Annotated in this window: 49 protein-coding genes and 3 pseudogenes (2 of these 52 running past the window's edge); 30 read left to right on the top strand and 22 right to left on the bottom strand. The window is 71.8% G+C overall.

The genetic code is table 11. The features are described 5' to 3' along the window. The 4 genes from ACGFZK_RS04590 to ACGFZK_RS04575 form a co-directional block, all read right to left on the bottom strand. Window positions 1-491 carry the beginning of an NCS2 family permease gene (locus ACGFZK_RS04590; protein ID WP_393847363.1) on the bottom strand. It extends 973 nt beyond the left edge of the window, so 491 of the gene's 1,464 nt are visible here — the first part of the coding sequence; its start codon is at window positions 489-491; its stop codon lies off the left edge, out of view. A gap of 321 nt (window positions 492-812) precedes the next feature. Next, a complete protein-coding gene (gene pucD, locus ACGFZK_RS04585; RefSeq protein WP_393847362.1) occupies window positions 813-3,215 on the bottom strand; it encodes a xanthine dehydrogenase subunit D in 2,403 nt (800 codons plus the stop codon). 2 nt (window positions 3,216-3,217) lie between these two features. Further along, window positions 3,218-3,850 carry a (2Fe-2S)-binding protein gene (locus ACGFZK_RS04580; protein ID WP_393847361.1) on the bottom strand — a complete coding sequence of 211 codons (633 nt, stop codon included), beginning with the start codon at window positions 3,848-3,850 and terminating at the stop codon, window positions 3,218-3,220. A 2-nt stretch (window positions 3,851-3,852) separates the two neighbouring features. Beyond that, window positions 3,853-4,749, bottom strand: coding sequence for an FAD binding domain-containing protein (locus tag ACGFZK_RS04575; RefSeq protein WP_393847360.1), 897 nt, complete (start codon window positions 4,747-4,749; stop codon window positions 3,853-3,855). A gap of 254 nt (window positions 4,750-5,003) precedes the next feature. Between ACGFZK_RS04575 and ACGFZK_RS04570 the strand changes: the two genes are divergently transcribed. Continuing rightward, window positions 5,004-6,683 carry a PucR family transcriptional regulator gene (locus tag ACGFZK_RS04570; protein WP_393847359.1) on the top strand — a complete coding sequence of 560 codons (1,680 nt, stop codon included), beginning with the start codon at window positions 5,004-5,006 and terminating at the stop codon, window positions 6,681-6,683. Window positions 6,684-6,863: 180 nt separating this feature from the next. Beyond that, complete coding sequence (locus tag ACGFZK_RS04565) at window positions 6,864-7,631, top strand: hypothetical protein (RefSeq protein WP_393847854.1); 768 nt, start codon at window positions 6,864-6,866, stop codon at window positions 7,629-7,631. A gap of 52 nt (window positions 7,632-7,683) precedes the next feature. On the opposite strand, the pseudogene ACGFZK_RS04560 reads toward ACGFZK_RS04565, so the two are convergent. Beyond that, window positions 7,684-8,328 (bottom strand): annotated as a pseudogene (locus tag ACGFZK_RS04560) (GntR family transcriptional regulator); the annotation flags it as partial. A gap of 139 nt (window positions 8,329-8,467) precedes the next feature. Here ACGFZK_RS04560 and ACGFZK_RS04555 point away from each other — a divergent pair. Together ACGFZK_RS04555 and ACGFZK_RS04550 are read left to right on the top strand one after the other, a co-directional pair. Beyond that, on the top strand, window positions 8,468-9,328 hold the full coding sequence (locus ACGFZK_RS04555) for a (2Fe-2S)-binding protein (RefSeq protein ID WP_393847358.1): 861 nt from the start codon (window positions 8,468-8,470) through the stop codon (window positions 9,326-9,328). 208 nt (window positions 9,329-9,536) lie between these two features. Next, window positions 9,537-10,622: a DUF2637 domain-containing protein gene (locus ACGFZK_RS04550; RefSeq protein WP_393847357.1), complete on the top strand. Its 1,086-nt coding sequence runs from the start codon at window positions 9,537-9,539 to the stop codon at window positions 10,620-10,622. 40 nt (window positions 10,623-10,662) lie between these two features. On the opposite strand, the gene ACGFZK_RS04545 is transcribed toward ACGFZK_RS04550, so the two are convergent. From ACGFZK_RS04545 to ACGFZK_RS04530, 4 genes are all read right to left on the bottom strand, one after another. Beyond that, a complete protein-coding gene (locus ACGFZK_RS04545) occupies window positions 10,663-11,055 on the bottom strand; it encodes an ATP-binding protein (RefSeq protein WP_393847853.1) in 393 nt (130 codons plus the stop codon). A gap of 195 nt (window positions 11,056-11,250) precedes the next feature. Beyond that, complete coding sequence (locus tag ACGFZK_RS04540; RefSeq protein WP_393847356.1) at window positions 11,251-12,993, bottom strand: pyruvate dehydrogenase; 1,743 nt, start codon at window positions 12,991-12,993, stop codon at window positions 11,251-11,253. Window positions 12,994-13,069: 76 nt separating this feature from the next. Beyond that, window positions 13,070-14,470 (bottom strand): protein phosphatase 2C domain-containing protein, encoded by a 1,401-nt coding sequence (locus ACGFZK_RS04535; protein WP_393847355.1) that lies wholly within the window; start codon window positions 14,468-14,470, stop codon window positions 13,070-13,072. Between the two features lie 102 nt (window positions 14,471-14,572). Next, window positions 14,573-18,346, bottom strand: coding sequence for a S8 family serine peptidase (locus tag ACGFZK_RS04530; protein WP_393847354.1), 3,774 nt, complete (start codon window positions 18,344-18,346; stop codon window positions 14,573-14,575). 198 nt (window positions 18,347-18,544) lie between these two features. Here ACGFZK_RS04530 and ACGFZK_RS04525 point away from each other — a divergent pair, with 198 nt between their 5' ends. The 4 genes from ACGFZK_RS04525 (at window position 18,545) to ACGFZK_RS04510 (ending at window position 21,002) form a co-directional block, all read left to right on the top strand. Continuing rightward, entirely contained in the window at window positions 18,545-19,522 is a 978-nt protein-coding gene (locus ACGFZK_RS04525) for a helix-turn-helix domain-containing protein (protein WP_393847353.1), read from the top strand. A 24-nt stretch (window positions 19,523-19,546) separates the two neighbouring features. Then, window positions 19,547-20,029 carry a DUF456 domain-containing protein gene (locus ACGFZK_RS04520; protein WP_393847352.1) on the top strand — a complete coding sequence of 161 codons (483 nt, stop codon included), beginning with the start codon at window positions 19,547-19,549 and terminating at the stop codon, window positions 20,027-20,029. Between the two features lie 83 nt (window positions 20,030-20,112). Then, complete coding sequence (locus ACGFZK_RS04515) at window positions 20,113-20,484, top strand: PPOX class F420-dependent oxidoreductase (RefSeq protein WP_393847351.1); 372 nt, start codon at window positions 20,113-20,115, stop codon at window positions 20,482-20,484. Window positions 20,485-20,654: 170 nt separating this feature from the next. Next, window positions 20,655-21,002 (top strand): hypothetical protein, encoded by a 348-nt coding sequence (locus ACGFZK_RS04510; protein WP_393847350.1) that lies wholly within the window; start codon window positions 20,655-20,657, stop codon window positions 21,000-21,002. Here the strand turns inward: ACGFZK_RS04510 and ACGFZK_RS04505 are convergent. The 3 genes and pseudogenes from ACGFZK_RS04505 to ACGFZK_RS04495 form a co-directional block, all read right to left on the bottom strand. After that, window positions 20,977-21,192: pseudogene (locus ACGFZK_RS04505) on the bottom strand (VOC family protein); the annotation flags it as partial. The gene ACGFZK_RS04510 and the pseudogene ACGFZK_RS04505 overlap by 26 nt on opposite strands. A gap of 104 nt (window positions 21,193-21,296) precedes the next feature. Beyond that, the gene (gene rsgA, locus ACGFZK_RS04500) at window positions 21,297-22,415 is read right to left on the bottom strand and encodes a ribosome small subunit-dependent GTPase A (protein ID WP_393847349.1); all 1,119 of its coding nucleotides are present in this window, start codon (window positions 22,413-22,415) and stop codon (window positions 21,297-21,299) included. 325 nt (window positions 22,416-22,740) lie between these two features. Further along, entirely contained in the window at window positions 22,741-23,271 is a 531-nt protein-coding gene (locus ACGFZK_RS04495) for a GNAT family N-acetyltransferase (protein WP_393847348.1), read from the bottom strand. Window positions 23,272-23,403: 132 nt separating this feature from the next. Here ACGFZK_RS04495 and ACGFZK_RS04490 point away from each other — a divergent pair, with 132 nt between their 5' ends. Further along, the gene (locus ACGFZK_RS04490; RefSeq protein WP_393847347.1) at window positions 23,404-23,805 is read left to right on the top strand and encodes a VOC family protein; all 402 of its coding nucleotides are present in this window, start codon (window positions 23,404-23,406) and stop codon (window positions 23,803-23,805) included. Here ACGFZK_RS04490 and ACGFZK_RS04485 read toward each other — a convergent pair. Beyond that, window positions 23,736-24,491 (bottom strand): helix-turn-helix domain-containing protein, encoded by a 756-nt coding sequence (locus tag ACGFZK_RS04485; protein WP_393847346.1) that lies wholly within the window; start codon window positions 24,489-24,491, stop codon window positions 23,736-23,738. The genes ACGFZK_RS04490 and ACGFZK_RS04485 overlap by 70 nt on opposite strands. A 307-nt stretch (window positions 24,492-24,798) precedes the next feature. On the opposite strand from ACGFZK_RS04485, the gene ACGFZK_RS04480 reads away from it, so the two are divergent. After that, window positions 24,799-25,632 (top strand): class I SAM-dependent methyltransferase, encoded by an 834-nt coding sequence (locus ACGFZK_RS04480; protein WP_393847345.1) that lies wholly within the window; start codon window positions 24,799-24,801, stop codon window positions 25,630-25,632. Window positions 25,633-25,671: 39 nt separating this feature from the next. Here ACGFZK_RS04480 and ACGFZK_RS04475 read toward each other — a convergent pair whose 3' ends face one another. Next, window positions 25,672-26,787, bottom strand: a complete 1,116-nt coding sequence (locus ACGFZK_RS04475; protein ID WP_393847344.1) for a YihY/virulence factor BrkB family protein — start codon at window positions 26,785-26,787, stop codon at window positions 25,672-25,674. A 17-nt stretch (window positions 26,788-26,804) separates the two neighbouring features. Between ACGFZK_RS04475 and ACGFZK_RS04470 the strand changes: the two genes are divergently transcribed. From ACGFZK_RS04470 to ACGFZK_RS04405, 14 genes are all read left to right on the top strand, one after another. Continuing rightward, on the top strand, window positions 26,805-28,448 hold the full coding sequence (locus ACGFZK_RS04470; RefSeq protein WP_393847343.1) for an acyl-CoA dehydrogenase family protein: 1,644 nt from the start codon (window positions 26,805-26,807) through the stop codon (window positions 28,446-28,448). 356 nt (window positions 28,449-28,804) lie between these two features. Then, window positions 28,805-30,067 (top strand): GAF domain-containing protein, encoded by a 1,263-nt coding sequence (locus tag ACGFZK_RS04465; protein ID WP_393847852.1) that lies wholly within the window; start codon window positions 28,805-28,807, stop codon window positions 30,065-30,067. Window positions 30,068-30,072: 5 nt separating this feature from the next. Next, window positions 30,073-30,636 (top strand): GNAT family N-acetyltransferase, encoded by a 564-nt coding sequence (locus ACGFZK_RS04460; protein ID WP_393847342.1) that lies wholly within the window; start codon window positions 30,073-30,075, stop codon window positions 30,634-30,636. A gap of 212 nt (window positions 30,637-30,848) precedes the next feature. Further along, window positions 30,849-30,932: a putative leader peptide gene (locus ACGFZK_RS04455; protein ID WP_312847410.1), complete on the top strand. Its 84-nt coding sequence runs from the start codon at window positions 30,849-30,851 to the stop codon at window positions 30,930-30,932. A gap of 215 nt (window positions 30,933-31,147) precedes the next feature. Then, window positions 31,148-32,854 (top strand): nitrite/sulfite reductase, encoded by a 1,707-nt coding sequence (locus ACGFZK_RS04450; RefSeq protein ID WP_393847341.1) that lies wholly within the window; start codon window positions 31,148-31,150, stop codon window positions 32,852-32,854. After that, window positions 32,851-33,030 (top strand): hypothetical protein, encoded by a 180-nt coding sequence (locus ACGFZK_RS04445; RefSeq protein ID WP_393847340.1) that lies wholly within the window; start codon window positions 32,851-32,853, stop codon window positions 33,028-33,030. The genes ACGFZK_RS04450 and ACGFZK_RS04445 overlap by 4 nt, the downstream gene beginning before the upstream one ends. Then, window positions 33,027-33,740 (top strand): phosphoadenylyl-sulfate reductase, encoded by a 714-nt coding sequence (locus ACGFZK_RS04440; RefSeq protein WP_393847339.1) that lies wholly within the window; start codon window positions 33,027-33,029, stop codon window positions 33,738-33,740. The genes ACGFZK_RS04445 and ACGFZK_RS04440 overlap by 4 nt, the downstream gene beginning before the upstream one ends. A 32-nt stretch (window positions 33,741-33,772) precedes the next feature. Beyond that, complete coding sequence (gene cysC, locus ACGFZK_RS04435) at window positions 33,773-34,318, top strand: adenylyl-sulfate kinase (RefSeq protein ID WP_393847851.1); 546 nt, start codon at window positions 33,773-33,775, stop codon at window positions 34,316-34,318. Beyond that, entirely contained in the window at window positions 34,315-35,256 is a 942-nt protein-coding gene (cysD, locus tag ACGFZK_RS04430; protein ID WP_393847338.1) for a sulfate adenylyltransferase subunit CysD, read from the top strand. Before cysC ends, cysD begins: the two co-directional genes overlap by 4 nt. A 2-nt stretch (window positions 35,257-35,258) precedes the next feature. Next, window positions 35,259-36,599: a sulfate adenylyltransferase subunit 1 gene (locus tag ACGFZK_RS04425; RefSeq protein WP_393847337.1), complete on the top strand. Its 1,341-nt coding sequence runs from the start codon at window positions 35,259-35,261 to the stop codon at window positions 36,597-36,599. Between the two features lie 215 nt (window positions 36,600-36,814). Next, complete coding sequence (locus ACGFZK_RS04420; RefSeq protein ID WP_393847336.1) at window positions 36,815-37,957, top strand: aliphatic sulfonate ABC transporter substrate-binding protein; 1,143 nt, start codon at window positions 36,815-36,817, stop codon at window positions 37,955-37,957. 34 nt (window positions 37,958-37,991) lie between these two features. Further along, the gene (locus ACGFZK_RS04415; RefSeq protein ID WP_393847335.1) at window positions 37,992-38,786 is read left to right on the top strand and encodes an ABC transporter ATP-binding protein; all 795 of its coding nucleotides are present in this window, start codon (window positions 37,992-37,994) and stop codon (window positions 38,784-38,786) included. Further along, entirely contained in the window at window positions 38,773-39,669 is an 897-nt protein-coding gene (locus ACGFZK_RS04410) for an ABC transporter permease (protein WP_393847334.1), read from the top strand. The genes ACGFZK_RS04415 and ACGFZK_RS04410 overlap by 14 nt, the downstream gene beginning before the upstream one ends. A 5-nt stretch (window positions 39,670-39,674) precedes the next feature. After that, window positions 39,675-40,430, top strand: coding sequence for a sirohydrochlorin chelatase (locus tag ACGFZK_RS04405; protein WP_393847333.1), 756 nt, complete (start codon window positions 39,675-39,677; stop codon window positions 40,428-40,430). Between the two features lie 3 nt (window positions 40,431-40,433). Here ACGFZK_RS04405 and ACGFZK_RS04400 read toward each other — a convergent pair whose 3' ends face one another. The 3 genes from ACGFZK_RS04400 to ACGFZK_RS04390 all read right to left on the bottom strand — a co-directional run bounded on the left by ACGFZK_RS04400 (window position 40,434) and on the right by ACGFZK_RS04390 (window position 42,118). After that, entirely contained in the window at window positions 40,434-40,730 is a 297-nt protein-coding gene (locus ACGFZK_RS04400; RefSeq protein ID WP_393847332.1) for a hypothetical protein, read from the bottom strand. Beyond that, window positions 40,727-40,978 carry a low temperature requirement protein A gene (locus ACGFZK_RS04395; protein WP_393847331.1) on the bottom strand — a complete coding sequence of 84 codons (252 nt, stop codon included), beginning with the start codon at window positions 40,976-40,978 and terminating at the stop codon, window positions 40,727-40,729. The genes ACGFZK_RS04400 and ACGFZK_RS04395 overlap by 4 nt, the downstream gene beginning before the upstream one ends. Window positions 40,979-41,116: 138 nt before the next feature. Next, a complete protein-coding gene (locus ACGFZK_RS04390; protein ID WP_393847330.1) occupies window positions 41,117-42,118 on the bottom strand; it encodes a ketopantoate reductase family protein in 1,002 nt (333 codons plus the stop codon). 44 nt (window positions 42,119-42,162) lie between these two features. Between ACGFZK_RS04390 and ACGFZK_RS04385 the strand changes: the two genes are divergently transcribed. Next, window positions 42,163-43,047 carry an aldo/keto reductase gene (locus ACGFZK_RS04385; protein ID WP_393847329.1) on the top strand — a complete coding sequence of 295 codons (885 nt, stop codon included), beginning with the start codon at window positions 42,163-42,165 and terminating at the stop codon, window positions 43,045-43,047. On the opposite strand, the gene ACGFZK_RS04380 is transcribed toward ACGFZK_RS04385, so the two are convergent. The 3 genes from ACGFZK_RS04380 to ACGFZK_RS04370 are packed head-to-tail and all read right to left on the bottom strand — an operon-like array spanning window position 43,019 to window position 46,972. Beyond that, the gene (locus ACGFZK_RS04380; RefSeq protein ID WP_393847328.1) at window positions 43,019-43,582 is read right to left on the bottom strand and encodes a DUF1697 domain-containing protein; all 564 of its coding nucleotides are present in this window, start codon (window positions 43,580-43,582) and stop codon (window positions 43,019-43,021) included. The genes ACGFZK_RS04385 and ACGFZK_RS04380 overlap by 29 nt on opposite strands. Beyond that, entirely contained in the window at window positions 43,579-44,799 is a 1,221-nt protein-coding gene (mgt, locus tag ACGFZK_RS04375; protein ID WP_393847327.1) for a macrolide-inactivating glycosyltransferase, read from the bottom strand. Before mgt ends, ACGFZK_RS04380 begins: the two co-directional genes overlap by 4 nt. 55 nt (window positions 44,800-44,854) lie before the next feature. Further along, window positions 44,855-46,972: an FUSC family protein gene (locus tag ACGFZK_RS04370; RefSeq protein ID WP_393847326.1), complete on the bottom strand. Its 2,118-nt coding sequence runs from the start codon at window positions 46,970-46,972 to the stop codon at window positions 44,855-44,857. Between the two features lie 210 nt (window positions 46,973-47,182). Here ACGFZK_RS04370 and ACGFZK_RS04365 point away from each other — a divergent pair, with 210 nt between their 5' ends. Next, window positions 47,183-48,046, top strand: coding sequence for a phosphotransferase enzyme family protein (locus ACGFZK_RS04365; RefSeq protein ID WP_393847325.1), 864 nt, complete (start codon window positions 47,183-47,185; stop codon window positions 48,044-48,046). A gap of 237 nt (window positions 48,047-48,283) precedes the next feature. On the opposite strand, the pseudogene ACGFZK_RS04360 reads toward ACGFZK_RS04365, so the two are convergent. After that, window positions 48,284-48,700 (bottom strand): annotated as a pseudogene (locus ACGFZK_RS04360) (3'-5' exonuclease); the annotation flags it as partial. A gap of 65 nt (window positions 48,701-48,765) precedes the next feature. Between ACGFZK_RS04360 and ACGFZK_RS04355 the strand changes: the two are divergent. The 4 genes from ACGFZK_RS04355 to ACGFZK_RS04340 all read left to right on the top strand — a co-directional run bounded on the left by ACGFZK_RS04355 (window position 48,766) and on the right by ACGFZK_RS04340 (window position 56,128). Continuing rightward, on the top strand, window positions 48,766-50,244 hold the full coding sequence (locus tag ACGFZK_RS04355; RefSeq protein ID WP_393847324.1) for a tyrosine-type recombinase/integrase: 1,479 nt from the start codon (window positions 48,766-48,768) through the stop codon (window positions 50,242-50,244). Window positions 50,245-50,267: 23 nt separating this feature from the next. After that, window positions 50,268-52,052, top strand: coding sequence for a hypothetical protein (locus ACGFZK_RS04350; RefSeq protein WP_393847323.1), 1,785 nt, complete (start codon window positions 50,268-50,270; stop codon window positions 52,050-52,052). A 430-nt stretch (window positions 52,053-52,482) separates the two neighbouring features. Beyond that, window positions 52,483-54,084 carry an integrase gene (locus tag ACGFZK_RS04345; RefSeq protein WP_393847322.1) on the top strand — a complete coding sequence of 534 codons (1,602 nt, stop codon included), beginning with the start codon at window positions 52,483-52,485 and terminating at the stop codon, window positions 54,082-54,084. 547 nt (window positions 54,085-54,631) lie between these two features. Further along, window positions 54,632-56,128, top strand: coding sequence for a S1 RNA-binding domain-containing protein (locus ACGFZK_RS04340; RefSeq protein WP_393847321.1), 1,497 nt, complete (start codon window positions 54,632-54,634; stop codon window positions 56,126-56,128). A gap of 12 nt (window positions 56,129-56,140) precedes the next feature. On the opposite strand, the gene ACGFZK_RS04335 is transcribed toward ACGFZK_RS04340, so the two are convergent. Beyond that, a protein-coding gene (locus ACGFZK_RS04335; protein WP_393847320.1) for a 3'-5' exonuclease crosses the window boundary here: on the bottom strand, window positions 56,141-56,451 show its 3' portion. It continues 403 nt past the right edge of the window; 311 of the gene's 714 nt are visible here — the last part of the coding sequence; its start codon lies off the right edge, out of view — the gene reads right to left on this strand; it ends in the stop codon at window positions 56,141-56,143.

The following is a 56,451-nucleotide window of genomic DNA, read 5'->3' as shown; positions in this document are numbered from 1 at the left end:
ATGGCGTGCTTGAGCGCGAGGGGGATCGCGTTCATGATCATCTCTCGGAGGCCGGTGACGACCAGGAGACAGATCACGACGCCGTAGACCACGCACATGCCCATGGCCTGCGGCCAGGTCATCTGCGGGGCCACCTGCGAGGCCAGCACGCCGGACACGGAGAGACCGGCGGCAAGGGCGAGCGGCACCTTGCCGACGAAGCCCATGAGCAGGGTGGTGACGGCCGCGGCGAAGGCGGTGGCGGTGATGATCGCCGACCCGTCCATCACCGTGCCGGCGACGTCCTTGCCCGACAGGAGCAGGGGGTTGAGCAGCAGGATGTACGCCATGGCCATGAAGGTCGTGATACCGCCACGGACCTCGTTGCCGACGTTGGAACCTCTGTGCGTTATGTGAAAGTAGCGGTCGAGCCAGGACCGTCCGGCGGGCGGCTGAGAGCCTTCGCCGGCCTCTTCCGCCGTGGTCTTCGGCTCTACTGACGATTGGGTCATGGTGCCTAACTCCCAAGGTTCAAAGGGGCACCCGCTTGGAGATTGGAGACGCGGGATTTGGGATGGTGCGTTTGGCTGCACGACCCGGGGTGACGGCCCGAGGCGACGCGAATGTGCACTGCGTGTACTGCGGGTAGTGCGGGGGTGACCGCTGGTACTACGGAGGTTCTTGCAGGGGTACTGCCAGGTGAAGGGACCGCGAGCGGTGCGGTACTTCGTAGGTCCTCCGGGCGGTGCGCGGTGAAGTGTGACGTTCCCATGCGCACCACCCGGAGAGTCTGAGGGGGTCCGGGGGCCTCACGGCCCCCGGGCCACGCCGTCCTAGAGGGTCCCGGTAAGGGCTTCCGGACGGATCGGCGTCTTGTTGATCTCCAGACCCGTCGCCTGCCGGATCGCCGCGATGACGGCCGGGGTGGACGAGAGGGTCGGTGCCTCGCCCATACCGCGGAGGCCGTACGGCGCCTTCGGGTCGGCGAGCTCCAGGACGTCGACCGGAATGGTCGGGGTGTCGAGGATGGTCGGGATCAGGTAGTCCGTGAAGGAGGGGTTGCGCACCTTCGCGGTCTTCGGGTCCACGATGATCTCTTCCATGATCGCGACGCCGAGGCCCTGGGTGGTTCCACCCTGGATCTGGCCGACCACGGAAAGCATGTTGAGCGCCTTGCCGACGTCCTGCGCGGTCGCCAGCTCGACGACCTTGACCAGGCCGAGCTCGGTGTCCACCTCGACGACCGCACGGTGCGCGGCGAAGGTGTACTGGACGTGGCCGTTGCCCTGGCCGGTGACCAGGTCGAAGGGCTCGGTCGGCGCGTGACGGAACTCGAGCTCGAGGTCGATCGCCTCGTCCTCGAGGATGTCGGCGATGTCCGCGAGGACCTCGCCGCCGTCGGTGACGACCTTGCCGCCTTCGAGGAGCAGCTCGGCGGTCGCCCACGCGGGGTGGTACGAACCGTTCTTGCGGCGGCCGATCTCCAGGAGGGCCTCGCGGACGGCCTCACAGGTGTTCTTCACCGCGCCACCGGTCATGTACGTCTGCCGGGAGGCGGACGTGGAACCGGCGGAGCCGACCTGGGTGTCGGCCGGGTGGATGGTCACCTGCGTGACGCCCAGCTCGGTACGGGCGATCTGCGTGTGGACGGTGATGCCGCCCTGGCCGACCTCCGCCATGGCCGTGTGGACCATGGCGACGGGCTCGCCGTTGATGACCTCGAGCCGCACGCGGGCGGTCGAGTAGTCGTCGAAGCCCTCGGAGAAGCCGACGTTCTTGATGCCGACCGCGTAGCCGACGCCGCGGACGACGCCCTCGCCGTGGGTGGTGTTGGAGAGGCCACCGGGCAGCGCGCGGACGTCCGCACCCTCGCCGGCGCTCTCCCACTGGCGCTCCGGCGGCAGCGGGCGGGCCTTGACCCGGCGCAGCAGCTCGGCGACGGGCGCCGGGGCGTCCACGACCTGGCCGGTCGGCATGACCGTGCCCATCTCCATGGCGTTCAGCTGGCGGAACTCGACCGGGTCCATGCCCAGCTTCTCCGCGAGCTTGTCCATCTGGGCCTCGTAGGCGAAGCAGGCCTGGACGGCGCCGAAGCCGCGCATCGCGCCACAGGGCGGGTTGTTCGTGTAGAGCGCGATCGCCTCGATGTCCACGTCCTCGAGGACGTACGGACCCACCGAGAGCGAGGAGGCGTTGCCCACGACCGCCGGGGAGGCGGACGCGTACGCGCCGCCGTCCAGGACGATCTTGCACTTCATGTGCGTGAGCTTGCCGTCCTTGGTGGCGCCGTGCTCGTAGTACAGCTTCGCCGGGTGGCGGTGCACGTGGCCGAAGAAGGACTCGAACCGGTTGTAGACGATCTTGACCGGCTTGTTCGTGGCCAGGGCCAGGAGGCAGGCGTGGATCTGCATCGAGATGTCCTCGCGGCCGCCGAAGGCACCGCCGACGCCCGAGAGCGTCATACGGACCTTCTCCGGCGGGAGGCCCAGGACCGGGGCGATCTGCTGGAGGTCCGAGTGCAGCCACTGGGTGGCGACGTAGAGCTCGACACCGCCGTCCTCCGACGGCACGGCCAGGCCGGACTCCGGGCCGAGGAAGGCCTGGTCCTGCATGCCGAAGGTGTACTCGCCCTCGACGATGACGTCGGCGCGCTTGCGGGCCTCCTCCACGTTGCCGCGGATGATCGGCTGGCGGTGCACGATGTTCGGGTGCGGGACGTGACCGATGTGGTGGTCGTCGCGGCCCTCGTGGATCAGCGGCGCGTCGGCGGCGAGGGCGGAGGCCTCGTCCGTGACGAGCGGCAGCTCCCGGTAGTCGATCTTGATCTTGGCGGCCGCGCGGCGGGCGGTCTCCGGGTGGTCGGCGGCCACGAGGGCGACCGGCTCACCGTGGTGACGTACCCGGCCGTTGGCGAGAACCGGGGTGTCCTGGATCTCCAGGCCGTAGTTCTTCATCTCGGCGGGCAGGTCGTCGTACGTCAGGACCGAGTACACGCCGGGCATGGCGAGCGCCTCGGAGATGTCGATGGAGACGATCTCGGCGTGGGCGACGGTGCTGCGCAGGGTCTGGCCCCAGAGCATGTCCTCGTGCCACATGTCCGAGGAGTACGCGAACTCACCGGTGACCTTGAGGGTGCCGTCCGGGCGAAGAATCGATTCGCCGATGCCGCCCTTGTTGTGCTTCTGGGTGACGTTCGTCGGCGTACCTGCGGGCACGGTGCGGGTCTTCTGAGCCATGGTCAGACCGCCTCTCCCTGACGGGCGGCCGCGAGGCGGACCGCGTCGAGGATCTTCTCGTAGCCCGTGCAGCGGCAGAGGTTGCCGGACAGGGCCTCACGGATGTCCTGGTCGGACGGAGAGGGGTTCTCCTCCAGGAGCGCGTCCGCCTGGATCAGCAGACCCGGGGTGCAGAAACCGCACTGGACGGCGCCGGCGTCGATGAACGCCTGCTGGACGTTGGAGAGCGGGGTGCCCTCACCGGTCTGCGAGTCGCCGGCCCGCGAGCGGAGCTCGCTGCCCGGCCCGTGCGCCTGCCACTGCTTGGCCGCGTCCAGGGACACGCCCTTGCTGCCGCAGCCACCGCCGGCGGCGCAGGCACCGCCGTGGCCGTGCTCGTCGCGCTGCTTGGAGAACTCCGCCAGGCCCTCGACGGTCACGACGTCGCGACCCTCGACCTGGCCGGCGGCCACGAGACAGGAACAGACCGGCACGCCGTCGAGGCGGACGGTGCAGGAACCGCACTCGCCCTGCTCACAGGCGTTCTTCGAACCCGGCAGGCCCAGGCGCTCGCGCAGGACGTAGAGGAGGGACTCGCCCTCCCACACGTCGTCGGCTTCCTGCTGACGGCCGTTGACCGTGAAATTGACGCGCATGATTACGCAGCCCCTTCAAGCGAGCGGCCGTTGCCGGTACCGCGGTACTGCTCCCAGGTCCAGACGAGCTGGCGGCGAGCCATGATGCCGACCGCGTGACGGCGGTACTTCGCCGTGCCGCGGACGTCGTCGATCGGGTTGGCCGCGCCGGAGGCGAGGTCACCGAACTGCTTGGCGATCGACGGGGTGATGACCTTGCCGGACTCCCAGAAGCCGCCCTCTTCGAGCGCGGCGTTCAGGAACTCCTCGGCGGCCTTCGCCCGGATCGGGGTCGGCGCGGCCGACCCGATACCGGTACGGACCGTGCGGGTCTCCGGGTGCAGCGCCAGGCCGAACGCGCAGACCGCGATGACCATCGCGTTGCGGGAGCCGACCTTGGAGTACTGCTGGGGTCCGTCCGCCTTCTTGACGTGGACGGTCTTGATGAGCTCGTCGGCGGCGAGCGCGTTGCGCTTCACGCCGGTGTAGAACTCGTCGATCGGGATCAGGCGCGAGCCGCGTACGGACTCCACCTCGACCTCGGCACCCGCCGCGAGCAGCGCGGGGTGGGAGTCGCCGGCCGGAGAGGCGCAACCGAGGTTGCCGCCGACGCCGCCGCGGTTACGGATCTGCGGGGACGCGACCGTGTGCGAGGCGAGCGCGAGTCCCGGGAGCTCCGTGCGGAGGTTCTCCATGATCTGCGTGTACGGGACGGAGGCGCCCAGGCGAACCACATCCTCGCCGACCTCCCACTCCCGCAGCAGACCGATGCGGTTCAGGTCCAGGAGGTACTCCGGCCGACGGTGGTCGAAGTTGATCTCGACCATCACGTCGGTGCCACCCGCAATCGGCACAGCTGTGGGGAACTCGGCCTTTACGGCGAGCGCCTCCTCCCAGCTGGCGGGGCGAAGGAAGTCCATAGAGCGGCTCTCTTCTTCTTCATCGTGTCGTTTACTTCAAGCCAGGAGGCCTGCGAGTCCTCGACTGGTCGTTCACGTGCTGTTAACGCGGTGTGGACCCAGTACACAAGCCGCCCGCCCCCGGGTGCAGTCACTGAAACCATGAAGGAGTTGGCTGACGGCCTCCCTCGTCTTGTAGATTCGTATGAAAGGCAGGATGCGACGACCTGCCCGATTTCCAACGGCAACATTCGAGACAGATCGGCGGCGACATCATGCGGCTGCGCGCACTGCTGGAAACCGAAGCGCTGGGGCTGCGGCTGCTCGGCGGCGAGGGTGAACTCGACCGGACGGTCCGCGGGGTCATGACGACCGACCTGCGCGATCCCAGCCGATACCTGTCGGGGGGCGAACTGGTCCTGACCGGCCTGGCCTGGCGGCGAAATTCAGCCGACTCCGAGCCTTTCGTACGAATCCTGGCGAGCGCGGGCGTCGCCGGGCTCGCCGCGGGCGAGGCGGAGCTCCAGGCCATTCCCGACGATCTTGTTTCGGCCTGCGTGCGCAATCGGCTGCCGCTGTTCGCGGTCAACGAGGACGTTGCATTCGCCACGATCACCGAATACGTCGTACGGCAGGTTTCGGGTGAGCGCGCCGGAGACCTGGCGGCCGTCGTGGACCGGCATCGCCGTCTGATGACCTCGGGTCCGGCCGGCGGCGGCCCCGACGTGGTGCTCGATCTGCTCACCACCGACCTCGATCTCCGGGCCTGGGTGCTGTCCCCCACCGGCCGGCAGATCGCCGGGGCGGGCGAGCCGCTGGCGCCGGGCGTGTGCGCAGCACTGGCGAGCGAGCACCTTGCGGCGGTCCGGACGGGCCGCAGGGGGCCGCATCGGATCTCCATCCAGGGTATTACCTACTCGCTCTTCCCGATCAGGGGACACGGCCGCGGCGCCACCGGTCCGGGCGCCCGGGACGTGCGCGAGACGGTGCTCTCGGACTGGCTGCTGGCCGTCGAGGCGGACGCGGGCGACTGGCCCGCGGAGCGCCTGGACCTGCTGCAGGGCGTCACCCAGCTGATCGCCGTGGAGCGCGACCGGCGGGACGCCGCGCGCACGGTGCGCCGCCGCCTCGCACAGGAGGTCCTGGAACTGGTCCAGACGGGTGCTCCGCCCGCCGAGATCGCCGCCCGTCTGCGGGTGGCGGCCCCGGTGCTGCTGCCCGGGCTGGGCGCCGCCCCGCACTGGCAGGTCGTCGTGGCCCGGGTGGACTGGGACGGCGGGGACATCCCCGGCGGCCCGGTGGCCCAGTCGCTGCTGGAGGAGATCCTCGTCGACCCGTCGGTCTCGGGGCCCGAGCCCTCGGACCGGATCGCGGTGGCCCATGCGGGTGACGAGGCCATCGCCCTCGTGCCGCTGCCCTCGCTGTCCGGGGACGCCGGGGAGGACAAGGGCCCGGACTCCGCCCTGCACGCCGACGCCCTCCTCGCGACCGTACGGGACCCCCTGGCGGCCGGTCTGGCCGACGACGGCCGGCTCACGCTGGGCGTCAGCGCGGCCGTGCACTCCGCCGAGGGGCTGCGCGGGGCGCTGGAGGAGGCCCGGCACGCCCGCCGGGTGGCCGCGGCGCGCCCTGGCCGGGTCTGCGCGGCGGGCCACCACGAGCTGGCCTCGCACGTGCTGCTGCTGCCGTTCGTCCCGGACGACGTCCGCCGCGCCTTCACCGCCCGGCTGCTGGACCCGCTGCGGGACTACGACCGGCGCCACCGCGCGGAGCTCATCCCGACGCTGGAGGCCTTCCTGGACTGCGACGGTTCCTGGACCCGCTGTGCGACGCGTCTGCACCTGCACGTCAACACGCTGCGCTACCGCGTCGGGCGGATCGAGCAGTTGACGGCGCGCGACCTGTCGCGGCTGGAGGACAAGCTCGACTTCTTCCTGGCACTGCGGATGAGCTGAGAAGATCCGCCCGTGGCCGAACCCCTCCGGCCGCGGGGCGGCTGATGATCCGTCCGGACTTTGTGAAAGAGTTCACCCAACCCCTTGGCCGATGCCGTGGATCCGTGCTCTCATTTCGCCCCAGGGCTCAACGATGTGCTGCTTGGTTGCTTTGGGGAGGGCAATGTGGCGGATACCGCCATGTCGGGTGCCGGAACAACCGGGGGAGACGACCCCCTCCAGCGGGCGATATGGCGGCTGCGCTCGCGCGGCTGTTGGACCGACGCGGCGGCGCTCCTGACGCCGCACCTGCCGGACGTCGGTGCGGCCGTGCAGCGGACGGCGCTGCTCGTCGAGCGGTGCCTGTTCACCGGGCAGGGCTGGGCGGAGGCGGAGGACGCGCTGCGGATCGCGGAGGCGGTGGCCCGGGACGACGACGAGCGGGGCGCGGCCGCGTGCGAACGGGGCCATCTGGCCTACGCCGCCACCGTGCTCGGCGTACGCGACCGGGCCGACGAGGCGCGCTCCGCGCTGGGCCGGGCGGCGGCGCTGCTCTCCCCGGAGTCCCGGACCCGCCCGCTGCTCGACTTCCGGCGGGGGCTCGTCGCCGAGCACCTGGCGGACGCCCCGCAGTCGGCCCGTCCCGCCTACCACCGGGCCCACGCGGGGGCGGAGGCGCACGGGGACACCCTGCTGCTGTCCTTCACCTGGCGGCACCTGGCCGCGCTGGCCCTGCGGGACGGGGAGGTGGCCGAGGCCCGCAAGGGCTTCGCGGAGTCCCTGCGGATCCGGGAGGACCTGGGTTTCCTGATCGGCACTGCCCCGGCGCTGGCGGCGCTGGCCGAGGCCGAACCGGAACCGGAGGCCACCCGCCTGCGCGCGGAGGCCCGCCGCCTGTTCCATCTGCTGGGCGGCGTCCCCACCTGGCTGGCGGACCAGCTCCATCCGGCCCCCTCGCCCGCGGCGTAGCCGGTTCGGCCCGCCGGGCGATGGGGCGGCGCCCCCAGCGCCCGGTGGCCGGTCAGGCCGGCGAGCCCGCGAAGTGTTCGCGCACCAGGGATTCGACCACCGGGAGGTCCCGCGCGATCAGGGCCTCCAGCAGCGCCGAGTGCTCCGCCGCGTCGGCGACGAGATCGGCCCGCCGGGCCCGCGGAGCGCCCGGCAGGGGCCACTGCGCCCGGCGGTGGAGCTCCTCCGCCACCTGCACCAGCTGCGCGTTGCCGGCCAGCCTCAGCACGGCGCGGTGGAAGTCCCGGTCCGCCTCCGCGTACCCCGGAAGGTCACCGGCCGCCGCCGCCTCCGCCGTGGCCGCGGCGGCCGGCCGCAGGGCCTCCCAGGTGTCCGCGGGCACCGTACGGGCCAGCCGGAGCATCACGGGGACTTCGAGCAGCGCCCGTACCTCCGCCAGCTCCGCGAGCTCCCGCGGGGTGCGGGAGAGCACCCGGAACCCCCGGTTCGGGAGGCATTCCACCGCCCCCTCCGCGGCCAGCTGCTGCATCGCCTCGCGCACGGGCGTGGCGGAGACCCCGAAGCGCTCCCCCAGGGCCGGGCCCGAGTAGATCTCGCCCGGCACCAGCTCTCCGTCGACCAGGGCCGCGCGCAGTGCGTCGAGCACCTGCGCGCGCACCGAATGGCGCAACACCTTGCGTCTTTGTGCCGGTACCCGGGCGTGGGCCGTTTCGTGCACGCGGTCCTCCTCCGGGTCTCGACCTGTCCAGAGAATAGAGGGTGCGGATCGATTGCGATCGGGTAAGGTAAGGCTAACCTGTTAACGATCGTGTGATTCTGTGATTCGGTGGCCCGTCATGACCGTCACGACCTTCCCGGCTGTCACATCCGCCCCGCCCGGCTCTGCGGTGGCGGATGCGTTCGCCAGGCTGACCGAGGCGTACGGCGGACTGCGGGTGATCGAGCGATCCGCGGACGACCCGGTCCCTCGCGGTGCGGGATGGGTCGGCGCGGACGAACTCGCGGCCGGCGGGCCGGCCCTGGACGCCTTCCTCGCCTGGGACAACGCCCAGGTGCTGAGGGACTACGGCACCCAGGCCCGCCCCGATGTGATCACGGGCTTCGGGCTGCACCGGTACGCGTGGCCGGCCTGCCTGCTGATCACCCTCCCCTGGTTCCTGCACCGGCGGGTCCCCCGCCTCCCGGTCACCGAGGTGGCCTTCCACCGGACCCTCGGCCGGATGAGCGTGCACGTCGGGGAGTTCGCCTGCCTGCCGGACGATCCGGCGGCCGCACTCCCGGGGGCCCGTGTCGTGCCCGACGAGGAGGCGCTGCGCGACGAGGTGCGGGCTGCGGTGGCCCAGCACCTCGGACCGCTGCTGGAGGGATTCGGCCCGCGCATGCGGCGCGGCCGCCGCGCCCTGTGGGGCATGGTGACCGACGAGGTCGTCGAGAGCCTCTGGTACGTCGGCAACCTGCTCGGCGAGGAGCAGCGCGCCATGAGCGAGCTGGAGGCACTGCTGCCCGGCTCGACGGCCCCGTACACCGGAGGCGCGGGGTTCCGTACGCTCACCGGGCCCGCCGGTGAGGAGCTGCCCACCCGGGACCGGGCCGGCTGCTGCTTCTTCTACACCATCCGCCCCGAGGACACCTGCGTCACCTGCCCCCGGACCTGCGACGCCGAGCGCATCGCCCGGCTCGCGGCGACCGCCGCCTGAACCCACCCCGTACGACTGACCGTATTCGAACGCAACTCGGTCCGTACGGGCGTCAGTTCGAACCACAACACCCTATCCGGCGGGCCACGCCCCCCGATGGCGTCCACTTGCCCCGAAACCCGCGTGCACGGCTCACCGGCTACGCCACTATGGCGCCCGGAAAGCCGCACGGCCGCACAGCCGCATACGCGAGGCAAGGGACATCCGCATGAGACTGACCGACATATCGCTGGACTGGCTGCTGCCCGGCAGCCTGCTGATCCTGGGCGTACTTGCGGCAGTTGCGGTACTGGCCCGTGGCAAGCGCGAGAGCGAGAAGGCCGCGGCCGACGACAGCTGGGAGCGCAGCGAGGAACGGCGGCGGCGCAAGGAAGCCGTCTACGGAACCGCTTCGTACGTTCTGCTCTTCTGCTGCGCGGCGGTCGCCGCCGCGCTCTCCTTCCACGGGCTGGTCGGCTTCGGCCGGCAGAACCTCAACCTCTCCGGAGGCTGGGAGTACCTGGTCCCGTTCGGCCTCGACGGCGCCGCCATGTTCTGCTCGGTGCTCGCCGTGCGCGAGGCCAGCCACGGCGACGCGGCCCTCGGCTCGCGCATGCTGGTCTGGCTGTTCGCGGGCGCGGCCGCCTGGTTCAACTGGGTGCACGCCCCGCGCGGCCTGGGCCACGACGGGGCCCCGCAGTTCTTCGCGGGGATGTCGCTCTCGGCGGCCGTCCTGTTCGACCGCGCCCTCAAGCAGACCCGCCGGGCGGCGCTGCGCGAACAGGGCCTGATCCCGCGGCCGTTGCCCCAGATCCGGATGGTCCGCTGGCTGCGGGCCCCCCGGGAGACCTTCGGCGCCTGGTCGCTGATGCTGCTGGAGGGGGTGCGCACCCTCGACGAGGCCGTGGACGAGGTGCGCGAGGACAAGAAGGAGAGGGAGCAGGACCGGCACCGCAGGCGCGACCAGAACCGGCTGGACCGGGCGCGCATCAAGGCGCTGGGCCGGCAGAACCGGGCCTTCGGGCGGTCGCGCGGCCGCCAGGTCGAGCTCCCGGAACTGACGCAGGGAGCGGGCTCCGCGCCGGTCGGCGCGGAGCCGGCCATACCCGAGTCAGGGCAACTGCCGCTACTCCCCCAGCTACCGCTGGGAGGGGCCCCCGGCCGGCCCTCCCTGCAGGCCGTCAACGGAACCGAATCCACTGATGTGACCGGCGCCCGGACGGTGGACCTCACCGCCGAGGACGACACCCAGACCATTCCCCGGCTGGACTCGCTGGAGCGCAAACTGAAGGACCTGGAGCAGCAGTTCGGATGACCGGTCCTGTTCTTCCAGGGGAACCCGGAGGGCCCGCCGTTCAGGCGGGCCCTCCGTCGTACGGCGCGTCGTGCCGTCCGTCGAGCTCGAACCACACCACCTTGCCGCTGCCCAGGGCCAGCGCGTCCACGCCCCAGTCGTCGGCGAGCTCCTGCACCAGCACGAGTCCCCGGCCGTGCGTACCGTCGTCGGCGGTCGGTACGTACGGCCGGGGCCGGCGTGCGGCGTAGTCCCGCACCTCCACCCGTAAGCGGGTGGCGGCAAGACTCGCGTGCACCTCCGCGCCCCGGTTGGTGTGGACGAGGGCGTTGGTGACGAGCTCGGTGATCAGCAGCTCGGCCACCTCGGCGGCATCGGATCGGCACCGGTGGTGCATCAACTCCCGTAAAGCCCGGCGGATTTCGCCCACCGCCTTCAGGTCGGCCCGGCGCACGCTCCGGGTGATCCGCAGCGTGTCCACCGCTCCCCCGTCCTCGTCGGCGGACGGCTCGCGCGGCACCGGCCTCCCTCTCCCCCACAGCTTTCCGGTCTTCGCCCCCACCCGCACGGCGATGTCCCTCCCGCGTTCCCACTCTCGAACAGGTCTACGGGATGCATGCCCCCCGGGCGGTTCCGCACTCCTGCGGGCTTATGGGCGGGGTACGTTGCGGAGGTTGGATCGAGCCATCTGGACCATGCGCCCCACCCCGCCGTCCAACACGATCTTGCTGGCGGACAGTGCGAATCCGGTCACCATTTCGGCTTTGATCCTTGGTGGAATCGACAGGGCGTTGGGGTCCGTCACCACATCCACCAGAGCGGGTCCCGGATGCCGGAACGCGTCCTTCAAAGCCCCTGTGAGCTGCTTGGGCTTCTCCACGCGGACCCCGTAGGCGCCCGCCGCGCGCGCGATGGCCGCGAAGTCGGGATTCTTGTTCGTCGTCCCGTAGGAGGGCAGGCCGGAAACCAGCATTTCCAACTCGACCATTCCGAGGGACGAGTTGTTGAAGAGGACCACTTTGACGGGCAGGTCGTACTGCAGCAGGGTGAGGAAATCTCCCATCAGCATCGAGAAACCACCGTCACCCGACATCGACACCACTTGACGGTTCCGATCGGTGAACTGTGCCCCGATGGCCTGCGGGAGGGCGTTGGCCATGGAGCCGTGGCTGAAGGAGCCGATGATGCGCCGTTTGCCGTTCGGGGAAAGATAGCGTGCCGCCCACACATTGCACATGCCGGTGTCGACGGTGAACACGGCGTCTTCGTCGGCCAGTTCGTCGAGGACCGAGGCCACGTACTCGGGGTGGATCGGCGTGTGCTTCTCCACCTTGCGCGTATAGGCCTTCACCACCCCTTCCAGCGCGTCCGCGTGCTTCTTCAGCATCCGGTCCAGGAAGCGCCGGTCCGTCTTCGCCCGCACCCTCGTGTTCAGGGCGCGCAGGGTCTCCCGTACGTCGCCCCAAACCGCGAGGTCCAACTGGGAGCGGCGGCCGAGGTGTTCGGGGCGGATGTCCACCTGGACGATCTTCACGTCGTCGGGGAGGAAGGCGTTGTACGGGAAGTCGGTGCCGAGCAGGATCAGCAGGTCGCACTCGTGGGTGGCCTCGTACGCCGCGCCGTAGCCGAGCAGCCCGCTCATGCCGACGTCGTACGGGTTGTCGTACTGGATCCACTCCTTGCCGCGCAGGGCGTGCCCGATGGGCGCCTTGACCCGGCCGGCGAACTCCATCACCTCGGCGTGCGCCCCGGCCGTGCCGCTGCCGCAGAACAGCGTGACCCGGTCCGCCTCGTCCACGAGGCGGACCAGCTTCTCGATCTCGCCGTCCCCGGGCCGCACCGTCGGCCGGGCGGTCACGAGCGCGTGCTCGACGGCCTTCTCGGGAGCGGGGAGGGAGGCGATGTCCCCGGGCAGCGCGACGACGGCGACCCCGCTGCGGCCGATGGCGTGCTGTACGGCGGTCTGCAGCAGCCGGGGCATCTGCTGCGGGTTGGAGATCAGCTCGCTGTAGTGGCTGCACCCGCGGAAGAGCTGGTCGGGGTGGGTCTCCTGGAAGTAGCCGAGGCCGATCTCGCTGGAGGGGATGTGCGAGGCGAGGGCGAGGACCGGGGCCATGGAGCGCTGGGCGTCGTACAGCCCGTTGATCAGGTGCAGGTTCCCCGGGCCGCAGGAGCCCGCGCAGGCGGCGAGGCGGCCGGTGATCTGGGCCTCGGCGCCCGCCGCGAAGGCCGCCGTCTCCTCGTGGCGGACCTGGATCCAGTCGATCCCGTCCGTCCGGCGGATCGCGTCCACCACCGGGTTGAGGCTGTCGCCGACGACCCCGTACATCCGGCGTACGCCGGCCCGTACGAGGATGTCGACGAACTGCTCCGCCACGTTCTGCTTGGCCATGAGGGGCACCCTTCCGGTCTCCGGTCCGGCTCCGGTCGTGTTGCGTGTGCCTCCCATCCAGCCACGGGTGCGCCGGTTACGCCTCCCAGACCGCGGCGGCCGTGCGGTCGTCGGCGTACCCCTTGAGGCGGAGCTGGGTGTCCGCGAGGAAGGCCGCGAGACCCGGCGGCTCCTGCTCGGCCCAGCGTGCGGCGAGCTCCGCCGGGAGGGCGGCCTCCTCCCGCATCGGGTCCGCCAGGCCCCCGGAGCACAGGAGCAGGGTGTCCCCGGGCCGGGCCACGGCCGCGCGGAACCGGAAACCGCCTTCGGTGTCCTCGGCCTGCCCGGCGGGCTCCAGGTCCTGCCACTGCCCCGCGCGGAGCCGGAACAGTCCGCCCGCGCCGGCGCCGAAGCACACCCGGGTGCGGCACTGCGGGTCCACCGGGAGCAGCAGCCCGCGCAGTCCCGCGGTGTACGCCGTCTCGGCGAGCCCGAGCTCGGCGGCGCGGGCCCGCAGCCGCCCGTACCCGCGGTCGGTGAGGCGCTGGAGGCCCGACCGCAGGGCGTCGCGGCGCCCGGCGCGGATGTCGTCGGCCAGCCTGTCCTGGCTCCGCCCGACGGCGCCCGCGACCGTGCGGCACAGCTCGGCGGCGGCCTCGGCGGCCCCGGGGGCGGCCCGGTCCCCGCCCGCCAGGGCCACCAGGACCAGGGCGTCGTCGCCACTGCCGAAGCGGGCGGTGAGCAGGAAGTCCCGGCGGACCTCGCCGCGGTAGCGGGCGGAGTCCCCGCGCAGGGAGGCGGCGCGCAGCGTGTAGGTGCCGTAGCGGGCGCCCTCCAGGACGGTGTCCGGGGTCAGTGCGTCGAGGGCGGCGGGGTCGGCCGGCGGGAGGGCCCCCGGTTCCGGGGCGTAGGTGGGTGCGCGGTCGCCCAGGTGGGACACCTCGGGCCGGACGGGCGCGGGGCCGGCCGCCACCGGCTCGGGCCCGGGCGCCGCCACGGGCCCCTGTTCCGGTTCCGGCTGCTGCTCCGGTCGCGGCAGCGGTCGCGGCTGCGGATCGGACCAGGGCTCCCCGCGCGGCGGCTCCCAGTGCCGTACCGGCAGTTCGGGTCCGGGGACCGGGGGTACGGCCACGCCCCCGAGGGCGTATCCGGTGGCGTCGCCCGCCCGGGGATCCCGCGGCGGCGGGAGCGTGGGCAGGGTCGGAGTCGGGGCCGGGCCCGGGGTGGGGAGCGGCGGCGCTGGTGGCGGCGCCGGCTCGGCGTCCCCCTGCCGGGGGCCGGGCAGGAGCGGCTCCGGGGCGCGCGGGGGCTCCGGCGGCCCCCGGTCCGGGTCCGGCGCACGGTCCGGTGCCGGAACCGGGGCCGGTGCCGGGTCCGTCGTCACGCCCGCCGCCGAGCGGAATCGGTTGTCCAGGGTGTCCCCCGGGTCGGGTTCCGGTCCCGCGTCCGGGCCCTCGTAGAGCTTCTGCCACCAGTCGTCCGCGCCCTGCTGACTCATGGCTTCATTCTCGGCCCCCGGCGGGGGCGGAAAACGCCGAATGCGCGAAAAGGGTCCCCCGGACCGCCGTCCGGGGGACCCTTCCTGCTCCGGCCGTACGGATCAGCGCACGTCGTACGCCCGCACGACCGTCTGGGTGACCGCGGCGCCCTTCGCGTCGGTCAGTTCGGCCTTCAGCGACACGGGCTTGCCGGAGGCTCCGGCGTGGTCGACGACCGCGCTCCACCGGCCGCCGTGCTCGCTGGTTCTGGCCTGCGTCCAGTTCTCACCGTCGTAGGAGTAGGACAGCTTCACCGACTTCAGCGCGCCGGGCGTGTAGCCCGCGTGGCCGGTGACGGCCAGCCCGATGCTCTGGCCGTTCGCCGCCGCGATCGTCTTCATCCCGTCCAGCGGGGCCGTGTACCGCGGGAAGAGGATCCCCAGCCCCTGCGAGTAGGCCGCCGCGTCGAGCTTCGAGGTGAAGCCCCAGGTGGTCTGCACCGCGGTGGAACGCTGCCAGACCCGGGCGGGCGGGCCGATCTTCTCGATGGACTGGGTCAGCTCGTAGCGGCCCTCCTCGGCCGGAACCTCGAAGACCCCGAACGGGTACCAGCTCTCCCCGACGACCTCGCCGCCCCGCTTGAGCACGAGTGAGCCGATGTCGCCGAAGGAGCCCGGCTGCGCGGCGTGGCCGCTGTCGCCCCACATGGCCGGGGCGAAGCCGATCAGGTTGCCCTGCCGCTCGGCGGCGAGGGTCTCCTTGCCCGCGAGGTCGCGCGGTGCGACCGGGCCGGTGATCCCGTCGTACCAGGTGGCGCTGTCCTTGCGGCCCTTGGTGTAGGTGCGCTGCTCGCCGACCATGAACTCGCCCCAGGGGAAGCTGCTGGAGAGCAGCTGGTCCCAGGCGGTGTCCCCGGCGGAGTGGTACTCGGTCCGCCGGCCGGGAGCCGCGACGGTCTCGATGCCGCCGAAGTAGACGGCGGAGCCGATCGGCCGGTAGGCGCCGGCGAGGTCGATGAAGTCGGCTGCCACGCCCATGGAGTTGTAGGTGGTCTCGGTCTGCCCGAGGTCGCGGTCGCGCACCCGGTGGGTGTGGCCCGCGCCCTTGATCTCTCCGGTCTCGGGGAGGGCGAGGGAGTAGACGTACGGGCTGTTCGCCTCGGCCTTCCACGACAGCGTGACCTTGCCGGCCGCGAGCCCGGCCAGCAGCGCCTTCGCCTCGGCGGCCTCGATGGTCAGCGCGGGCAGTGCACCGCCCGCGTAACCGGTGAAACCGGTCCAGCGGCCCGGCGCCTCGCGGTGGGCGAGGACCGCCTTGGCGCCGGCGGCCTGCGCGTTCTGCGCGACCTCGGACAGGGCGCCGTCGGCCGCCTTCACCAGGACGACGGCTCCCTCGGCACCCGCCGCGGCGAGTTCCTGCGGGGTGCCGGAGCCCGCGTCGACGAGCGGCGCGCTGCCGGTTCCGTCGAGGTTGTCGCTGCCGGTGGACGCGGTGATCGGGTGCAGCACCGGTCCGCCGACGGCCTTCAGTTCGGAGACGAGCGGCGCGGCCGCCCGCCAGTAGGACGCGAATTCGAAGTCGCCGTCCTTGGGCCGGCCTTCGACGGAGGCGTAGAAGCCGCGGATGGTGCGGCCGCCCATGGCGGTGCCCGCGTGCAGCCAGGCGTCGTCCCAGCTGCGGGCGAATCCGAGGGTGGTGTTGCGGGCCTCGACCGGCTTGTCGGCGGCGATCTCCAGGCGCCCGGCCTTACGGGCGTCCAGAACGACGGTGGTGTCCTTCTTCAGTTCGACCTGGGGGCGGCCGAGGTAGGTGAGGGAGTCGATCAGCTCCGCGCCCGCCCCGGCGTCGGGGGTGGCGACGAAGGCGGAGAGGAAGTAGGCGCCCGGGCGCACCCGGTAGACCTGGTCCACGGAGCCCTCGTTGAAGCGGCGCTCGCCGGTGGCGTCGTCGGTGCCGATCACGTCCAGCGAGGAGGGTCCGGCGGCCGGCTTGCCCGCACGGTCGACGAGCTTGACGCGCAGGGTCACCGTCTCGGGTTCGACGTAGAGCGAGAAGGGGGTGGAGACCCGCACGCCGTTCGCCGTGGCGACGACGCGGCCGGTGACGTCCCCGTACTGGGAGCGCTCCAGCGTGGCCGCCGGGTCGAGGGCGAGCGGCACCTCGACGGTGGCTCCGGCCGGGACGGTGACCGTACGCCGCTCCGGGCGGGCCACCTGGCTGCGGACGGCCGAGCCGTCGTTGCCGGTGACCTTCTCGACGGCCAGGTTCAGGGTGACGGGGCTCTTGCCCGTGTTGGTGTACGGGACCTCGACCGTGGTGCGGTCGCTGTGGTCCTGCGGCCAGTTGTACGTGCCGCCCTGGACGGCGGGTGCGCCGGTGACGGTGGTGCCGATCGCGGCCCTCACGTCGAGGCGGCCGCCGCCGGTCTCCCGTACGTCGCCGGGGACCCCGGTGTTCGCGGAGCCGACGAGGGCGGCCTTGATCTGCCGGGCGGTCCAGTCGGGGTGGCGCTGCTTGACGATGGCGGCGGCGCCCGCGACGTGCGGGGTGGCCATCGAGGTGCCGGACATGGACTGGTAGGCGTACACCCCGCGGCCGCCCGCGGCGGCGGCCGAGATCCCGACGCCGGGGGCGGCGATCTCGGGCTTGAGGGTGTGCTGGAGTCCGGCCGGGCCACGGCTGGAGAAGGCGGCCGTCCGGTCGTCCCGGTCGACGGCGCCCACGGTCAGTACGGAGGCGGCGCAACCGGGCGAGGAGACCGTGTTGTTGCCGGGGCCCGAGTTGCCGGCGGCGATCACGAACAGCGGGCCCTGCTGGGAAAGCCGTTCGGCGGCCGCGGCGAGCGGGTCGTCACAGGCGGTCTGGGAGGGGTCGCCGAGGCTCATGGAGACCACGTCGGCCTGGGACTCGACGGCCCATTCCATGCCCGCGATGATCCACGAGTCCAGGCCGTAGCCGCCGTCGTTGAGGACCTTGCCGCTGAGCAGTTCGGCGCCGGGGGCCACGCCCTTCTTGGCGCCGCCGCTCTCGGCGCCGGAGCCGCCGACGGTGGAGATGGTGTGGGTGCCGTGGCCCTGCCGGTCCGCGTCGGTGTCGGAGTCGGTGAAGTTCTTCGACATGGAGACCCGGCCCTTGAGGTCGGGGTGGTCCAGGTCCGTTCCGGTGTCGAGGACGGCGACCTTGGTGCCCTTGCCGTCGTATCCGGCGGCCCAGGCCGCGGTGGCGGCCACCTGCTTCGTGGAGCGCTCCAGGTTCGCCTGGACCTTGCCGTCCAGCCACAGCTTCTTCAGCCCGCCCGAGACGGAGCGCGCGCGGGCGTCCGTACCGGTGACATCGGACCAGAAGGCGGCGGCCTGCTCCTTGTCGGCGGAGAGCGCGACGGCCCCGATGGAGCCGAGGACGAGCGAGCGGTCGGTGCCGCGGGGCGCGGGCGGGGCGCTGCGCGCCACGTTGACGGAACCGTCGTAGACCGCGATGAGCGGCAGCTTCTTGGTGTGCGCGTCGTCGTAGCCCTGCCGGACGAGGCCGGTGACGTTGAAGAGCTCGTGGTCGACGCGGCCCGCGGCGAGCGCCTTGACCGCGCCCTCGGGGTAGACGTACAGGTCCTTGCCCGACTGCCGGGTCTGCACGAGCGGCTGGGTGCCGTCCGCGCGCGGCATCGCGGTGGCGGCGGTGCGGCCGGCGGCGTCGGTGGACACCAGGATCCGGTCACCGGTGACCAGGGTCACCGCGACGGGGGCCGTGGGCTGCTTGCCGGCCGCCTCGCTGCCGGCGAGTGGTCTCTTTCCCGCTCCGGGCGCTCCGTCGGCCGGCTGCGCCGTCGACGGGCCGACGGCGGTGACAGCCAGGACGGCCGCGGTGGCCGCCCCGAGTGCCGTACGCGATATCGGACGCATCGCTCTCCCCAGGTGAATTCCGGCCAACTACTGCATTGCACGGCGAAAGCGCCGCGTAAATGGCTTCTGGCCAGCGGATGTTGGTGCTGCGGTGGCGTCACCTTGGCAGAGTGGCGCCGGGTGCGGCGATGATGTCCGCGGCGGGTTTGCGCCGTGGCCGCTTCCCGCCAGGCGCGTGTCGAAAGGTGGGTGGGCGGGTTGCTGGGTGCCATAGGCCTGGACGAGGGCCAGGAGTCGGCGTACCGCGCGCTGGTCGCGCTGGGTGCGGCGGAGGTACCCGACCTCGCGCACCGGCTGACCCTGCCCGTCCCGCACACCGAACGGGCCCTGCGTCATCTGGAGCGGCACGGGCTGGCGGCGCAGTCCTCGGCCCGGCCCGGGCGCTGGGTGGCGGCCCCGCCGGGGGTGGCCCTCGGGGCGCTGCTGACCCAGCAGCGGCACGAGCTGGAGCAGGCGGAGCTGGCGGCGGCGCTGCTGGCGCAGGAGTACCGGGCGGAGGCGTCCGAGCCCGCGGTGCACGACCTCGTGGAGGTGGTGCAGGGCGCGAGCGCGGTGTCGCACCGCTTCCACCAGCTCCAGCTGGGCGCGGAGAAGGAGGTGTGCGCGCTGGTCACGGGCCGGCCGCAGGTGGTGACGGGCACGGACAACGAGGCGGAGGACCGGGCCTCCGTACGCGGGGTCGACTACCGGGTGGTCATCGAGCGGGAGGTACTGAGCCTGCCGAGCGGGATCCGGGAGGCGTCGACGGCGCTGGCCCGGGGCGAACAGGTCCGGGTGACGGAGCGGGTCCCGACGAAGCTGGTGATCGCGGACCGGGCCCTCGCCATGGTCCCGCTGACGGCTCGCGGGGCGGAGCCGGCGGCGCTGGTGGTGCACGCGTCGGGGCTGCTGGAATCCCTGACCGGCCTGTTCGAGGCGGTGTGGCGGGAGTCGCTGCCGCTGCGGCTGGGGGCGGCCGGCTCGGCGGAGGAGTCCGGGGGCAGCCCCGACGCGACCGATCTGGAGATCCTCTCGCTGCTCCTGGCGGGCATGACCGACGCGAGCGTGGCGAAGCACCTGGAGCTGGGGCTGCGGACGGTGCAGCGGCGCGTCAAGGGGCTGATGGAGCTGTCCGGGGCGACCACGCGGCTGCAACTGGGCTGGCACGCGTTCGAGCGTGGCTGGGTGGCCCGATAGCCCCTGGTCGGTCAGGCTGAGCAGATGGATCTGCCTCAGCTGCTCCTGGTGGGGCTGGTGCTGCTGCTCGGGGTGGTCGGAGTGCTGATCCCGGGTGTGCCGGGCACCTGGCTGGTGTGGGCCGGGCTGCTGTGGTGGGCGCTGCACGTGCGGTCGGCGCCGGCGTGGTCCCTGCTGGTGGCGGCGACGGCCCTGCTGGTGGTGGTCCAGGTGGTGAAGTGGCAGCTGCCGCCGCGGCGGCTGCGGGGCCTGGGGGTCACCTCCCGGATGGCCGTGTTCGCGGGGGCCGGGGCGCTCCTGGGTTTCGTCCTGATCCCGGTACTGGGGGCGGTACCGGGCTTCGTGGGCGGCATCTACCTCTGCGAGCGGCTCCGCCTGGGGACGCACGGCGAGGCCTGGGCGTCGGTGCGGGCGGTGATGCGGGCGGTGGGGACGAGCGTGCTGGTGGAGCTGTTCGCGTGCCTGATGGTGGTCGGGGCGTGGGTGGGGGCGGTGGTGGCGCAGTAGCCGTCGGTGCGGTGGAGTACGTCGCCCGGCGTAGGGCTGTGGCCCGATGTGGTGGGGCGGCCGGGGCTGCGAGGCTTGGCGGTATGACGGACTTCAAGGGTTTCAGCGAGGCGGAGCTGGCGTACCTGCGCTCCCAGCACCTGGGCCGCCTTGCCACGGTGGACGCGGCCGGGCAGCCGCAGGCGAACCCGGTGGGGTTCTTCCCGCAGGAGGACGGGACGGTCCTGGTGGGCGGGATGGCGATGGGCACGACGAAGAAGTGGCGCAACCTGCACGGGAACCCCCGCCTGTCCCTCGTCGTGGACGACGTGGTGAGCACCGGCCCGTGGCGGGTGCGGGGCATCGAGATCCGCGGCCGCGCCGCGCTGGAGACGGGCCCGCACGAACTGGGCCCCCACTTCAGCCCGGAGGTGATCCGGATCCATCCGGAGCGCGTCCACGCGTGGGGGATCTGACCGCCCGTGTGCTGACGCTCCGCTTAGGGGCAAAGGGGCGACAGTGGGGGCTGGATACCTGTCACGCCTTCAGGGGGGAAGCGCCGGTGCCGATCCGAGCCAGGGGAGCCAGAGGCCACGTCGTCGTCGACGCCGTGGCCGGTGAGCGGTCCTCGCCGCAGCGGCGATCCGTGACCCGCTTACGCCTCACCTGCCTCTACGGCGGGGTGTTCATGATGGCGGGCACGGTGCTGCTGGCCGTGGTCCACCTGCTCGCGGTACAGGCCGTGAGCAGGGGCAACGATCCGGTCTTCGAACTGCGTGCGGAAACCGAGGTCGTCCTGGCGCCCGCGGCGCTGCCGGCCCCTCGGCAGGAGCCCCGGGACCCGCTGGTGTCGTCCACCCTGCTGGTCCTGGCCGCGCTCGGTCCCCTGTCGATCGCCGCGGGGTACGTGACGGCCGGGTACGCCCTCTCCTCGCTCCGGCAGATCACGCACAGCGCGCGGCAGGCCGTCAGAGCGGATCGAGGCGGGCCTTGAGCAGGCAGAACTCATTGCCCTCGGGGTCGGCGAGGACGTGCCACGGCTCCTCGCCGCTCCGGCCGATGCCAGCCGGGCGCGCCCCGAGCTTCAGGAGGCGTTCGAGCTCGGCGTCCTGATCGCGGTCGGTGGCGTTGAAGCGAGCCGGTGAGCAGGCCGTTTTCGAGGGCGTCACCTCGCCCGGCCGGGCCGCCGGCGAAGACCGCAGGCCGCCCGGCAACGGGAATCGACGACAACGCCCGGGACGTCCGGTGGCGGGGTCTCGGCAACGGCCGCCCCGCCCCCGGACGCGTTTCAGGACCGGCCGCCACGCTTCGCGACGTAGTTGGCGCGGCCCTCCGCCGACTTCAGGCGCCAGTCACGGCGGATCTCCGACCGCAGCCGGGCGTCCGTCTTGGCGACGATGCGCTGGTTCTCCCGCAGGAGCTTGCGGTAGCTCTCCAGGCGACGCTCGGCGAGCTCGCCGGAGTCCACCGCGGCCAGCACCGCGCACCCCGGCTCCGCCTCGTGGGCGCAGTCGTGGAAGCGGCACTGCTCCGCGTACTCCTCGATCTCCGAGAAGACCTGGCCGACGCCGGTCTCGGCGTCCCAGAGCCCGACGCCGCGCAGTCCGGGGGTGTCGATGAGGACGCCGCCGCCGGGCAGGGCGAGTAGGTTGCGCGTGGTGGTGGTGTGACGGCCCTTGCCGTCGACCTCGCGCGCCTCCTGCACCTCCATGACCTCGGCGCCGAGCAGCGCGTTGGCCAGGGTGGACTTGCCGGCGCCCGAGATGCCGAGCAGCACGCTGGTGCCGTCGCCGACGACCGCGGCCAGGATGTCCGTGCCCTCCCCCGTGACGGAGGAGACGGTCAGCACCTGGACGCCCGGCGCGGTGGCCTCCACGTCCTGGACCAGGTGCCCGAGCGTGGCCGCGTCCGGGACCAGGTCGGCCTTGGTCAGCACGACCAGCGGCTGCGCCCCCGACTCCCAGGCCAGGGCGAGGAAGCGCTCGATGCGCCCCAGGTCCAGCTCGACGGCGAGGGAGACGGCGATGATGGCGTGGTCGACGTTGGCGGCGAGGATCTGTCCCTCGGACCGCTGCGAGGAGGTGGACCGTACGAAGGCGGTCCGGCGCGGCAGGTACGCCTTGACGTAGCGCGGGTTGTTGCCCGCCGTCTCGACGGCGGCCCAGTCGCCGGTGCAGATGACCCGGAGCGGGTCGTGGGGGGTGACGAAGGCGGTGTCGGCACGGACGATGCCGTCCGCGGTCATGACGTCGCACTGGCCGCGGTCGACGCGGACGACCCGGCCGGGCAGCAGGCCCTGCTCGGCGTACGGGGCGAACTCGGCCTCCCAGGCGTCGTCCCAGCCGAAGGCGGCGAGGGCGTGCGGAAGCGAGGTCTGCGGGAAGGACGGGAAAGCGGAGAAAGACAAGGGGAACCCTTCACAGGGTGGCCCCGGCCGCGTGCGCTCGCTCAGCGGCGGCGCGCGAAGAGGTGTGAGGTCAGCCGGAGACCACAGAAGTGACATTGACGGTCTTCTGAGTGCGGGCAGCGCCCTGCGCAATGACAGTCATCAACGAACACCTCCGGGTCCATGCACGAGCTGGTCGTTCCCCACCGGTCGGCGGGAACGGACCCACCGTAACAAGCTCGTTCCCGCCGCGGCCACTTCTTTTCCACGCGTCTTTCGCACGGCCCTCGCGCGTCCTTCTCACGGCCCTCGCGCGTCCTTCGCGCGTCCTTCGCGCGCCGTTCCGTCAGCCGATGCGGCGGGCCAGTACCTGTCCCGGCCAGGCGTCGGACAGGAAGCGCTCGGTGGGGGTGAAACCGTTGCGCTCGTAGAACGCGACGAGTTCGCCCCCGCCACCCGCCCAGCAGTCGACCCGCAGCAGCCCGACGCCGGCCCGCCGGGTCTCCTCGGCGGCGTGCGCCAGCAGCGCCGCCCCGATGCCCAGACCGGCGAGCCGCCGGTCGGAGACCAACAGCCTTACGTACCGCTCGGGTTCGGCGGCCGGCGCGATCGGCATCTGCGGGCTGGGCCCGGAGTCCAGCACCAGGGCTCCGACGGGCGCGCCGTCCAACTCCGCAACGTACGGGGTGTTCTCGGTCGTGTACCGCTGGACCCGGGCCACCCCGCCGGGCTTCTGCGAGTACGGGGTGGTGCCCCACTGCTCGGTGTTCCCGCGCGCGTTCATCCAGGTCACCGCGGCGTCGAGCATGTCCAGGACGGCCGGTGCGTCGGCCGGGCCACCCGGCCTGATCCGTATGTCGTGTGTGGTGTCGTTCACGGCGGAAGCCTACGACGGTGGGGTGTCGCGGCCGCTGCCGCCGGGACGGCCCTCGCGCGGCGCGGGCGACACCACCCGGCGCGTGTCCGATTCGTTCAAGACGGGCGCCCGGTGCCCGCCTAGCCTGCTGCCATGACTCCTCGACTCGACCTGATCGGCATGGTGGTCTCCGACATGGCCGCCTCGCTCGCCTTCTACCGCCGCCTCGGGCTGGACGTCCCGGCCGAGGCCGACGGCCTGCCGCACGTGGAGGCCGCGCTGCCCGGCGGCCTGCGGATCGCGTGGGACACGGAGGACACCGTCCGCTCCTTCGACCCGTCCTGGACCGCGCCCACCGGCGACGCCCGCCGGGACCTGGCCTTCCTGTGCGACTCCCCCGCCGAGGTGGACGCCCTGTACGCCGAACTGACCGCCGCCGGGCACACGGGACACCTGAAGCCGTGGGATGCGTTCTGGGGCCAGCGCTACGCCGTCGTCCTCGACCCGGACGGCTCCGGGGTCTCGCTCTTCGCCCCCTCGGCTCCGGCGGCATAGGCCCGCAGGGTCGTCCCGGCCAGCGCCCGCACCTCACGGGCGAGATGCGCCTGATCGGCGTACCCGGCGACGCAGGCGACCTCGGCGTACGGCAAGCCCGCGCGGGCCAGGGCCAGGGCGCGGCGCAGCCGCAGGATGCGGCCGAGGGTGCGCGGGCCGTACCCGAAGGCGTCGAGCGAGCGCCGGTGCAGCTGCCGCTCGCCGACACCGACGGCGCGGGCGATCGCGGCCACCGCCTCCCCCGCACGGAGCCGGGCCACGACCTCCGCGACCAGCGGGTCCGGGGACGTGGCCGCGGCCCCGGCCGCGCGGGTCCGGGCCAGCGCCTCGAGTCCGGCGCGCGCGTCCCCGTACTCCTCGACGTACCCCTCGACCAGCCCGGTCAGCCGGCGCACCTCGCGGGCGGGCCACAGCCCGGTCAGCTCGACGCGCCGGTCCCGCAGCACGTGCGCCGGTACGCCGAGCAGCGCGGGGGCGGTGCCGGGAGCGAGCCGGATCCCGGCGAAGGCGCCGCCCGGGACCTCCCCGGCCGGATGCGGCCCGGTGTCGGGTCCGGCCACCAGCAGCCGCCCGTCGGCCCACAGCAGGTCCATGCAGCCGTCGGGCAGCACCATCCCGCCGCCGCCCGCGGTGGCCCGCCACAGCACGGCCCCGGGAACGACCGCCGACGGAGCTTCCTCGTACACCCCTCCAGGCTAAGGGCTGTCCCTCAATCCCCGGCGGGCGCACGACGACAGCTACGGCACCTCGCTGCGTTGCCGGAACGCCCGAACACGCACAGTATGAGGACGCTCCTCCGCCTTGCGATGCACCGCATCTGACGCCGTGCGCCGATCCACCGGGGATTACGGGACAGCCCTCAGGTCGTCTCTTTCGGATCAGGCCCGGCGCGCCTCGGTCGGGCGGGTGGGTGCCGGTGGAGGATCGGTGGGGCGGCGGCGCCGATGCGGGCCGCGTCCGTCCCCTTTCCCCGCCCCGTGAAGAGGTCCGGCCGTGAATCCACCCGACGACGACCCGCCGCCGCGTCCCGACGGGGCGGCCGGCGGCCGCTACGGCGAGGCGGTGTTCCGGCCGGAGCTGGCGGGCGAGGACGACCGCATCGACCTCGGCGCGCTGGCCTACGACGACTTCACCCTGGCGCGGCTGCGCGCGCTGGGCGCCGGACCGGGCTGGCGCTGCCTGGACGTGGGCGCGGGCACGGGCACGGTCTCCCGGCTGCTCCTGGACCGGGCCGGGGTCACGGAGGTGCTGGCCGTCGACCGGGACACGGCCTTCCTCAGGGCCCACCCGGCGCCCGGGCTCACGCCCCTGGAGGCGGACATCACCGCCCTGGACTTCAGCCCGGGGCAGTTCCGGCTGGTCCACGCCCGGTTCGTCCTGATGCACCTGCGGAACTGGCCGAGGATGATCGGCAAGCTCGCCTCCCTGGTCGCCCCGGGCGGTGTCCTGGTCCTCGGCGACGCGGTCGACCTGACCACCCCCGCCGCGCCCACGACCACGTACGGCCGGGTGATGCGGGCGATGTGGGAGGGGCTGCGGGACAGCCTGGGCACCGACGTCTCCTGGGTGCCGGACTACCCCGTGCACCTGCGGGAGGCCGGTCTGCTGTCCGTGGGGGCCGAGATCCTCGTCCCGCCGCTGCTGCCCGGCAGCCCGATCAGCCGTTTCTGGGCCGGTACGTGGGACCGGGCGCGGGAGCCCATGACGGCCACCGGGCTGGTCGACGACGGGGAGATCGACGCGGCGATCCGCTACCTGGACTCGCCGGACTGCGCCGCGCTCTCCCCCGGCCTGCTCACCGCCTGGGGCGTGAAGGCACCGGTGTAGCGGTTCCTCGGTGCGTCGCGCCCTCGCTCCCTCGGTCCCTCAGTGCTTGCGCAACCGGGAGTGGTAGTCCTCGGGCGGCAGGAACTTCGACCACCGCTCCGGGAACTCCGACGGCATCCCTTCGTCCTCGTCGTCCTCCGACTCGCCCTCCGCCATCGCCCGCCAGGCGGCGGCCCGCGCGATCAGCTGGGCGGCCTCCGCCTCGCGCGCCCGCTCGTTCGCCTCGCGCGCCGACGCGGTGGCCACCGAGGGCCAGACGCGGTCGATCGCGGCGTTGACGGCGGCGCCGACCAGCACCGCGAAGGCCGAGATGCCGATCCAGAGCAGCACGGCCACGGGCGCGGCCAGCGATCCGTAGATCGTCGGGCCCTCCACGGTGTTGGTGAGGTAGATGCGCAGCAGGAACGAGCCCAGCACCCACATCGCGAGGGCCACCAGCGCCCCCGGCACGTCCTCGATCCACGGCGAGCGCACGGGCACGGACACGTGGTAGAGCGTCGTCAGGAAGGCGATGGACAGCAGGGTCACGGTCGGCCAGTACAGGACCGCGATCACTTCGGTGCCCCAGGGCACCAGCCGGACGACCGCGTCCGGGCCCACCACCATCAGCGGCAGCACGATCGCGCCGATCAGCAGCGCGATGATGTAGAGCAGGAAGGCCAGCAGCCGGGTCTTGACGATGCCGCGGTGGCCGTCGAGCCCGTACATCACGGTGATCGTGTCGATGAAGACGTTGACGGCGCGCGATCCCGACCAGAGGGCGAAGGCGAAACCGAGCGAGATCAGGTCGGGGCGGCCGCGCCCGGTGACGTCGTCGAGCAGGGGCCGTGCGATGTCGTTGACGCCCCGGTCGGACAGGACAGTGCCGACCGCCCGCAGGATGTTCTCCTCGATGCTTTCGACCGTCCGGGTGTCGGTCCAGCCGTCCACGTAGCCGAGCAGTCCGAGCAGACCCAGGAAGAGCGGGGGCAGCGAGAGCAGCGTGAAGAAGGCCGCCTCGGCCGCGAGCCCGAGGATCCGGTACTCGATGCACGAGTTGACGGTGTCCTTCAGCAGCAGCCAGCCCATTTTCCGCTTCGAGACGTTGCGGTAGAGGGCGCGGGCCCGGTGGAGCCGTCCTGGGATCCGCTCGGGTGTTTCTTTTGCTGGCTGCACGTCCTTACGGTATCCGCATGGCAGCCACCACCCACACAGTCAGCAACCAGGCCCCGCCCCTGGTGGGCTACGACGTCTACGGGGGCGATCGGGCCCTGACCGAGGGCGTCGAACGCCACCTCGCAGCCGCCGCTCCCGAACTCCGCGGCGAGGTAAGGCAGGAGCTCACGGACCTCGGTCGCGCGGCCGGTTCCGCCCAGGCCCAGGAATGGGGTGTGCAGTCGAACGAGAATCCGCCCAAGCTGCGGACGCACGACCGGTACGGCAACCGGATCGACGAGGTGGACTTCCACCCGGCCTGGCACCGGCTGCTCGGGCACGCCGTGGCCTCCGGGCTCACCGACGCCTGGGGGCGTCCGGCCGGGCATCTGCGCCGCGCCGCCGGGTTCTTCGTCTGGTCGCAGGCCGAGGCGGGGCACGGCTGCCCGATCTCGATGACGCACGCGGCGGTGCCCGCGCTGCGCGCCGATCCGTCGCTGGCCGCCGAGTGGGAGCCGCGGCTGACCTCGCACGTGTACGAGCAGGGGCTGCGGCCGGCCGCCGAGAAGGCCGGTGTGCTCTTCGGCATGGGGATGACGGAGAAGCAGGGCGGCAGCGACGTACGGGCGAACACGACGGCCGCGGTGCCGCTGGACGCGTCCGGCGAGTACCTGCTGACCGGGCACAAGTGGTTCTGCTCGGCTCCGATGTGCGACGGCTTCCTGGTGCTGGCGCAGGCACCGGGCGGGCTGACGTGCTTCCTGGTGCCACGGGTGCTGCCGGACGGGACGCGCAACGTCTTCGCGATCCAGCGGCTGAAGGACAAGCTGGGCAACAAGTCGAACGCGTCGAGCGAGGTGGAATTCGACGGGACCTGGGCGCGGCGGGTCGGTGAGGAGGGCCGGGGGGTGCGGACCATCATCGAGATGGTCGCGGCGACCCGGCTGGACTGTGTCATCGGCTCGGCCTCGCTGATGCGGCAGGCGCTGACGCAGGCGGTGCACCACACGGAGCACCGCTCTGCTTTCGGAGCACCGCTCATCGACCAGCCGCTGATGCGCAATGTCCTCGCCGACCTCGCCCTGGAGTCGGAGGCGGCAACCGTGCTGACCCTGCGCCTCGCGGCCGCGTACGACGCCGGGACCGAGCAGGAGAAGGCCTTCCTGCGCCTCGCGGTGCCCGCCGCCAAGTACTGGGTGACCAAGCGCTGTACGCCGATGGTGGCGGAGGCCCTGGAATGTCTGGGGGGCAACGGCTACGTAGAGGAGTCGGGGCTGCCGAGACTGCTGCGCGAATCCCCGCTCAACTCCATCTGGGAGGGCTCGGGCAACGTGCAGGCGCTGGACGTACTGCGCGCCCTCCAGCGGGAGCCGCAGGCGCTCAACGCCTTCCTCCAGGAGGTGGGCCTGGCCCGGGGCGCCGACCACCGGCTGGATTCGGCCATCAAGGACCTGCTGACGGATCTCGCCGACCTGGAGGGCATCGAGGCGCGGGCCCGCCGCGTGGTCGAGCGCATGGCGCTGGTGCTCCAGGGATCGCTGCTGGTGCGGTGGGCCCCGCCGGAGGTCGCGGACGCCTTCTGCGCCTCACGGCTGGGCGGTGACTGGGGTACGGCCTTCGGCACGCTGCCGCACAGCCTGGACCTGCGTGCGGTGGTGGAACGGGCGCGGATCACGGGCTAGGAGGGAGCCCTCGTCGGGCTCCACCGCGGTCCCCAAACCGCTCCCGGCCGGGATCCGGGCCCGTCGACCGGTACAGGGGTGGCGCCGCGCCGACTCGGCACCACCCCTGATCCGAAGCCCCGAGGAGGAGCCGGACGCCGCTCTGCGGCGTCCGGACAGTTTCGGTCGGCCGACCGGGACTTGGCGAGGGTTGCAGACCGTTGCAACCTTTGAGTCGGCAGCCGTCCGTCGGGGTGCCCGGGGAAGCGTTGTGCGCGGTCCGCCCGGGCGGCTTGCGTCGTACGTCCTGTTCGCACGGGGAGGTTCCGGTGGCCGACACCACAGGCAGCACGGTCGATGTGGCACGCATCTCGGCCATGGACGCGCGGGCGGCGGCGCGTCTCCTCAAGGGGGTGAGGGCGGCGGCGCTGGCCGGGGACCGCCCGCCGGCCGCGCCGAGACCGGAGATCGCGGAATCGTGGCGCCGGATGCTGGCCGGCGGGGTGCACCCGGACCGGGACGCGCGCTCACGGATGCTGTCGGCCGCCGAGACCGAGGAGCGGCGGCACGTGTCGCCGCTGCGGGAGATCCTGCCGGTGCTGCGCGAGGGGCTGCTGCCCGCCCTGGACGAGGCCCTGCACATCATGGTCGTCGCGGACGCGGACGGCCGGCTGCTGTGGCGGGAGGGCCACTCCTCCATCCTGCGCAAGGCGGACCGGCTCGGCTTCGCGGTCGGGGCCGACTGGGACGAGGCCGTCGTCGGCACGAACGGGGTGGGCACCGCCCTGGTGGCCCGGCGCCCGGTGCAGGTGTTCTCGGCCGAGCACTTCGTCTCCAGCCACCACGACTGGACCTGCGCCGGGGCGCCCGTACGGGACCCGCGGGACGGGCGGCTGCTGGGCGTGGTCGACGTCAGCGGGCCGCTGGCCACCATGCACCCGGCGACCCTGGCGTGGGTGAGCTCGGTGGCCCGGCTCGCGGAGCGGGAGCTGCGGCTGCGGCACCTGGAGTCGCTCGAGCGGCTGCGGACGGTGGCGGCCCCCCTGCTGGCGCGGCTGCCGGGGCGGGCGCTGGCGGTGGACCGGAACGGCTGGACGGCGGCGGTGACGGGCCTGGCCCCGGCGGACCGGATCCCGCTGCCGAAGACCTTCGGTCCGGGCCGGGTGTGGGTGCCACCGCTCGGGGAGTGCGTGGTGGAGGCGCTGCCCGGCGGCTGGCTGCTGCGGGTCGCGCCGGACCGTGCGAGTGCGGCGGCGACCCGGATCGTCCTGGACCTCAGCCGGGCGCGCTGCTGGTCGGCTACGGTGTACGGGCCCTCCGGGAGCTGGTCGCAGGAGCTGAGCCCGCGCCACGCGGAGCTGCTGTTCCTGCTGGCGGAGAGCCCGCGGGGGCGCTCGGCGGCGGAGCTGGCCGAGGAGCTGTTCGGGGACCCTACGCGCACGGTGACGGTCCGGGCGGAGCTGTCCCGGGTACGCCGCCACCTGGCGGGCGTCCTCGCCCACCGGCCGTACCGCTTCGCGGAGGACGTGGAGGTGGAGCTGATCCGCCCCCGGGACCCGGCGGCGCTGCTCCCGCACTCCACGGCCCCGGCGGTGGTCCGGGCCCGCCTGGGCCGGACGGGACCCGGCATGGTTCCCTGAGCTGCATGAGCACCCTTACCCTCACCACCTGGTCGCTGGAGATGACCTCTCCGGCGGACCTCGTCCCGGCGGCTCCGGCGGGCCCGGAGATATCCATCGTGCGGTCGGAGGTCCCCTCCCCCGAGTTCAGCCGCTTCCTGTACGCGTCGGTGGGCGGCGACATCCACTGGACGGACCGGCTGTCCCTGACCCGCGCGCAGTGGGTGGAGCAGCTGGGCCGGTCGGGCGTGGAGACGTGGGTGGCGTACGACCGGGGCACGCCGGCCGGGTACGTGGAGCTCGACCCGCAGGACGACGGTGTGGTGGAGATCATGTACTTCGGTCTCCTCCCCGACTTCCGCGGCCGCCGCATCGGGGGGCACCTGCTGTCGGTGGGCGTCGACCGGGCGTGGTCCCTCGCGGAGCGCTGGCCGGAACGGGAGCGGACCCGCCGGGTCTGGGTCCACACGTGCAGCCAGGACGGCCCGACGGCGATGAGCAACTACGAGCGGCGCGGCTTCAAGGTCTTCAAGACGGAGACGGAAGAGAAGGAAGACACCCCGGCCCCCGGCCCCTGGCCCGGCGCGTAGCCCCTCCGGGGCCGCGGGGGCCCGCCGGGTGCGGCGCCGCCGCGGGGGCTCCGCCCCCGAGCCCCCGCTCCTCAAACGCCGAGGGGCTGAAATCAAGCCCCGCAGGCCTTCGGTGCGTGACCCCCGTCACGTCGTCCCATGATGTGGGACGAGTTCGTCCGGATCCTGGACAGTAGTGGACTCCTCCAATCGGCACATGACACGCTTCCGCCATGAATGGAGCTGGAATTGCCTTGGTGAGTCGGCGGCACGTCGACCTCGGCCGCATGTCCAGCGCCATCTGTCCGGCGCGCTGACGGAACCAGCCACGCCGCACATCGCCGTCGTCCCCGCCGCCGCGGACGCGCCGATCACCCGCTAGCCCCCTGAGGCCGTAGTACCGCCCTGCCCGCCGGCAACCCCGGCGCGGAGCGGGAATCAGCCACACCCGCTCGGAGCCGCCGAGCCCGCAGGGGAGCGCCGCCGCCTCCCCCTGCCCTTGCCTCGAGCCGCCGAAGAAGGACGTACCGCCATGGCCGCCACCCCCGAAACGCCCGCAGCCGCACCCGCAGCCGCCGCGCGCCGCAAGACCGGCCGTCACCGCGGTGAGGGCCAGTGGGCCGTCGGACACCACACGCCCCTCAACGGCAACGAGCAGTTCAAGAAGGACGACGACGGTCTCAACGTGCGGACACGCATTGAGACGATCTACTCCAAGCGCGGCTTCGACTCGATCGACCCCAACGACCTGCGCGGCCGTATGCGCTGGTGGGGCCTGTACACCCAGCGCAAGCCCGGGATCGACGGCGGCAAGACCGCGATCCTGGAGCCGGAGGAGCTGGACGACGAGTACTTCATGCTGCGCGTCCGCATCGACGGCGGCCGGCTGACCACCGAACAGCTCCGTGTGATCGGCGAGATCTCCGAGGAGTTCGCGCGCGGCACCGCCGACCTCACCGACCGCCAGAACGTGCAGTACCACTGGATCCGGATCGAGGACGTCCCGGAGATCTGGCGCCGGCTGGAGGCCGTCGGCCTCTCGACCACCGAGGCCTGCGGTGACACGCCCCGCGTCATCCTCGGCTCGCCCGTCGCCGGCATCGCGCTGGACGAGATCATCGACGGCACGCCCGCCATCGACGAGATCTACCGCCGCATCGTGGGCAACAAGGACTTCTCCAATCTGCCCCGCAAGTTCAAGTCCGCGATCTCCGGCTCGCCGCTGCTCGACGTGGCGCACGAGATCAACGACATCGCGTTCGTGGGCGTGAACCACCCCGTGCACGGCCCCGGCTTCGACGTCTGGGTCGGCGGCGGCCTCTCCACCAACCCCAAGCTGGGTGTGCGCCTGGGCACCTGGGTCTCGCTCGACGAGGTCCCGGACGTCTACGAGGGCGTCATCTCGATCTTCCGTGACTACGGCTACCGCCGGCTGCGCAACCGCGCCCGCCTGAAGTTCCTCGTCGCCGACTGGGGCCCGGCCAAGTTCCGCCAGGTCCTGGAGGACGAGTACCTGCAGCGCAAGCTGACCGACGGCCCCGCGCCCGCGCAGCCGAGCGGCCAGTGGCGCGACCACGTGGGCGTCCACCAGCAGCAGGACGGCAAGTTCTACGTCGGCTTCGCGCCCCGCGTGGGCCGCGTCGACGGTGCCACCCTGACCAAGATCGCGGACGTGGCCGCGCAGCACGGCTCCGGCCGCCTGCGCACCACCGCCGAGCAGAAGATGATCGTGCTCGACATCGAGGCCGACCAGGTCGACTCGGTCGTCGAGGCGCTGGAGGCGCTGGACCTGCGGGTCAAGCCGTCCCCGTTCCGCCGCGGCACGATGGCCTGCACCGGCATCGAGTTCTGCAAGCTGGCCATCGTCGAGACCAAGGCGCGCGGCGCCTCGCTGATCGACGAGCTGGAGCGCCGCCTGCCGGACTTCGCCGAGCCGCTCACCATCAACATCAACGGCTGCCCGAACGCCTGCGCCCGTATCCAGGTGGCGGACATCGGTCTCAAGGGCCAGCTGGTCCTGGACGACGACGGCAACCAGGTGGAGGGCTACCAGGTCCACCTGGGCGGCGCCCTCGGCCTGGAGGCCGGCTTCGGCCGCAAGGTCCGCGGCCTCAAGGTCACCGCGGCCGGTCTGCCCGACTACGTCGAGCGGGTCGTCAGGCACTACGAGGAGCAGCGCGAGGACGGCGAGCGCTTCGCGGCGTGGGTCGCCCGCGCGGACGAGAAGAGCCTCTCGTGAGCGAGCGCGCCGCACCGTTCTACTGCCCGTACTGCGGCGACGAGGACCTGTTTCCCAACGAGACGGGCCACGGCGCGTGGGAATGCAGGGCCTGCAACCGAGCCTTCCAGCTGAAGTACCTCGGGCTGCTGGCCCGGGGTGTCCAGTCGGAATCAGCGGGAGGGGACGGGATATGACCACCACTCAGGACAGGCGTCTCACAGCCGGGGAACTCAAGGCGCTGGCCGAGCAGGCGGGCCGGGACCTGGAGGACGCCTCCGCATCGGACATCCTGCGCTGGGCGGCCGACACCTTCGGCAAGCGGTTCGCCGTGACCTCCTCCATGGAGGACGCGGTCGTCGCGCACCTGGCCTCGCAGGTCTTCCCCGGTGTGGACGTGGTCTTCCTCGACACGGGCTACCACTTCGAGGAGACCATCGGCACCCGTGACGCGGTCGAGGCGGTGATGGACGTCAACGTCATCACCCTCACCCCGCGCCGGAGCGTCGCCGAGCAGGACGCCGAGTACGGCCCGAAGCTGCACGACCGGGACCCCGACCTGTGCTGCGCGCTGCGCAAGGTCAAGCCGCTGGAAGAGGGCCTGACCGCCTACACCGCGTGGGCCACGGGCCTGCGCCGCGACGAGTCCCCGACCCGGGCGAACACCCCGGTGGTCGGCTGGGACGAGAAGCGGCAGAAGGTCAAGGTCTCCCCGATCGCCCGCTGGACCCAGGACGACGTGGACGCGTACGTCGCCGAACACGGCGTACTCACCAACCCGCTGCTGATGGACGGTTACGCCTCCGTCGGCTGCGCCCCCTGCACGCGCCGCGTCGCCGAGGGCGAGGACGCGCGGGCCGGCCGCTGGGCCGGGCTGGGCAAGACCGAGTGCGGACTGCACGGCTGATGACGGACAGCAGAGAACTGACGGAGAAGCAGATGAGCGTGAGCGACCAGGGCGCCACCGTGTGGCTGACCGGGCTGCCGAGCGCGGGCAAGACCACCATCGCCTACGCGCTGGCCGAGCGGCTGCGCGCCGAGGGCCACCGCGCGGAGGTGCTCGACGGGGACGAGATCCGCGAGTTCCTCTCCGCCGGCCTGGGCTTCACCCGCGAGGACCGGCACACCAACGTGCAGCGGATCGGCTTCGTCGCCGAGCTCCTCGCGAGCAACGGCGTCAAGGCGCTGGTGCCGGTGATCGCACCGTTCGCGGACAGCCGTGAGGCCGTCCGCAAGCGGCACGCCGCCGAGGGCACCTCGTACCTGGAGGTCCACGTGGCCACCCCGGTCGAGGTCTGCTCGGAGCGTGACGTCAAGGGCCTGTACGCCAAGCAGGCGGCGGGCGAGATCTCCGGTCTGACCGGGGTCGACGACCCGTACGAGGCGCCGGAGTCCCCGGACCTGCGTATCGAGTCGCACACGCAGACCGTGCAGGAGTCGGCTTCGGCCCTGCACGCGCTGCTCACCGAGAGGGGTCTGGCATGACCACGGCCGCACACCCGCACACCGATTCCGGCTCCGACGCCCCGTACGCGCTGTCGCACCTCGACGCGCTGGAGTCCGAAGCCGTGCACATCTTCCGCGAGGTGGCGGGCGAGTTCGAGAAGCCGGTGATCCTCTTCTCCGGCGGCAAGGACTCCATCGTCATGCTGCACCTGGCGCTGAAGGCGTTCGCGCCGGCCCCGGTGCCGTTCACGCTGCTGCACGTCGACACGGGCCACAACTTCCCCGAGGTGCTGGAGTACCGCGACCGCACGGTCGAGAAGCACGGTCTGCGCCTGCACGTGGCCTCCGTCCAGGAGTACATCGACGCGGGCAAGCTGCGCGAGCGTCCCGACGGCACCCGCAACCCGCTGCAGACCGTGCCGCTGACGGAGGCGATCCAGAGCCTCAAGTTCGACGCCGTCTTCGGCGGCGGCCGGCGCGACGAGGAGAAGGCCCGCGCCAAGGAGCGGGTGTTCAGCCTCCGCGACGAGTTCTCGCAGTGGGACCCGCGCCGCCAGCGCCCCGAACTGTGGCAGCTCTACAACGGCCGCCACGCCCCCGGCGAGCACGTGCGCGTCTTCCCGCTCTCGAACTGGACCGAGCTGGACGTCTGGCAGTACATCGCCCGCGAGGGCATCGAGCTGCCGGAGATCTACTTCGCCCACGAGCGCGAGGTGTTCCAGCGGGGCGGCATGTGGCTGACGGCCGGCGAGTGGGGCGGTCCGAAGGAGAGCGAGACGCCGCAGACGCGTCTCATCCGCTACCGCACCGTCGGTGACATGTCCTGCACCGGCGCCGTCGACTCCGACGCCGCCTCGCTGGACGCCGTGATCGCCGAGATCGCCGTCTCCCGCCTCACCGAGCGGGGCGCGACCCGCGCCGACGACAAGATGTCCGAGGCCGCGATGGAAGACCGCAAGCGCGAAGGGTACTTCTAGACATGACCAGCACCACCGAGCAGTTCGCCGATCTGTCGGCGACCACGCTGCTGCGCTTCGCGACCGCCGGTTCCGTCGACGACGGCAAGTCCACCCTGGTGGGCCGGCTGCTGCACGACTCCAAGTCGGTCCTGACCGACCAGATGGAGGCCGTCGAGGCCGTCTCCGCCCAGCGCGGCCAGGAGGCCCCCGACCTCGCGCTGCTGACCGACGGCCTGCGGGCCGAGCGGGAGCAGGGCATCACCATCGACGTCGCGTACCGCTACTTCGCCACCGCGCGCCGCCGGTTCATCCTCGCGGACACCCCGGGGCACGTGCAGTACACCCGGAACATGGTCACCGGCGCCTCCACCGCCGACCTGGCCGTGGTCCTGGTCGACGCCCGCAACGGTGTGATCGAGCAGACCCGCCGGCACGCGGCCGTGGCCGCGCTGCTGCGCGTCCCGCACGTGGTCCTGGCCGTCAACAAGATGGACCTGGTGGGCTACCAGGAGTCGGTCTTCGCGGCGATCGCCGAGGAGTTCACCGCGTACGCCTCGGACCTGGGCGTCCCGGAGATCACCGCGATCCCGATCTCGGCGCTGGCCGGCGACAACGTGGTGGACGCCTCCGCCAACATGGACTGGTACGGCGGCCCCACCGTGCTGGAGCACCTGGAGACCGTCCCGGTCAGCCACGACCTCACGGCCTGCCCGGCGCGCTTCCCGGTGCAGTACGTGATCCGTCCGCAGTCCGCCGAGCACCCCGACTACCGCGGCTACGCGGGCCAGATCGCCTCCGGCGTGCTGCGCGTCGGCGAGGCCGTGACCGTCCTGCCGTCCGGCCGGACCTCGGTCATCGAGGGCATCGACGCGCTCGGCGAGAGCGTGGACATCGCCTGGGCCCCGCAGTCGGTGACGCTGCGGCTGAAGGACGACATCGACATCTCGCGCGGCGACCTGATCGCGCCGTCCGCGAGCGCCCCGGCCACCACGCAGGACGTCGAGGCGACGGTCTGCCACGTGGCCGACCAGCCGCTGGCCGTCGGCGCCCGGGTGCTGATCAAGCACACGACGCGCACGGTCAAGGCGATCGTCAAGGAGATCCCCTCGCGGCTGACCCTGGACGACCTGTCCCAGCACCCGAACCCCGGGCAGCTGGTGGCCAACGACATCGGCCGCGTCGTCGTCCGTACCGCCGAGCCGCTGGCGCTCGACGCGTACGCCGACTCGCGCCGCACCGGGTCCTTCCTGCTGATCGACCCGGCCGACGGAACCACCCTGGCGGCAGGCATGGCGGGCGAGTCCTTCGCCTCCAAGGCCGAGACCACCGTCCAGGCCGACGAGGAAGGTTGGGACTTCTAACTCATGCTTCCCGACATCTACTCCACCTTCGCGAAGGAGGGCGGCCGCGTGGGCAGCGGCGCCCTCGGCAGCGGCCAGGGAGGGGTGGCGCGATGTGCGCGATGACGTACGCGCACCGCATGCGCGCCCACACCCCCCACGAGCCGTACCCGCCCTTGCTCCACAAACGAAGACGTGCGTCATGAGATGACGCCGTCACGAGAGGAAGCCCTCCCGTGCCTGCCACCGCCACCACCCGTCGGACGCGTACCACCCGCACCACCCTCCGCCGCAGCGTCGTCGCCGCTGCCGCCCTGCCGCTCCTGATCGGTGCGCTCGCCTCCTGCGGCTACGGCTCCGAGGCCAAGAAGGACGAGCCGAAGGCCGCGGACGTCGCGGACACGGGCAAGAAGCTCTCCGCCGCCGAGGTCCGCATCGGGTACTTCCCGAACCTGACGCACGCCACCGCGCTCGTCGGCCTCCAGGAAGGCCTCATCGAGAAGGAACTGAACGGCACCAAGATCAAGCCGCAGTCCTTCAACGCCGGTCCCTCCGAGATCGAAGCCCTCAACGGCGGCTCTCTCGACATCGGTTTCATCGGCCCCTCGCCGTCGATCAACGGCTACGTGAAGTCCAAGGGCTCGAACCTGCGGATCATCTCCGGTTCCGCCTCCGGCGGCGTCAAGCTCGTCGTGAACCCGGACAAGATCAAGACCCTGGACGACGTCAAGGGCAAGAAGATCGCCACCCCGCAGAAGGGGAACACGCAGGACGTCGCGTTCCTCAACTGGATCGGCACCAAGGGCTGGAACGTCGACCCGGAGTCCGGCAAGGGTGACGTCTCCGTCGTCCGTACGGACAACAAGGTCACCCCGGACGCCTTCAAGCAGGGCTCGATCGACGGCGCCTGGGTGCCGGAGCCCACGGCCTCCAAGCTCGTCTCCGAAGGCGGCTCCGTCCTCCTCGACGAGACCGACCTGTGGCCCGACAAGAAGTTCGTGATCACGAACATCATCGTGTCCCAGAAGTTCCTCAAGGAGCACCCGGACGTGGTCGAGGCGGTCCTCAAGGGCACCGTGAAGACCAACGAGTGGATCAACGCCAACCCGGACAAGGCCAAGGCCTCCGCGAACGCGAAGCTCGAGGCGGAGGGCGGCAAGCCGCTCGACGCGAAGGTCATCGACCCGGCGTGGCCCAGCATCGCGATCACCGACGACCCGCTGGCCTCGACGCTGAAGACGCAGTCGGAGTGGGCGGTCAAGGCCAAGCTCATCGAGCAGCCCGAACTGTCCGGCATCTACGACCTCACGCTCCTGAACAAGGTGCTGAAGGCCGCCGGCAAGCCCGAGGTCTCCGACGCCGGTCTCGGCGCCAAGTAATCCCGCAATCCAGCAATCCCAGGAGGTGACGACCATGGCCACCACACTTGCCAAGGCTGCCGAGGGCTCCGTCGCGGAGCAGACGCACGCTGCCCGCATCGAGCACGTCTCGAAGTCCTTCTCCGGCCCGGCCGGATCGCAGCTCGTCCTGGACGACATCAGCCTCGATGTCGCTCCCGGAGAGTTCGTCACCATCCTGGGTGCCTCGGGATGTGGAAAGTCCACCCTGCTGAACCTGGTCGCGGGTCTGGACAAGCCGTCCGCGGGGTCCATCGCGACCCCCGGCGGCCGTCCGGCCCTGATGTTCCAGGAGCACGCCCTCTTCCCGTGGCTGACCGCGGGCAAGAACATCGAACTCGCCCTGCGCCTGCGCGGGGTGGCCAAGGCCGAGCGCCGCCCGGAGGCCGAGCGGCTGCTGGAGCTGGTCCGGCTCGGCGGCTCGTACGGCAAGCGCGTGCACGAGCTGTCCGGCGGTATGCGCCAGCGCGTGGCCCTGGCCCGGGCCCTCGCCCAGGACAGCCGGCTGCTGCTGATGGACGAGCCGTTCGCGGCGCTCGACGCCATCACCCGGGACGTGCTGCACGGCGAGCTCACCCGCATCTGGGCCGAGACCGGGCTGTCCGTCCTGTTCGTCACCCACAACGTGCGCGAGGCCGTCCGCCTCGCCCAGCGCGTGGTCCTGCTCTCCTCCCGGCCCGGCCGGGTCGCGAAGGAATGGACCGTGGACATCCCGCAGCCGCGCCGCATCGAGGACGCGGACGTCGCGGAACTGTCCCTCGAGATCACTGAACACCTGCGTGGGGAGATCCGCCGCCATGGCCAGCACTGACACCACTCCGAAGGCCACGGGCAAGAACGACGACCTGGCCGGCCTGGAGGCGGGCCTCGACGCGCTCGACGCGGTCCAGACCCACCGCACCCCGGTCCGGGAGATCCTCGTCAAGAAGGTCCTCCCGCCGGTCCTGGCCGTGAGCCTGGTGCTCGTGGTCTGGCAGGTCCTCGTCGCGACCGAGGTCACCGAGGAGACCAAGCTGCCCGCGCTGTCCGCGGTGTGGGACAGCCTGTCCGACATGTGGCTCAAGGGCACGCTGCTCGAAGTCATCTGGACCAGCGTCTCCCGCGGTCTGCTCGGCTTCCTGCTGGCCCTGGCCATCGGCACGCCGCTCGGCCTGCTCGTCGCCCGGGTGAAGTTCGTCCGCGCCGCCATCGGCCCGATCCTGCAGGGCCTGCAGTCGCTGCCGTCGGTGGCCTGGGTGCCGCCGGCCGTCCTGTGGTTCGGCCTGAACGACGCGATGATGTTCACGGTGATCCTGCTGGGCGCCGTCCCCTCCATCGCCAACGGCCTCGTCTCCGGCATCGACCAGATCCCGCCGCTCTACCTGCGGGCCGGCCGCACCCTGGGTGCCACCGGTCTGCGCGGGGCCCGGCACATCGTGATGCCGGCCGCGCTGCCCGGCTACCTGGCCGGTCTGAAGCAGGGCTGGGCCTTCTCCTGGCGCTCGCTGATGGCCGCCGAGATCATCGCCTCCTCGCCGGACCTGGGCCTGGGCCTCGGCCAGTTGCTGGAGAACGGCCGCAACAACATCGACCTGCCGGGCGTGTTCCTCGCGATCATCCTGATCCTGGTGGTCGGCATCGCCATCGACCTGCTGATCTTCAGCCCGGTCGAGCGGTGGGTGCTGCGCAGCCGCGGCCTGCTGGCGAAGAGCTGATCGCCGTGTCCCGCGCACTCCTGGTCATCGCCCACGGCAGCCGCGACCCGCGGCACGCGGCGACCGTGCACGCCCTCACCGGGCGGGTGCGGGCGCTGCGGCCGGGGCTGCGCGTGGAGACGGCCTTCCTGGACTTCAACACCCCGTCGGTGGGGCAGGCCCTGTCCTCGCTCTACCTCTCCGGCGTACGGGAGGTCGTGGCGCTCCCGCTGCTGCTGACCCGCGCCTTCCACGCGAAGTCCGACATCCCGGCGGCCCTCGCCGAGTCGACCTCGCGCCTGCCGGGGCTGTCGGTGCGGGTGGCGGACGTCCTCGGACCGTCCCCGCTCCTGCTGACCGCCCTCGAACGCCGGCTCTCCGAAGCCGGCCTCACCCCGGCGGACCGCGCCACCACCGCGGTGGTACTCGCGTCCGCCGGCTCCACGGACCCGGAGGCGATCGCAGTGATCGCTGAAACCGCGCGGGAGTGGCGGCACACCGGTTGGTGCGCCGTGCGGCCTGCGTTCGCCTCCGCTGCACTGCCCCGTACGGAGGACGCCGTACGGGCCCTGCGGGCCGAGGGCTTCGAGCGGGTGGCGGTGGCCCCGTACGTCATCGCCCCGGGCCGCCTCCCGGACCGCATCGCGGCCGGCGCGCAGGCGGCGGGCGCGGACGTCGTCGCGGACGTCCTGGGCGCGGCCCCGGAACTGGCCCGGCTGCTGCTGCGCCGCTTCGACGCGGCCGCGACGGCCCCGGCCCGGCTGGCCGCACTGACTGCATGACCGTCAGGCGGCGGCCGCTTTGCGGCGGCGGGCCGAGAGGGTGCGGGCGTACAGCAGGTGGGCGATCGCCTCGGCGGCGGGCAGCAGGACCAACAGCCAGGGCGCGAGGGCGTTCGGGGCCACGGCCACCAGGACCGGGATCGCGATGCCCGGCACGGCCCGGACCGCCACGCCCGGGACGCACCGGCCGAAGCGCAGGGCGGTCACGGCGTGGGCCGCGTGGTGGAGGGCGAGGCCCCCGGCCAGGGCCCAGACCGCGGTGGCCAGCCCGGCCGCCCTGCAGGGGATCCCGGCGGTCACGAAGTAGTGGAGGAACCCGGCGACGTCGCGTGCCAGCAGGTAGGCCCGCGCGCCCTGGCCGAGCCGAGGACGAGCTCTGCCGACGTGGAGCCGAAGTCGAAGTACGACCACCACAGCGCGGCCGGCAGCGCGAACCCGAGCACGGCCACGGCTCCGGCGCGGGCGGTCCACGTGTCGTCCGTCGAGGTCACCAGCCCCCGTACGGACTCGCCGAGCACGATGACGACGAACAGCCCGACCCGCTCCACCCCAGGTGCCCCCCGCCCGGCGCACCGCCGGGTCATCCGAATGGGTCAGGGCTCACGCCGGGGCACTGCCCACGCGCAGGCACTGCTCACAGCCGGGCACGGCCCCCGCCGGGGGCGGTTCTCACGCCCCGGCTGCGTTCACGCGCGGGCGGCGGCCTCGTCGGCGAGGGCCGTCAGGTCCTCGATGGACATCGCACCCGGCGGCAGGCCCTCGCGCGCGAAGATGTTCGCGGCGTGCCGCAGGACGTCGTTCACCGGGGTCGGCACCCCGTGGAGACGGCCCAGCAGGGAGATCTCCCCGTTGAGGTAGTCCGCCTCGACCGAGCCCGTCCCCCGGGCCAGGCTCTGCCAGGACGAGCCGCCCCGCACGCCCGCCGGCTGGTCCACCTTGCCGTCGCGGGCCACCGACTGCTCGGCGTCCGAGGCGTACGCGATGGCCGCCGCCCCGAAGGCGGCCTTCCCCTCGCGGACGGCTCGCAGCAGCAGCGCCGCCTTCGCCGGATCCGGCTCCGGGCCGGTCGTCGCCTGGATCGCGTTGCCCAGGTTCCCCAGCAGCTTCGCGTACTTCCACCGCATCACGTCCTCGGCCTGCGGCGCCTCGAAGCCGGCCTTGCCGAGGTCCGCCGCGACGGCCCGGGTCACGGCGTCCGTGCCGCCGGCCGCCCGGCCCAGGTGCAGGATGCCGGTCAGCGGCGCGCACAGCGCCGAGACCACGCCCGGCTCGAGGAAGGTGGCGGGCAGCCATACGCACACCCCGTACACGCGCGCGAAGCGCCGTAGGGCCAGCCGCTCGCTCTCCACGCCGTTCTGCGCGCACAGCACCGGCAGTCGCTGCGCCGCGGTGCCGCCGCCCGCGACCTCCGTGTCGCCCCACGCGTCGAGCGCGGCGATGGCGTCCTGGGTCTTCACGGTCAGCAACAGAACGTCGTCGGGCCGCAGTTCGCCCAGTTCGGCCGGTCCGGTGACCACGGGCAGCCGGTGCACCCGGGTCCCGTCGGCCGTCGTGAGCCGCAGCCCGTCGGCCCGCAGGGCCTGCGCGTGCGCGCCGCGGGCGACGAGGACGACCTCGCCGCCCGCCTCCGCGAGCCGTCCGCCGATGGTGGCGCCGACCGCGCCCGCGCCGATGATGATGTAACGCATGCCACGAGCCTGGCACATCCCGCCCCCTGGGTTACCGTCGGGGCATGGTGAACGGGGTACTGGATCTCGGCGGGGAGCTGCCCGTGCGGCGGCTCGGGCTCGGCACGGGCGGCCTGGTCGGCCCCGGCTACTGGGGTCCGCGCGGCGGGCGGGCCGAGGCCCGGGCGCTCCTGACAGCGGCGGTGGAGCGCGGGGTCACCCTCATCGACACCGCCGACAACTACGGCCCCGAGCTGGCCGAGGAGCTGATCGCCGAGGCCCTGCACCCGTACCGGGAGGGGCTCGTCGTGGCCACGAAGGGCGGGGTGGTGCGCACCGGCCCCGACCGGTGGCATGCGGCGGGCCGCCCCGAGCAGTTGCGGGCCCAGTGCGAGGCGAGCCTGCGGCGGCTGCGGGTGGACCGGATCGACCTCTACCAGCTGCACCGTTTCGACCCTGCCGTGCCGATGGCCGAACAGCTGGGCGCGCTGGCGCAGTTGCGGGCGGCGGGCCTGATCCGGCACATCGGGCTGGACACCGTCACCGCGCCGCAGCTGCGGTCGGCGCTGGAGTCGACCCCGATCGCCTCGGTGCAGAACCCGTACAACCTGCTGGACCGCGGCTCGGCGGAGGTGCTCGCGCTGTGCGAGGCGCACGGGATCGCCTTCCTCCCGTACTACCCCCTGGGCAGTGGCGCCCTGACCCGCGAGAACGCGGCCGCCCTCACTTCGGTGGCGGCGGCCCACGGGGCGAGCGCGGGCCGGATCGCCCTGGCGTGGCTGCTGCACCACTCCCCGGTCCTGTGCCCGGCTCCGGGCACAGGTTCCCTCGTACACCTGGCGGAGAACCTGGAGGCGGCGGCGATCCGGCTCACGGCGCGCGAGGTGGAACTGCTGGACGCGCTCGCCCGAGGCCGGGGGGTCAGGCGCCGGTCAACTCCACGAGTTTGACGACGGTGTTCCAGTTGCGGGTGGTCACGTCGAGGCCCTTGACGACGGCGGGTCTGGCGAGTGCCTCGGCGAGCTTGGAGCGGCCCAGGCCGTCGGGAGCGTAGAGGTACACGACGCGGTCGCCGACCCGGTACTCCTCGGGGAGGTACGAGGCTTCGACGAGCGCGGCGAAACGCTCCGGGCCGGGCTGCCGGGAGCAGAAGGTGGCGTGCAGCTGCTTGCCCTCCAGCTCCGCGGCCGGGAACGGGCAGGCCCCGAGGACGGCCCGCAGGTACGCGCCGTCCAGTACGAGGCACGCCACCCGGAAGCCGAAGTGGGCCTCGATGGCCGCCTCCAGCTCCCGGGCGAGCGCCGCCGGGTCCTGCTCCGTGCTGCTGAAGACGGCGTTGCCGCTCTGCAGGTACGTCTGCACGTCGCCGTGGCCGAGTCCCTCCAGCACGGAGCGCAGCTCCGCCATCGGGACCTTCCTGCTCCCGCCGACATTGATCCCGCGCAGCAGCGCCGCGTACTTCTTCGTGATGGCCTTCTTCGTCATGAGCGCACCCTAGGGGGTGTCAGTTCGGCCTCGATGAGGTCGGCGGCCTGCCGGGTGCCGCCCTCGGTGGCCATCTGCGCGCGGACGGCCCCGGCGCGGGCGGCGACCTCGGGGTCGGCGACCAGCTCGAGGACCGCCTCGCGCAGGGTGGTGGCGTCCGCCTCCGCCATCGGGACGTGGCGGGCCACGCCCAGCGAGACGAGCATGTCGGCGTTGCCGAACTGGTCGACGGCCTGCGGGACGGCGATCATCGGGGTGGCGGTGGCGAGCCCCTCCTGGCTGCCGCCGGCGCCCGCGTGGGTGATGAAGGCGTCGGCCTGGCGCAGGATGTCCAGCTGGGGGACCCATCGGTGGACCTCCGCGTTGGCCGGGACCGCGCCCAGCTCGGCCTCGTCGGTGAACTTGCCGATCTGGAGGACGACGTACCAGTCGGGCAGGTCCGCGAAGGCCTCGAGGCAGGCGCGGTAGAAGGCGGGCTGCTTGGTGAAGGCGGAGCCGAGCGAGACGAGCACGACCTTCTTGCCCTCGGCGGCCGCGGGCCGGTGCCAGCCGCCCCGGGTCGCACTGCGGTCGCCCTGACAGGCCCCGACGAAGGTGTGTACGGAGGTGTCGACGCGGTCGGCGTGCGGCTGGAGCGCCCTCGGGATCAGGACGAGCCCGCGGCGCGGGCGGCCCTGGAAGCGGTCGACCTGGTCGCCGAGGCCGTTCTCGGTGAGCCAGGCCGCGAAGGCCGCGTAGTACGCCTTGCCGCGCTCGGAGGCCTTCAGCCCGGCGAACATCGGCTCGGCCACCTCCTGCTCGTACCCCTCCCATGCGACGAGGTTCGGGGAGAGGGAGACGGCGGGGACTCCCCAGCGGTGGGCGAGTGCGGGCGCGGGGTAGGAGGTGATGTCGTGCAGGACGAGGTCCGGCTCGTCGCCCTCGAAGGCGGCGGCGAGCTGCGGGAGCGCCTGGACGGCGTCCTTCAGGAAGGGCTCCAGGTTGTCGATGAGCTCGGTGCCCCAGGCCTCCGGGTCGTCGTCGGTGGGGAGGGTGGAGGTGTAGATCACGGGCGTGGCACCGGTCTCCGCGATCTTGTCGGCGAACGAGGCGGGGATGGCGTAGCTGACGCGGTGGCCACGGGCCACGAGTTCGCGGATCACCTCGATGCTCGGGTTCACGTGCCCGTGGGCGGCGATGGAGAACATGGCGATGTGGGCGGGCTTGGCTGCGGTCATGATCGCACCATAAGCGAGACGATACGTCTCGTGCAACGTCTTTGCCTCGGGCCGGTCAGCCGGGACCACCGCCCGCCTTGCCGGACGGGCGGGCGCCGGACGCCGTCATGCGGTTCACGTCGACGGCCAGCGAGTCCAGCCAGACCAGGGCGGAGTAGAACCGCGGCGGGGCGGCACCCACCGGGTCGTCCCCGGCCTCCCCGGGGCCCGGCAGTGGACCCCGCGGGGCGTCCGCGCCGTTCGCAGGATCCGGGGCGCGCGGCCAGGTCCCGGCCCGTTCCGCCGCCCAGCGCATCCGGCCGGCCACCCCCTCCGCCCGGCCGTCCAGCAGCGCGCTGTCCTGCGGATCGACGGCCGGTCCTCCGCGGCCGAGCAGCCGCCGCGAGCCCCACAGCACGTGATGGCCCGTCATCATGGCCGCCTGCCAGTCACGGTCGGGGGCGTCGGGGCCGGCGGGCGGCCGCGGCTCGCTCTGATGCTGCGCCCACGCGGACTCGGCCAGCACCAGGGCGTGCTGGAGCGGTTCGTCGTCCGGTGTGCGCCCCGGCCCGCCCGCCACCACGGCGGCCGTGGTGTGCTCGACCGTCTCGGCCTCCCGCGTCAGGAGCAGGGCGACCGCCCGGTGCAGCTCCCGCTGCGCGCCGCGCGGCCAGGCCAGCAGCCCGAACACGACCCCGATCATGCTGCCGATGATCACGTCGAGCAGCCTGACCTCGGCGAGCTGCCACGTCACGGGCGCCAGCTGCGCGAAGACGAAGGCCACGACCAGGGTGAACATGCCCTGGGCCCAGCCCACGCCCCGCACCGGCCCCACCCGGAACGCCGTGAGCATCACGACCGGCAGGACGATGGCGTAGATGGTGGTGTGGCCCCCGATCACGGCCAGCAGGAGCGCCGTGAGGGTCGCTCCGAGCAGCGTTCCGGCGAGGGCCACCCGTACGGTCGCCCGGGTCTGGGCGGCCGTGGTCCGGGTCAGGCTGAGGACCGCGAGCATCGCCCAGAAGCCGTGCGGCAGCGAGTCCACGCCCGCGATCGTACGGGCCGCCGCGAGCGCGAGGCTGATGCGCACGGCGTTCTGGAAGTGCACGGACCGGCGGTCGGCGTTTCCCGCGAGCCGGTGCCACCACAGGCGCGGCGCGAGCTGGCCGGCGTACCAGAAACGGCGGGCGTCGCTGTCGTCCGGGAGCCGGGCGTGCCGGCCCCGTACGGCCAGTTCGGACGCCGTCGCCAGAGCCTGCGCGGCGTCCGCCACCTCCAGCACCGCCGCCCGGCGGCGGCCGGGCGCCGGGGTCGTGGGGGGCTCCCGCGAGGCCGCGGACCCGGCCTCCTCCCGTACCCGGCGCAGGGTGTCGGCCGCGGCGGTCGAGTCCCCCGTGCCGGTCAGCAGGGCCGCGGTCTCGGTCGTGGCCCCGCCGACCGCGGCCAGCACCCCGGGCTCGTGCTCCGTCGGAAGCGGGCCCGGGGGCGGCGGGGGCAGGCTCACCACGCGGCCCAGCAGCGCACGGGCGGCCAGGCCCGCATGGGTGAGGGCGCGGTCCCGCAGGCCCGGCCCGGCAGGGCGGTCGGCCTCGTCGACATGGAAGGGCCGCAGCGCCTCGCCGGCCGCCCGGGCCTGCTCCGCGGAGGCGGCCGAGAGCGTGTACGGCGCGCGGCCCAGCTCGGCGGCGCACCGGGCGGCGGTCTGCGCCGCGTCGGCGGCCAGCCGGCGGTAGGAGGGCCCTGGCCGCTCGGGCAGCACGTAGAGCTCGGCGAGGACCAGCAGCATGAGGCCGAAGGTGGCCCCCACGAGCCGTTCGCCCAGGGTGTCCGGGGCGTACGGCGGGAAGCACGGCAGGATGTAGAGCAGTTGCAGCCCGGGCGTGGCGCCCGCCGCACGGGGCCCGGCCGCCGCCACGAAGGCCAGGGCGAAGCCGATCAGGAACATGCCGGCCACGGCGCTCCAGGTCCGGATCGCGAGGTGGGTACCGAGGGTCAGCAGCACCCAGGCCACGGGCGTCGTCCTGACCATGACGGCCGCCCGCTGGCGTCCGGTGCCGGGGATGTGGGAGAGGGCGGCCATCGACACCACGGCGAACAGCGCGTACGTCGCCGCGACCGGCCGGTCCAGCGCGTACAGGCACACGAAGAACGAGACGCACGCGGAGAGGGTGGTGCGCAGGGCGCGCCGTGTCACCACCGCGGGGCCGCGGTCGGCGGATCCGGCCCGTCCGTCGTGTTCAGCGCGTCCGTCGTGTTCAGCGCGTCCGTCGTGTTCAGCGCGTCCGTCGTGTGCAGCGCGTCCGTCGTGTGCAGCGCCCATGACTACAGGATCGGGCCACCCGCCGGAAGCCACCACATACTGACGGGCGACAGTGGATCCACGGTGAGGGGCGGGGCCGGCGGTATGGACGAGGCGCGGGCGAGGAACGTACTGGCGGCAGCGGGCCTGCCCCGGGGCGCGCCCGGGGAGGCGGCCCTCCTCGCGCTCGGCGAGAACGCGGTCTTCGCCGTCGGCGACCTGGTGGTGAAGGTGGGCCGGGAGGCGGCGCTGCTGGAGCGGGCCGAGCGGGAGCTCGCGGTGTCCGGCTGGCTGGCCGCCTGCGGGGTCCCGGCGGTCCGCGCGGCCGAACCGAAGCCGCGGCTGGTGGACGGGCACCCGCTGACCCTCTGGCACCGGCTGCCGGAGGCGGTCCGGCCGACCGGACCCGCGGACCTGGCGGCGCTGCTGCGCCTCGTGCACGCGCTGCCCGAGCCGCCGTTCGCCCTGCCCGCCCGGGACCTGCTGGGCGGGGTCGAGCGCTGGCTGCGGCTGGCGGGGGACGCCGTCGACCCGGCCGACGCCGCCTATCTGCGGGCCCGCCGGGACGCCTACACCGGCGAGGTGGCGGCCCTGACCCCGCGGCTGGCCCGGGGCCCGATCCACGGCGACGCCCTGCCGCGCAACGTCCACGTGGGCCCGGACGGCCCGGCCCTGGTCGACCTGGAGACCGTGTCGGCCGATCTGCGCGAGCACGACCTGGTGGTGATGGCGCTCTCCCGCGACCGGTACGGCATGCCCGCCGGTGAGTACGAGGCCTTCGTGGCGGCGTACGGATGGGACGTGCGTGACTGGGCCGGCTGCGCGGTCCTGCGCGGCGCCCGGGAGACGGCCAGCTGCGCCTGGGTCGCCCAGCACGCCCCCGCGAACCCGAAGGCACTGGCCGAATTCCGCCGCCGCGTGGCCTCCCTCAGGGACGGCGACCGGGAAACGCAGTGGCGTTCGTTCTAGGGGTGTCCTGCCCTGCGCCCGCGGGCGCAGGGCAGGACACCCCGTTCCGGCTCTACGACGTGTAGTAGCCGGCCACGTCGGCGATCAGGTGTACCGATCCCGCGTGGTTGTAGAAGCTGACCTTGCCGTTCACGACGGGGACGACGACCAGGTTCGGAATCGTCTGCCCCGCGGTGAAATTCAGGTTCGACGCACTCGTACGGGTCCGCCCGTCCGCCTTTCACGCGGGGCGGCCGATCAGGCCGGGACCAGGCCCCGCAGCGGCCAGGCCGCGTCGATCACCGCGTCCGGGGTGCCCTGACGGCGCAGGTAGGACTGGAAGTCCCGGGCCCAGCGCGCGTGCCAGCTGCTCTGCTGCGCGTGCAGGTCGGCCGGGGTGAGCGCGGCCACCTCCGGATGGCGCTCGGCTATCGCGCGGGCCACCTGGACCGCGGCCAGCGCGTCCGCCCCCGCGTCGTGCGCGTCGTCGAGGGTGACCCCGTACACCCCGCAGACCGCCTCCAGGGTCCGCTTGCCCCGCCGGTAGCGGTCCACGGCCCGGTCGATGGTCAGCGGGTCCACCACCGGCCCGGTCTGTGCCCCGCCCAGCCGGTCGGCCAGCGACGGCAGCCCGTGCCGGGCCAGTTCGGCCGTCAGCAGGGTCAGGTCGAAGGCCTTATCCACGCACAACCGTGTCTCACGATCCCCCATGTCGTTGATGGGTCAGGGGGTGCGATCAGATGGAGATCTTCTTCACCGACCCGGATGCGCTGGAAGCCGCCGGGGTAAGCGACGCGACGAAGGCGCTCGCACGGCACGGATTACATGCCGGTGCACCGTTCATCCTCAGCGATGACGGCAGCTACGACATCCAACTCAACCGATTCCTGTGGTCCTTGCCGACCCTCGGGGTGAGGTCGGCACATTCCTGGCGTGCCTATGCTCTGGACCTGCTGACCTGGGGACGGTTCCTCCAGGAACATCGCGGCAAGACCCTGTGGCACGCCGACCGTGACGACGTCACCGCCTTCCATCGAGCCCGGCGGGTCTCTCCCGATCCGACACAGGTTGTCTCGGCCTCGACCTGGAACCGGGGCGTCGCTGCCGTGGACAAGTTCTACACATGGGCGGTGGACGAGGCTCTGATCGAGCGAACGCCGTTCAAGTACTACGAGAGCTCGCGGCGCACTGGCTCCGGGCAGCATGTACGCGTCCGCAACAACCGTGCAGTAGAGAAAGCCGCCAAACGCGGAAACGTGAAGTTCCTTTCCGTTCCCCACTACGCGGCCTTCCGCGACATCGGCCTACGGGGTCAGCTGCGGACGGGCACCGCTGATTCGAGCTTCCGAGGCCGTAATGCGGAGCGAAACGTCGTCATGGCCGAGCTGCTGGTCACCACTGGCTTGCGCATCGAGGAGGCCGCCTCGCTCTGCTGGCCGGAACTCCCGGCCCTGGACGGCCAGAGGAACACGAAGAGCGTGCCCTTCGACCTGGCGCCGCCGACTGCCAAGCGGGACAAGGGACGCAAGATCCTCTTGCCCCGTCGAGTCCTGCGCGCCGTGGCCGACTACGTGGAGATCGAGCGCTCCCTGATGCTGGACCGCTGGCGTGCCCGCGGCTGTCCGCTGCCTGCAGGCGCGGTGCTGGGGAGTCAAGCCGACCGGCGAGGTGTGCGGGTACCTATGAAAGACGGCAGGCTCCGAAGGGTCCCCTGGTCACGTCTGCCGCCGGCACTCCGATCCCGCCTGTACCTCGTTGACGATCAGGGCCGTTCCCTCGGCCCGGCGTGCGTCTGGCTCGGCCAGGAAGGGCGACCCGTGTCTCTGTCGGCCTGGGAGTCGGTCTTCGTGCGGGCCTCGGAGAGGTGCCGCACGCGCGGGATCGACGTCGACGCCACACCCCACGTCCTCAGGCACACCTTCGCCGTGCATCTGCTGTCCGCGTTGATCCAGGAACAGATCGGCTCGGTGGAGAAGGGCGAGATGAGCGACGGCGTGTACCGACGCATCATCGGCGACCCACTCGATCACCTTCGCCGTCTGTTGGGGCATTCCTCGATCACCACGACGTACATCTACCTCGACTGTACCGACCAGGCCCAGGCTCTGATCGACGGCGCGGTGGATGCCTGGACGTCCGAGGTCGTAGACACGGCACATCACGTGTCGCATCAGATCGACAACTCCTCTGCTCAGGCACCGGGAGCGAACCCGTGGTAGGCCGGGGGCGGCGTAAGGGCCGATTGAACGCACCCTCACTCCAGGTCGTCGACCCGGCTCCGGCCACGCTCGGACTTCTGAGGTTCGAGGTCACCTTCCCGGACAACCGGACGGCCGTCGTGGACTGGACCCGGGAGCCGCAGCAGCGGCTGCTGGGGGCTCTGGGAGCCGAGTTGGCGGCTTCGTGCGACGTGGGGCAGGGAACTGGTTCACCACATACGCTCCGCAATCGCGCGCGCTCGTGCCTGCTGTGGGTGCGGTGGCTCGACTCCACGGAAGCGATGAACATCCGTGTCAGTGACCTCCTTCCGCACCACCTCGACGGATTCGAGAGCCACCTCCGGGAGGGCCATCCAGTATTCTCCCGGACTCCCTACGCGCGTATCGCTAACGTCGTGTGGATCTTGCGCCGACTCGGTGAGAAGGACCAGGGACTATCCCCCTCGATGCTCCGGAGACTCTCCTACACATCCACTGGCCCGGTCGGCTCCTATACCCCTCGCGACGCCTACTCGCCGCACCTCGTCGAGCAGCTACGCATTGCCGCACGTTCCGATGTCGATGGCGCGGTCCGACGCCTGACGCTGGACGGGCCGGCGCTTCTCGCACGGGGGCAGGACCCGCGGATCGCAGGCTGGGACTCCGACCCGAATGTGTTGTGGGAAATCTCCCGGACTCACGGGACCTTCACACGGACACAGTTGGCCGATCTTGTCGGCACGGCACTGGCCAATGCGCACACTCCCGGCCGTCTTGCACCCTTGGTGTACCCGACCAGCCGCGACGTGTTCGCTCTGCTCCTGCTGTTCTGTCTCGAAAGCGGCATGGAGGTAGAAGCGGCCAGAGAGCTGACCACCGACTGCTTGCAGAATCCCAACCGGGGCTATGTGCAGGTCGAACATCTCAAGCGACGGCGGCACGGCCAGGAATGGAACACGATCAGGGTCCGAGACGGTTCATCCAACTCACCCGGCGGGCTGCTTCGGCTGGCCTTGCGGCTCACAGCGCCTGTCAGAGAGGCCACCGACTCGCCGGCGCTTTGGCAGTTCAGAACGAAGGATGGGATCCTGTCCGCCGGACTCAGCGCCGGAGCTGCGTCGAGTGCGGCTCGAAGCTTCGTCTCGGCACACCGGCTCACGGATGCCGGGAAACCCTTCGACCTGCGCCTGTCGCGACTGCGGAAGACACACAAGGCCGCTGTCTACAAGGTGACCGGCGGCAGGATGTCGGCGTTCGTGCAGGGCCATTCGCCGGACGTCGCCGCGGCGCACTACGCAGACATCCCCTCACTGCGTGCTCTCCACGAACAGGCCGTGGCAGACGGCCTGCAGGACGCACTCGCTGACGCCCAGACTCCCGCGATCCTGACGCCGGAAGAGGAAGAGCGCCTCACTCAACAACCGACGGATGCAGTTGAGTTGCTTGGGATCCCGGCCGAGCAACTACCGCCACTCCTATCCGGCGAATCCGACCTATGGTTGTCGTCCTGCCGCAGCTTCTTCGACTCGCCTTTCGGAGTCAAAGGAAAGCCCTGCCCAGTCTCCTTCTTCGCCTGCCTGGGGTGTAGTAATGCCGTTATCACCCGAAGGAAACTCCCAGCAATCCTGGCCTTCCTCAACCACATCCAGACTGAACGGGCCAAGACGCCCGCAGCGGAGTGGGAAGCACGGTTCGGCAACGCTCACCAGCAGATTCTGCAATTGATCCTCCCGAGGTTCAGCCAGCGTGACGTGCTGGACGCCAGGGCAATCGCCGAGTCTTCCGAACGCCTGCTCTTTCTTCCCCACAACCTGTTGGGAGGCCACTGATGCCCGCACAGCCTTCCACGCAGTGTCGCCGCCAGCCGTCCTTCCGACGCGACAGCCGTACTGTCCGGACGCCCCCTCACCGCTGATCCATCCCTCATGCCGCGATTCGGAGACCGCGTCTGGAATCTCGCGGTCGCCGGGCATGCCGGGAACCGCTACGCCAGCGAGTTCTTCATCGACTTCGAGTCACTCAGCGATGTCACACGGCGCGAGGCGGCGCGCGAGTTCCTGTTCTGGAGACTCAACACCCGCCCCGTTCGCGGTCCCCTTCCGTCCATCTCGACAGTGTCGGCTGAGTGGTGGAACCTACGGTGTTTCCTCCGATTCCTCGACTCCGAACACGACGGGCTCCGCCTGGACGCCGTGACGCAGCCGGTTTCTCGATTCCTACCTGGTTCACTGCCGGGCCGATGAACTGACGCACAGCGGCATGCGTCACCGCCTCCAGGTCATCCCACGCCTCCACCTCGCGGCAGAGGCCATGCCGACGGACGCACTGGCGACCAATCCCTGGAACGGCCGCCCCCTCACACGCATCATCGGCGGCCCTGTCGTCAGCAAGCACGAGAACCAAACGCCCCGAATCCCGCCCCAGGTCATCGCCCCGCTGGTACAGGCGGCCCTGGTCTACGTCCGCACCGCGGCATCGGACATCATCGACGCGCGTGCGGAGCTGATGGAACTGCAAGCCTCCGTCAATGAGATCCACGGGCAGTCACTCGCCCGCCTGGACCGCTACCTCGACGGCCTCGCAGCCGACGGGCGAGGTGTCCCGGTGCTGGATGGCGCCGGTCTCCAACCTCACCTGGCCGGTTCACCCGCCTACACGTACATCATGCGTAAGTCGGGAGCAGGACGAGGGGTCGCCAGCGGCTCCTACGCCAACCACATCGTGAGCGCACTGGAGCGGCTCGGGCCCGAGCCCGGCGGCATGGACACACCCATCACTCCACATCCGCAGACCGGGCGGCCGTGGCGGGACAGGTTCAGCCCTCCCGCCGTTTCCCATGAGGAACGGCTCCTGCGGGCCGCCTGCTACATCCTCATCGCCTACCTGTCCGGCATGCGCGACTCCGAAGTCAAAGAACTCCGGGACGGCTGCCACTTCACTGAGCGGAGCGCAGACGGTGTCGTCGTCCGGCACAAGGTGCGCTCCCAACTCATCAAGGGTGGGCGAGGCACACCGGAGAGCTGGGTCGTCATCGAGCCCGTCGCGCAAGCCATCGAAGTCCTGCAACGCCTGCCCCACCGTGACCTGCTGTTCTGCCGCCCGGTAACAGGACGACCGCACTCGACGATCTCTGCCAACCGCATGAATGACAACCTCAACGAGTTCCTGGCTCACTGCGTCGGCATCGGATTTCCGGTGCCCGATGTCGATGGAGAACCGTGGAACCTTACGACCCGCCAGTTCCGCAGGACCGTGGCCTGGCACATCGCGCACCGCCCTTTCGGCACCGTGGCCGGGATGATTCAGTACAAGCATCTCTCCGTGGCCATGTTCGAGGGGTACGCGGGTACTTCCTCCTCTGGCTTTCGCGCGGAGGTGGCTGCTGTGGAGGCGCTGGCCCGCCTGGCCGACGTCGTGGAGCGCTACGAGGATTTCAAGGCAGGCGTACGCTCGACCTCCCCGGGCGGACCCCGGACGGACAACGAGTTCGCACGAGTACAGCAAGAGCTCCAAGATTTCCCAGGCAGGGTCGTCGATGAGCGGCGCCTGCACTCCATGCTCAAGGCCTCCGCACGCACCCTGCACATCGGAACGCTCAACGACTGCTACTACCAGCCCGAGACCGCTTTGTGCCGTACGCCGAGCGGCGAGGACCGACCTCTGCTCAACAGCTGCCGCCCCGATCGCTGCGGGAACTCGACCATCACGACCCGGCATCGCAGCGGGTGGGAAGCGGCACGCGGAGATACCGAGCGCGCGCTGGCCTTCGTCGGCCTCTCCGATCTCCAGCGAACGGCTCTGCGAGGGCACCTCAACGACGTCACCAAAGTGATCGAGGGTATCGACTGTGCCAACAACTGACGCAACCGAATCAGCCCTCCGAGGGGCTTCCGAACGCCTACTCCGGGGAGAGCCCACCTGTAGCGACGGTTCCCTGACCGTCGCATCACTCGCTGTTGAAGCCGGCATCAGCAGAGCCAGCGCCTACCGCTACCCCCATGTTCTGGCAGAGTTCCGAAACCTCGTAGCCGATCGAGAAGAAGCAGCCACGCCCTCAGCGTCCCTCCGGCAGGAGGTCCAGGCCCTGAAGGGTGCCGAGCGCCGACTCCGCCAAGAGCATGCGCGCGAGGTCCGGGAGCTGCGCTCCTCGATCAACGTCCTCGCACAGCAGGTTCAGCTCCTCACACTGGAGAACCAGCGTCTCTCCAAGGCAGCTGAGCGAAGCGATCGCGTCACTCGTATCGATCGCCGGTGATCGATGCGACCTGATGCGGCACGGTATCCCGCTTGCAGAAGGTGATCCCGCTGGCCATCCTCAAGGCGGCGATGCGCCGGCCCATCCCGCCCTACGCTCCCGATCACGAGATCGACTGCTGAGCGAGCATCGTCAACAACCACGGGGAGCAACGTGCCGTCTTTCGTCTACCGGATCACCAAGTACGACCCTGCCGGCCGCGACGAGCACGGCAGCTATATCGGCGCTGAGGACTCGACCAGCGACCACGGACCGGTCGAGGCTGCATATCTGCAAGCGATTGCCGCCTTCGCCGAGGACACCGGAATCGACCATCTGGCCATTCGTGAGCCGGGGATCTCCGGCCTCGCCCACTTCGGTCTGGAGCCGACGATCGACGGCCACGGCCTTGCCGGGCTCTTCCCGCCCGACCTCAGCGGGTTCCACGACGGTGCGGAGGTGCCCGTCTCCCTCGGCCTGGAGCTGGTCAGGGGCATGCTCCGCGACAACGGTGCCTGGTGCCGTCTGGCGGTGGAGGACAGGTTCGACGTGCAGGTCGGTTGGGACCAGTACGTCTACGTCAGCAGCGACAAGCCCTGCGAGCGCGCCTTTGCCCGCACCCGGGCTCTTGGGCTCTTCCCGGAGCGGCTGGAGGCCTCGCCCTACAACGCGGACTTCGACGAACCCGGCGTGCAGCGGCCCGCCGACGAGGACTTCTGGGCCCGCCTACGCTGGTCCATCGCCGCGCGGCAGGCAGCGATATTGGAGGAGGGATACCTCTACAACGCCTCCCGCTGGCACCGCCTCACCGAAGACACCCTCGATGCGGTACGAGCCCGGCTCACGCCCCGCGCCCAGTTGACCGTCTGGCCGGATCTGTCCACCGACGTCGATGCGGTTCTCGCCGCACTGCCCGACGACGGCTCGGTAGAAGTCGTCTGGGAGGACAAGAACGGGCTGATCACCAGCACGATCGCCGACGAGTCCGAGTACCCGCAACTGGCCGTCCAGGTGGCAGGCGCCCGTGCCGCTACGGCCCTGTCCTTGGCCCTCGACGAACGCCACCCGCTGTTCACCGCGGTCCTGCCCGACAGCGATGGCGTCTTGCGCGCGCGGTGGAGGACCGAGCCGACGCCGAGCGACCGGAACTGGGCCTTTCTGAAGACTCTCCACCGTGGGCAGATCTGCACGGGCACGGTCACGAAGATCGCCAGCTTCGGTGTGACCTTCGTGGACATCGGCGGCTTCACCGCGATGATCAACATTCCCGAGCTGTCCTGGCGCCGTTTCGATCACCCCTCCGACATTGTCGCCGTCGGCCAGGAGATCTCGGCCGAGATCCTCGACGTCGACCTGGTGCGCGAGCGTGTTCCGCTGTCCCTGAAGGCCTTGCGCGAGGACCCGATGCCGCAGTTCATACAGCAGGTCGGCCAGACCACGAACGGCGTCGTGACCAAACTCGTACCGTTCGGCGCCTTCGTCCGTATCGAAGACAGAGAGGACGGCCTCGAAGGCTTCGTGCACCTCACCGAGCTGGCCGAAGGACACGTGGACCGGCCCGAGGATGTTGTTCAGGTCGGAGACAGCCTCACCGTCAAGATTCTGGACGTCGACCTTCCACGACGTCGGATCACCCTCTCCCACCTGCAGGCTCTCGCGCCCGGAGAGTGATGACCAGCGCGGTCATCGCCTCTGGGGAATGAGCGGCCAGGCCGGCTCGACGACTGTCGTCGGATCCGCGGTACGCCGCAGATAGGCCTGCAACGAGACCGACTGTTCAGCCGCCGCGCGCACCTGAAGGTCATGCAGATCCGCCAATGGCATCAGGCCGACGGGCTGGTGCTTCTCACCCATGCGTCGCACCACGCGGGCGGCGGCCACGGCGTCGGCACTCGCATTGTGCGCGTCATCGAGCGACACGCCGTAGTGAGTACACAACGCGTGGAGAGCCCTCTTGCCCTTCCGGTACTTGTCGATGTGCTTGTCGATCACCA

The sequence above is a fragment of the Streptomyces sp. NPDC048257 genome, from assembly GCF_043201855.1.
Taxonomy (GTDB): Bacteria; Actinomycetota; Actinomycetes; order Streptomycetales; family Streptomycetaceae; genus Streptomyces.
Note: the sequence above shows the minus strand (reverse complement) of the source record. Positions and strands in the feature narration are given on the sequence as shown.

Excerpts from the sequence above, each read along its gene's own strand:
- pucD (WP_393847362.1), bottom strand. The coding sequence starts at position 3,215 with ATGGCTCAGAAGACCCGCACCGTGCCCGCAGGTACGCCGACGAACGTC.
- ACGFZK_RS04580 (WP_393847361.1), bottom strand. The coding sequence starts at position 3,850 with ATGCGCGTCAATTTCACGGTCAACGGCCGTCAGCAGGAAGCCGACGAC.
- ACGFZK_RS04575 (WP_393847360.1), bottom strand. The coding sequence starts at position 4,749 with ATGGACTTCCTTCGCCCCGCCAGCTGGGAGGAGGCGCTCGCCGTAAAG.
- ACGFZK_RS04570 (WP_393847359.1), top strand. The coding sequence starts at position 5,004 with ATGCGGCTGCGCGCACTGCTGGAAACCGAAGCGCTGGGGCTGCGGCTG.
- ACGFZK_RS04565 (WP_393847854.1), top strand. The coding sequence starts at position 6,864 with ATGTCGGGTGCCGGAACAACCGGGGGAGACGACCCCCTCCAGCGGGCG.
- ACGFZK_RS04555 (WP_393847358.1), top strand. The coding sequence starts at position 8,468 with ATGACCGTCACGACCTTCCCGGCTGTCACATCCGCCCCGCCCGGCTCT.
- ACGFZK_RS04550 (WP_393847357.1), top strand. The coding sequence starts at position 9,537 with ATGAGACTGACCGACATATCGCTGGACTGGCTGCTGCCCGGCAGCCTG.
- ACGFZK_RS04540 (WP_393847356.1), bottom strand. The coding sequence starts at position 12,993 with ATGGCCAAGCAGAACGTGGCGGAGCAGTTCGTCGACATCCTCGTACGG.
- ACGFZK_RS04535 (WP_393847355.1), bottom strand. The coding sequence starts at position 14,470 with ATGAGTCAGCAGGGCGCGGACGACTGGTGGCAGAAGCTCTACGAGGGC.
- ACGFZK_RS04530 (WP_393847354.1), bottom strand. The coding sequence starts at position 18,346 with ATGCGTCCGATATCGCGTACGGCACTCGGGGCGGCCACCGCGGCCGTC.
- ACGFZK_RS04520 (WP_393847352.1), top strand. The coding sequence starts at position 19,547 with ATGGATCTGCCTCAGCTGCTCCTGGTGGGGCTGGTGCTGCTGCTCGGG.
- ACGFZK_RS04515 (WP_393847351.1), top strand. The coding sequence starts at position 20,113 with ATGACGGACTTCAAGGGTTTCAGCGAGGCGGAGCTGGCGTACCTGCGC.
- ACGFZK_RS04490 (WP_393847347.1), top strand. The coding sequence starts at position 23,404 with ATGACTCCTCGACTCGACCTGATCGGCATGGTGGTCTCCGACATGGCC.
- ACGFZK_RS04470 (WP_393847343.1), top strand. The coding sequence starts at position 26,805 with ATGGCAGCCACCACCCACACAGTCAGCAACCAGGCCCCGCCCCTGGTG.
- ACGFZK_RS04465 (WP_393847852.1), top strand. The coding sequence starts at position 28,805 with ATGGACGCGCGGGCGGCGGCGCGTCTCCTCAAGGGGGTGAGGGCGGCG.
- ACGFZK_RS04460 (WP_393847342.1), top strand. The coding sequence starts at position 30,073 with ATGAGCACCCTTACCCTCACCACCTGGTCGCTGGAGATGACCTCTCCG.
- ACGFZK_RS04455 (WP_312847410.1), top strand. The coding sequence starts at position 30,849 with ATGAATGGAGCTGGAATTGCCTTGGTGAGTCGGCGGCACGTCGACCTC.
- ACGFZK_RS04450 (WP_393847341.1), top strand. The coding sequence starts at position 31,148 with ATGGCCGCCACCCCCGAAACGCCCGCAGCCGCACCCGCAGCCGCCGCG.
- ACGFZK_RS04440 (WP_393847339.1), top strand. The coding sequence starts at position 33,027 with ATGACCACCACTCAGGACAGGCGTCTCACAGCCGGGGAACTCAAGGCG.
- cysC (WP_393847851.1), top strand. The coding sequence starts at position 33,773 with ATGAGCGTGAGCGACCAGGGCGCCACCGTGTGGCTGACCGGGCTGCCG.
- cysD (WP_393847338.1), top strand. The coding sequence starts at position 34,315 with ATGACCACGGCCGCACACCCGCACACCGATTCCGGCTCCGACGCCCCG.
- ACGFZK_RS04425 (WP_393847337.1), top strand. The coding sequence starts at position 35,259 with ATGACCAGCACCACCGAGCAGTTCGCCGATCTGTCGGCGACCACGCTG.
- ACGFZK_RS04415 (WP_393847335.1), top strand. The coding sequence starts at position 37,992 with ATGGCCACCACACTTGCCAAGGCTGCCGAGGGCTCCGTCGCGGAGCAG.
- ACGFZK_RS04410 (WP_393847334.1), top strand. The coding sequence starts at position 38,773 with ATGGCCAGCACTGACACCACTCCGAAGGCCACGGGCAAGAACGACGAC.
- ACGFZK_RS04390 (WP_393847330.1), bottom strand. The coding sequence starts at position 42,118 with ATGCGTTACATCATCATCGGCGCGGGCGCGGTCGGCGCCACCATCGGC.
- ACGFZK_RS04385 (WP_393847329.1), top strand. The coding sequence starts at position 42,163 with ATGGTGAACGGGGTACTGGATCTCGGCGGGGAGCTGCCCGTGCGGCGG.
- ACGFZK_RS04380 (WP_393847328.1), bottom strand. The coding sequence starts at position 43,582 with ATGACGAAGAAGGCCATCACGAAGAAGTACGCGGCGCTGCTGCGCGGG.
- mgt (WP_393847327.1), bottom strand. The coding sequence starts at position 44,799 with ATGACCGCAGCCAAGCCCGCCCACATCGCCATGTTCTCCATCGCCGCC.
- ACGFZK_RS04365 (WP_393847325.1), top strand. The coding sequence starts at position 47,183 with ATGGACGAGGCGCGGGCGAGGAACGTACTGGCGGCAGCGGGCCTGCCC.
- ACGFZK_RS04355 (WP_393847324.1), top strand. The coding sequence starts at position 48,766 with ATGGAGATCTTCTTCACCGACCCGGATGCGCTGGAAGCCGCCGGGGTA.
- ACGFZK_RS04345 (WP_393847322.1), top strand. The coding sequence starts at position 52,483 with ATGCGTCACCGCCTCCAGGTCATCCCACGCCTCCACCTCGCGGCAGAG.